The sequence below is a fragment of the Streptomyces sp. NRRL B-1347 genome (assembly GCF_000720325.1).
In the GTDB taxonomy this organism is placed as follows: domain Bacteria; phylum Actinomycetota; class Actinomycetes; order Streptomycetales; family Streptomycetaceae; genus Streptomyces.
Window position 1 is genome coordinate 1 of record NZ_JOJM01000041.1, and the last position, 57,025, is coordinate 57,025.

The 57,025-nt window shown below is 73.3% G+C and carries 52 protein-coding genes and 1 rRNA gene (1 of these 53 cut by a window edge); 35 read left to right on the forward strand and 18 right to left on the reverse strand.

Annotated features, from left to right (window positions below):
- The first annotated feature begins 192 nt into the window (after positions 1–192).
- A 5S ribosomal RNA gene (gene rrf / locus IG74_RS0129115) occupies positions 193–309 on the forward strand.
- Between the two features lie 960 nt (positions 310–1,269).
- Positions 1,270–2,052, forward strand: coding sequence for a tetratricopeptide repeat protein (locus tag IG74_RS52840; protein WP_199818898.1), 783 nt, complete (start codon positions 1,270–1,272; stop codon positions 2,050–2,052).
- A 79-nt stretch (positions 2,053–2,131) separates the two neighbouring features.
- On the opposite strand, the gene IG74_RS0129130 is transcribed toward IG74_RS52840, so the two are convergent.
- Complete coding sequence (locus IG74_RS0129130) at positions 2,132–3,409, reverse strand: DUF1015 family protein (protein WP_030683445.1); 1,278 nt, start codon at positions 3,407–3,409, stop codon at positions 2,132–2,134.
- Between the two features lie 71 nt (positions 3,410–3,480).
- Between IG74_RS0129130 and IG74_RS0129135 the strand changes: the two genes are divergently transcribed.
- Complete coding sequence (locus tag IG74_RS0129135; protein ID WP_030683447.1) at positions 3,481–4,521, forward strand: HAD hydrolase-like protein; 1,041 nt, start codon at positions 3,481–3,483, stop codon at positions 4,519–4,521.
- A gap of 66 nt (positions 4,522–4,587) precedes the next feature.
- Here IG74_RS0129135 and IG74_RS0129140 read toward each other — a convergent pair whose 3' ends face one another.
- On the reverse strand, positions 4,588–5,616 hold the full coding sequence (locus tag IG74_RS0129140; protein WP_030683448.1) for an ABC transporter substrate-binding protein: 1,029 nt from the start codon (positions 5,614–5,616) through the stop codon (positions 4,588–4,590).
- A 62-nt stretch (positions 5,617–5,678) separates the two neighbouring features.
- Between IG74_RS0129140 and IG74_RS0129145 the strand changes: the two genes are divergently transcribed.
- Genes IG74_RS0129145 through IG74_RS0129155 form a run of 3 tightly spaced genes read left to right on the forward strand, consistent with a single transcriptional unit; the run spans position 5,679 to position 8,664 of the window.
- Complete coding sequence (locus IG74_RS0129145) at positions 5,679–6,722, forward strand: FecCD family ABC transporter permease (RefSeq protein ID WP_030683450.1); 1,044 nt, start codon at positions 5,679–5,681, stop codon at positions 6,720–6,722.
- The gene (locus tag IG74_RS0129150; RefSeq protein ID WP_030683452.1) at positions 6,719–7,747 is read left to right on the forward strand and encodes a FecCD family ABC transporter permease; all 1,029 of its coding nucleotides are present in this window, start codon (positions 6,719–6,721) and stop codon (positions 7,745–7,747) included. Before IG74_RS0129145 ends, IG74_RS0129150 begins: the two co-directional genes overlap by 4 nt.
- On the forward strand, positions 7,744–8,664 hold the full coding sequence (locus IG74_RS0129155; RefSeq protein ID WP_234334486.1) for an ABC transporter ATP-binding protein: 921 nt from the start codon (positions 7,744–7,746) through the stop codon (positions 8,662–8,664). Before IG74_RS0129150 ends, IG74_RS0129155 begins: the two co-directional genes overlap by 4 nt.
- On the opposite strand, the gene IG74_RS0129160 is transcribed toward IG74_RS0129155, so the two are convergent.
- Positions 8,648–8,995, reverse strand: a complete 348-nt coding sequence (locus IG74_RS0129160) for an SCP2 sterol-binding domain-containing protein (protein ID WP_030683456.1) — start codon at positions 8,993–8,995, stop codon at positions 8,648–8,650. The genes IG74_RS0129155 and IG74_RS0129160 overlap by 17 nt on opposite strands.
- Positions 8,996–9,037: 42 nt before the next feature.
- On the opposite strand from IG74_RS0129160, the gene IG74_RS0129165 reads away from it, so the two are divergent.
- From IG74_RS0129165 to IG74_RS0129175, 3 genes are read left to right on the forward strand one after another with little or no spacing between them, the layout of a single operon-like run.
- The gene (locus IG74_RS0129165) at positions 9,038–9,370 is read left to right on the forward strand and encodes a hypothetical protein (RefSeq protein WP_030683458.1); all 333 of its coding nucleotides are present in this window, start codon (positions 9,038–9,040) and stop codon (positions 9,368–9,370) included.
- 7 nt (positions 9,371–9,377) lie between these two features.
- Positions 9,378–10,193, forward strand: coding sequence for a TlyA family RNA methyltransferase (locus IG74_RS0129170; protein ID WP_030683460.1), 816 nt, complete (start codon positions 9,378–9,380; stop codon positions 10,191–10,193).
- Positions 10,190–11,095 carry an NAD kinase gene (locus tag IG74_RS0129175; protein ID WP_030683462.1) on the forward strand — a complete coding sequence of 302 codons (906 nt, stop codon included), beginning with the start codon at positions 10,190–10,192 and terminating at the stop codon, positions 11,093–11,095. The genes IG74_RS0129170 and IG74_RS0129175 overlap by 4 nt, the downstream gene beginning before the upstream one ends.
- Positions 11,096–11,202: 107 nt before the next feature.
- Here IG74_RS0129175 and IG74_RS0129180 read toward each other — a convergent pair whose 3' ends face one another.
- The gene (locus tag IG74_RS0129180) at positions 11,203–12,555 is read right to left on the reverse strand and encodes an FtsX-like permease family protein (protein WP_234334487.1); all 1,353 of its coding nucleotides are present in this window, start codon (positions 12,553–12,555) and stop codon (positions 11,203–11,205) included.
- 182 nt (positions 12,556–12,737) lie between these two features.
- Here IG74_RS0129180 and recN point away from each other — a divergent pair, with 182 nt between their 5' ends.
- Positions 12,738–14,480, forward strand: a complete 1,743-nt coding sequence (gene recN / locus IG74_RS0129185; protein ID WP_030683465.1) for a DNA repair protein RecN — start codon at positions 12,738–12,740, stop codon at positions 14,478–14,480.
- Between the two features lie 376 nt (positions 14,481–14,856).
- Positions 14,857–15,996, forward strand: a complete 1,140-nt coding sequence (locus IG74_RS0129190) for a glycosyltransferase family 4 protein (protein WP_030683466.1) — start codon at positions 14,857–14,859, stop codon at positions 15,994–15,996.
- Between the two features lie 46 nt (positions 15,997–16,042).
- Here IG74_RS0129190 and IG74_RS0129195 read toward each other — a convergent pair whose 3' ends face one another.
- Positions 16,043–17,701 (reverse strand): PucR family transcriptional regulator, encoded by a 1,659-nt coding sequence (locus IG74_RS0129195; RefSeq protein WP_030683468.1) that lies wholly within the window; start codon positions 17,699–17,701, stop codon positions 16,043–16,045.
- Between the two features lie 120 nt (positions 17,702–17,821).
- Positions 17,822–19,633, reverse strand: a complete 1,812-nt coding sequence (locus IG74_RS0129200) for a glycoside hydrolase family 15 protein (RefSeq protein WP_030683470.1) — start codon at positions 19,631–19,633, stop codon at positions 17,822–17,824.
- 463 nt (positions 19,634–20,096) lie between these two features.
- Between IG74_RS0129200 and IG74_RS0129205 the strand changes: the two genes are divergently transcribed.
- From IG74_RS0129205 to IG74_RS0129250, 10 genes are all read left to right on the forward strand, one after another.
- Positions 20,097–21,746 carry a CTP synthase gene (locus IG74_RS0129205; RefSeq protein ID WP_030683472.1) on the forward strand — a complete coding sequence of 550 codons (1,650 nt, stop codon included), beginning with the start codon at positions 20,097–20,099 and terminating at the stop codon, positions 21,744–21,746.
- Between the two features lie 87 nt (positions 21,747–21,833).
- A complete protein-coding gene (locus IG74_RS0129210; RefSeq protein WP_030683474.1) occupies positions 21,834–22,460 on the forward strand; it encodes an NUDIX domain-containing protein in 627 nt (208 codons plus the stop codon).
- 201 nt (positions 22,461–22,661) lie between these two features.
- Entirely contained in the window at positions 22,662–24,878 is a 2,217-nt protein-coding gene (locus tag IG74_RS0129215; RefSeq protein WP_037826206.1) for a tetratricopeptide repeat protein, read from the forward strand.
- Between the two features lie 134 nt (positions 24,879–25,012).
- Complete coding sequence (gene ald, locus IG74_RS0129220) at positions 25,013–26,137, forward strand: alanine dehydrogenase (RefSeq protein WP_030683479.1); 1,125 nt, start codon at positions 25,013–25,015, stop codon at positions 26,135–26,137.
- 363 nt (positions 26,138–26,500) lie between these two features.
- Complete coding sequence (locus tag IG74_RS0129225; protein ID WP_078869119.1) at positions 26,501–27,628, forward strand: ParA family protein; 1,128 nt, start codon at positions 26,501–26,503, stop codon at positions 27,626–27,628.
- Positions 27,613–28,203 (forward strand): hypothetical protein, encoded by a 591-nt coding sequence (locus IG74_RS0129230; protein WP_078869120.1) that lies wholly within the window; start codon positions 27,613–27,615, stop codon positions 28,201–28,203. Before IG74_RS0129225 ends, IG74_RS0129230 begins: the two co-directional genes overlap by 16 nt.
- A 56-nt stretch (positions 28,204–28,259) precedes the next feature.
- Positions 28,260–29,267, forward strand: a complete 1,008-nt coding sequence (locus tag IG74_RS0129235) for a segregation and condensation protein A (RefSeq protein ID WP_030683485.1) — start codon at positions 28,260–28,262, stop codon at positions 29,265–29,267.
- A gap of 77 nt (positions 29,268–29,344) precedes the next feature.
- Complete coding sequence (gene scpB, locus IG74_RS0129240; RefSeq protein ID WP_234334490.1) at positions 29,345–29,911, forward strand: SMC-Scp complex subunit ScpB; 567 nt, start codon at positions 29,345–29,347, stop codon at positions 29,909–29,911.
- A 12-nt stretch (positions 29,912–29,923) separates the two neighbouring features.
- Entirely contained in the window at positions 29,924–31,132 is a 1,209-nt protein-coding gene (locus tag IG74_RS0129245) for a pseudouridine synthase (RefSeq protein ID WP_030683489.1), read from the forward strand.
- A 14-nt stretch (positions 31,133–31,146) separates the two neighbouring features.
- Positions 31,147–31,893 carry a DNA polymerase beta superfamily protein gene (locus IG74_RS0129250; protein WP_030683491.1) on the forward strand — a complete coding sequence of 249 codons (747 nt, stop codon included), beginning with the start codon at positions 31,147–31,149 and terminating at the stop codon, positions 31,891–31,893.
- Here IG74_RS0129250 and IG74_RS0129255 read toward each other — a convergent pair.
- The 4 genes from IG74_RS0129255 to IG74_RS0129270 are packed head-to-tail and all read right to left on the reverse strand — an operon-like array spanning position 31,819 to position 34,328.
- Complete coding sequence (locus IG74_RS0129255) at positions 31,819–32,565, reverse strand: DNA polymerase beta superfamily protein (RefSeq protein WP_030683493.1); 747 nt, start codon at positions 32,563–32,565, stop codon at positions 31,819–31,821. The genes IG74_RS0129250 and IG74_RS0129255 overlap by 75 nt on opposite strands.
- Before the next feature lie 21 nt (positions 32,566–32,586).
- Complete coding sequence (locus tag IG74_RS0129260; RefSeq protein WP_030683494.1) at positions 32,587–33,042, reverse strand: Rieske (2Fe-2S) protein; 456 nt, start codon at positions 33,040–33,042, stop codon at positions 32,587–32,589.
- On the reverse strand, positions 33,039–33,620 hold the full coding sequence (locus IG74_RS0129265) for a DUF6529 family protein (RefSeq protein ID WP_030683496.1): 582 nt from the start codon (positions 33,618–33,620) through the stop codon (positions 33,039–33,041). Before IG74_RS0129265 ends, IG74_RS0129260 begins: the two co-directional genes overlap by 4 nt.
- A 42-nt stretch (positions 33,621–33,662) precedes the next feature.
- On the reverse strand, positions 33,663–34,328 hold the full coding sequence (locus IG74_RS0129270) for a hypothetical protein (protein WP_030683497.1): 666 nt from the start codon (positions 34,326–34,328) through the stop codon (positions 33,663–33,665).
- Between the two features lie 147 nt (positions 34,329–34,475).
- Here IG74_RS0129270 and IG74_RS0129275 point away from each other — a divergent pair, with 147 nt between their 5' ends.
- From IG74_RS0129275 to der, 5 genes are all read left to right on the forward strand, one after another.
- The gene (locus IG74_RS0129275) at positions 34,476–34,961 is read left to right on the forward strand and encodes a YidB family protein (RefSeq protein ID WP_420709954.1); all 486 of its coding nucleotides are present in this window, start codon (positions 34,476–34,478) and stop codon (positions 34,959–34,961) included.
- A gap of 160 nt (positions 34,962–35,121) precedes the next feature.
- Entirely contained in the window at positions 35,122–36,207 is a 1,086-nt protein-coding gene (locus tag IG74_RS0129280) for a prephenate dehydrogenase (protein ID WP_030683499.1), read from the forward strand.
- 109 nt (positions 36,208–36,316) lie between these two features.
- Positions 36,317–37,006 (forward strand): (d)CMP kinase, encoded by a 690-nt coding sequence (gene cmk / locus IG74_RS0129285; RefSeq protein WP_030683500.1) that lies wholly within the window; start codon positions 36,317–36,319, stop codon positions 37,004–37,006.
- Positions 37,007–37,062: 56 nt separating this feature from the next.
- Positions 37,063–37,650, forward strand: coding sequence for a lysophospholipid acyltransferase family protein (locus IG74_RS0129290; protein WP_234334491.1), 588 nt, complete (start codon positions 37,063–37,065; stop codon positions 37,648–37,650).
- A 74-nt stretch (positions 37,651–37,724) separates the two neighbouring features.
- Entirely contained in the window at positions 37,725–39,221 is a 1,497-nt protein-coding gene (gene der, locus IG74_RS0129295) for a ribosome biogenesis GTPase Der (protein ID WP_030683505.1), read from the forward strand.
- Positions 39,222–39,316: 95 nt separating this feature from the next.
- On the opposite strand, the gene IG74_RS51230 is transcribed toward der, so the two are convergent.
- Together IG74_RS51230 and IG74_RS0129305 are read right to left on the reverse strand one after the other, a co-directional pair.
- On the reverse strand, positions 39,317–39,667 hold the full coding sequence (locus IG74_RS51230; protein ID WP_158857818.1) for a hypothetical protein: 351 nt from the start codon (positions 39,665–39,667) through the stop codon (positions 39,317–39,319).
- 113 nt (positions 39,668–39,780) lie between these two features.
- Positions 39,781–40,572, reverse strand: a complete 792-nt coding sequence (locus tag IG74_RS0129305; protein ID WP_030683511.1) for a hypothetical protein — start codon at positions 40,570–40,572, stop codon at positions 39,781–39,783.
- Positions 40,573–41,099: 527 nt separating this feature from the next.
- On the opposite strand from IG74_RS0129305, the gene IG74_RS0129310 reads away from it, so the two are divergent.
- Both IG74_RS0129310 and IG74_RS0129315 read left to right on the forward strand, forming a co-directional pair.
- Positions 41,100–41,753 carry a transglycosylase family protein gene (locus IG74_RS0129310; protein WP_030683514.1) on the forward strand — a complete coding sequence of 218 codons (654 nt, stop codon included), beginning with the start codon at positions 41,100–41,102 and terminating at the stop codon, positions 41,751–41,753.
- A 132-nt stretch (positions 41,754–41,885) separates the two neighbouring features.
- Entirely contained in the window at positions 41,886–42,506 is a 621-nt protein-coding gene (locus tag IG74_RS0129315) for a transglycosylase family protein (protein ID WP_234334488.1), read from the forward strand.
- Here IG74_RS0129315 and IG74_RS0129320 read toward each other — a convergent pair.
- The 3 genes from IG74_RS0129320 to IG74_RS0129330 are packed head-to-tail and all read right to left on the reverse strand — an operon-like array spanning position 42,481 to position 46,422.
- Positions 42,481–43,191, reverse strand: coding sequence for an ABC transporter ATP-binding protein (locus IG74_RS0129320; RefSeq protein WP_030683518.1), 711 nt, complete (start codon positions 43,189–43,191; stop codon positions 42,481–42,483). The two genes, IG74_RS0129315 and IG74_RS0129320, sit on opposite strands and share 26 nt — an antisense overlap.
- Entirely contained in the window at positions 43,188–45,869 is a 2,682-nt protein-coding gene (locus IG74_RS0129325; protein WP_030683520.1) for an ABC transporter permease subunit, read from the reverse strand. The genes IG74_RS0129320 and IG74_RS0129325 overlap by 4 nt, the downstream gene beginning before the upstream one ends.
- A gap of 4 nt (positions 45,870–45,873) precedes the next feature.
- Entirely contained in the window at positions 45,874–46,422 is a 549-nt protein-coding gene (locus IG74_RS0129330) for a hypothetical protein (RefSeq protein ID WP_030683522.1), read from the reverse strand.
- 153 nt (positions 46,423–46,575) lie between these two features.
- Here IG74_RS0129330 and IG74_RS0129335 point away from each other — a divergent pair, with 153 nt between their 5' ends.
- The 5 genes from IG74_RS0129335 to IG74_RS49775 all read left to right on the forward strand — a co-directional run bounded on the left by IG74_RS0129335 (position 46,576) and on the right by IG74_RS49775 (position 51,866).
- A complete protein-coding gene (locus IG74_RS0129335) occupies positions 46,576–47,136 on the forward strand; it encodes a hypothetical protein (protein WP_420709953.1) in 561 nt (186 codons plus the stop codon).
- A 3-nt stretch (positions 47,137–47,139) separates the two neighbouring features.
- Positions 47,140–48,450, forward strand: coding sequence for an ABC transporter substrate-binding protein (locus IG74_RS0129340; RefSeq protein WP_030683527.1), 1,311 nt, complete (start codon positions 47,140–47,142; stop codon positions 48,448–48,450).
- A 163-nt stretch (positions 48,451–48,613) separates the two neighbouring features.
- A complete protein-coding gene (locus tag IG74_RS0129345; RefSeq protein WP_030683529.1) occupies positions 48,614–49,879 on the forward strand; it encodes a glycosyltransferase family 4 protein in 1,266 nt (421 codons plus the stop codon).
- Positions 49,876–50,736, forward strand: a complete 861-nt coding sequence (locus tag IG74_RS0129350) for a hypothetical protein (protein WP_234334489.1) — start codon at positions 49,876–49,878, stop codon at positions 50,734–50,736. The genes IG74_RS0129345 and IG74_RS0129350 overlap by 4 nt, the downstream gene beginning before the upstream one ends.
- 74 nt (positions 50,737–50,810) lie before the next feature.
- A complete protein-coding gene (locus IG74_RS49775; RefSeq protein ID WP_078869122.1) occupies positions 50,811–51,866 on the forward strand; it encodes a helix-turn-helix transcriptional regulator in 1,056 nt (351 codons plus the stop codon).
- On the opposite strand, the gene ctaD is transcribed toward IG74_RS49775, so the two are convergent.
- A complete protein-coding gene (gene ctaD / locus IG74_RS0129360) occupies positions 51,751–53,442 on the reverse strand; it encodes a cytochrome c oxidase subunit I (protein WP_030683536.1) in 1,692 nt (563 codons plus the stop codon). The two genes, IG74_RS49775 and ctaD, sit on opposite strands and share 116 nt — an antisense overlap.
- A 517-nt stretch (positions 53,443–53,959) precedes the next feature.
- On the opposite strand from ctaD, the gene IG74_RS0129365 reads away from it, so the two are divergent.
- On the forward strand, positions 53,960–54,175 hold the full coding sequence (locus IG74_RS0129365; protein WP_030683537.1) for an I78 family peptidase inhibitor: 216 nt from the start codon (positions 53,960–53,962) through the stop codon (positions 54,173–54,175).
- 103 nt (positions 54,176–54,278) lie between these two features.
- On the opposite strand, the gene IG74_RS0129370 is transcribed toward IG74_RS0129365, so the two are convergent.
- Positions 54,279–55,307 carry a phosphatase PAP2 family protein gene (locus IG74_RS0129370; protein ID WP_030683538.1) on the reverse strand — a complete coding sequence of 343 codons (1,029 nt, stop codon included), beginning with the start codon at positions 55,305–55,307 and terminating at the stop codon, positions 54,279–54,281.
- Positions 55,308–55,571: 264 nt separating this feature from the next.
- Entirely contained in the window at positions 55,572–56,720 is a 1,149-nt protein-coding gene (locus IG74_RS0129375; protein WP_030683539.1) for a glycosyltransferase family 39 protein, read from the reverse strand.
- 288 nt (positions 56,721–57,008) lie between these two features.
- Here IG74_RS0129375 and IG74_RS0129380 point away from each other — a divergent pair, with 288 nt between their 5' ends.
- A protein-coding gene (locus tag IG74_RS0129380) for an MFS transporter (protein ID WP_030683540.1) crosses the window boundary here: on the forward strand, positions 57,009–57,025 show its start. The gene runs 1,594 nt beyond the window's last position; the window shows 17 of its 1,611 coding nt (coding positions 1–17); it begins with the start codon at positions 57,009–57,011; the stop codon falls past the right edge of the window.

Below are 57,025 nucleotides of genomic sequence, written 5' to 3' on the forward strand. Positions count from 1 at the left end.
ATGGAAGCCTGGTAACGGGTGGAGTTGACTGGTACTAATAGGCCGAGGGCTTGTCCTCAGTTGCTCGCGTTCACTGTGTTGGTTCTGAAACCACGAACAGCCGTGTCGGCTGAACAGTCACTACTTAATTGAAGAGTGTGCTTGTTCGCTGCCCTGTTTGAGGTCCCGCTTCGCGGCGGGAATTCATAGGGTTTCGGTGGTCATAGCGTGAGGGAAACGCCCGGTTACATTCCGAACCCGGAAGCTAAGCCTTACAGCGCCGATGGTACTGCAGGGGGGACCCTGTGGGTTTGCCGAAGGGCGCAGACTACGCGGCTGCGTCAGAATGACTGCGGTACCGAAGACTAGGAGTCACCGATGTCCACCAACTCTCCCGACGAGCGACCGGAGCGCGAGCAGCGCCGCCGGGACGGTGGTGACCGGGGCGGCTACCGAGGCGGACCGCGTCGCGACAACGACCGCGGCGGCTTCCGTCGTGACGACCGTGACCGCGGTGACCGGGGCGGCTTCCGTCGTGATGGTGACCGTCCCGGCTTCCGCCGCGATGACCGTCGTGACGATCGACGAGACGACCGTCGCGACGACCGTGACCGCGGTGACCGCGGGGGCTTCCGCCAGGGCGACCGCGGTGGCTTCCGCCGTGACGACCGTCGCGATGACCGTGACCGCGGTGACCGTGGCGGTTTCCGTCGTGATGGTGACCGTCCGGCCTTCCGTCGCGACGACCGTCGTGATGACCGCCGTGACGACCGCGGCGGGTTCCGCCGGGATGACAACCGTGGTGGCTTCCGTGGCCGCGACGACCGCGACCGGGGCGACCGCCCCGCCTTCCGCCGCGACGACCGTGACCGTGGGGACCGCCGTGACGACCGCGGTGGCTTCCGCCAGGACGACCGCGGCGGGTTCCGCCGTGATGACCGGCGTGACGACCGGGACCGCGGGGACCGTGGCGGCTTCCGTCGCGACGGTGACCGTCCCGGCTTCCGCCGCGACGACCGTCGTGACGACCGCGACCGCGGTGATCGCCGCGACGACCGGGGTGGCTTCCGCCGTGATGACCGGCGTGACGACCGGGACCGCGGGGACCGTGGCGGCTTCCGTCGCGACGACCGCGGTGGCTTCCAGGGACGTGGTGGGCCCCGGCGCGACGACGGGCGGGGACGTCCGGGCGGCGGCGGGTTCCGCGGGCGCGACGACCGCGACCGGGGCGACCGCGGCGGCTTCCGCCGTGACGACCGGGAGCGCAGCGACCGCGAGCCGGTCAAGCGGCTGCCGATCCCCGAGGACGTCACCGGCGAGGAGATCGACAAGGACGTTCGGCAGGAGCTCCAGAGCATGCCGAAGGGGCTCGCCGACGACGTCGCCAAGAACCTGGTGATGGTCGCCAGGCTCATCGACGAGGACCCCGAGCAGGCCTACGGGTACGCGAAGGTCGCCCTACGGCTCGCCTCGCGCGTCGCGGCCGTACGCGAGGCCGCGGGATTCGCCGCGTACGCGAACCAGAAGTACAGCGAGGCGCTTGCGGAGTTCCGCACCGCCCGCCGGATGACCGGCAACGTGGAGCTGTGGCCGGTCATGGCCGACTGCGAGCGCGGGCTCGGCCGGCCGGAGAAGGCCCTCGAAATGGCCGGCGCGCCCGAGGTGAGCAAGCTCGACAAGGCCAGCCAGGTCGAGATGCGCCTGGTGGCCGCCGGGGCCCGGCGCGACATGGGGCAGCTCGACGCGGCGATCGTCACGCTGCAGAGCCCCGAGCTGGCGTCCAGCTCGGTGCAGCCCTGGACCGCGCGACTGCGGTACGCGTACGCCGACGCGCTGCTGGCCGCCGGGCGTGAGGACGAGGCGCGCGAGTGGTTCGCGAAGGCCGTCGAGTCCGACAAGGACGGCAGCACCGACGCCTCCGACCGGCTCGCCGAGCTGGACGGCGTCGAGTTCGTCGACGCCCTTGAGGTGGACGACGAGGCCCCGGAGCAGTCGGCCGACGAGGAGCAGCCGGCCGACGAGGAGCCGCAGGCCCCTGCCGCCGCCGAGGCGCCGGAGCGGGACGAGGACTGACGTCCCCAGCGGGCAAGAGCAGGTAAGCAACAGGGGCGGCCCTCCACACGGAGGGCCGCCCCTGCGGCGTATCGGCGGGCTAGAACGCCAGGTCGCGCAGGACCACGCCCGTCGCGGGCTTCGGGCCGAACGACGTCGACTTGCGGGGCATCGTGACGCCCTGGCGGGCCAGGTCGCGCACGACCTCCTCACGGACCGGGTGCATGAGGACGGCCGTGCCGCCCTCGCGCTCGGCCTTCTCGACCGTGGCCTCCGTGTGATGGATGTACGCGATGTGCTCGGGCGCGTCCGGGATGCGCCAGATGTGGTCCAGGAGCGTGGTGTGCAGGACCGTCGCGTCGAGGGTGCGCCAGGCCTCCGGGCGGCCGAGGGGAACCGTACGGGCGATCAGGTCGGGGGACGGGCGGTCGACCAGGTGGTAGGAGCCGTCGCCCGCCAGGAGGAACGCGTTGCTCTCCGAGACGGCCTCCGCGAGGGCGTCCAGGGCCTCGGGGAGCGGGCACTCCAGGGTGCGGACGCGGAAGGAGCCGTCCAGGGCCGCCAGTGCGTCGGCGACCGGCAGGCGGTGGAGGTAGCGGTGGATGGCGCGGACCCGCAGCGGATAGCGGAGGGTGTCCACGAGCAGGACCAGGCCGAAGTCCCACGGGCTTGGCGTGCCGTGCTCGTTGCGCAGCCGCAGGTAGGTGGCCCAGCGGTGGTGGCCGTCGGCGATCAGGGCCTGGTGACGGGCCAGATCTGACTGGATCCCGGCGACCTCCTCCGGGTCGGTCACCGCCCACAGGCGGTGGCTGAAGCCGTCCTCCGTGGTCGTCGAGAGCAACGGCTTGTGGAGTATGGCGCGCTCTATGGCGGTGGCCGCGCCGCCCGGCGCGGTGTCGCCGCGGTAGGTCAGGAGGAGCGGTTCGAGGTTCGCTGCCGTCGCGCGCATCAGGGCGGCGCGGTCCTCGATGACGTGCGGCATGACGTCCTCGTGCGGCAGGACCACGCCCTGGGACGGCTCGGACAGGCGCAGGGCGCCGATGATGCCGCGCTGCAGGATGTCGCCGTCGTGCTGCTCGTACACGTACAGACTGGGCAGCGGGTCCGGGGCGAGGACGCCCTCGCTGAGCCAGTCGTGCAGGGTGTCCGCGGCCTGCTGGTCGCGCGCGGCCTGGGTGGTGGCCTGCGGCAGGATGAGACGGACGATGTTGTGCGGGTCGGAGGACTCCAACTCCAGGAGCCCGTCGGGCCGTACGACCACGTCGTAGGGAGGTGAGGTCACGGCGGCGAGACTGCCGACCCGCTGCGGGTCGTAGCGCACGCCCCGGAACGGGATCAGGTCGAGGCCTTGGACGTCCGTGTGACCCACTGTGTTCATTAGTGCATCGTAAGTGTGTCAGTGGCATGCGCGATGATCGGTGTAGTGGATCTCACGAGGAGCGATACGTAATGAGCCAGACCGGCGGTCAGAGCGTCCGGAACCGGCCCGCGGGAAGCGCGCGTGCGCTGAGCGAGGCGTACGACACGGCACTGCTCGACTTGGACGGGGTGGTGTACGCGGGCGGGCATGCGATCGAACACGCAGTGGAGTCGCTTGAAACGGCCCGCTCAGGCGGCATGCGTCTCGCGTACGTGACGAACAACGCGCTGCGCACGCCGGACGCGGTGGCGGAGCACCTGACGGAGCTCGGCGTTCCCGCAGAGGCGGCGGACGTGATCACCTCGGCGCAGGCCGTGGCGCGTCTGATGAGTGAGCAACTGCCCGCTGGGTCAAGGGTGTTGGTGATCGGCGGGGAGGGCTTGAGGGTCGCGCTGCGTGAGCGCGGTCTGGAGCCCGTGGAGTCGGCGGACGACTCGCCGGTGGCGGTGGTGCAGGGGTACGGCGGGCCCGAGTTGCCCTGGGGCCGGTTCGCGGAGGCCTGTTTCGCGATCGCGCGCGGGGTGCCGTGGTTCGCCTCCAACACGGACCTGACTATTCCCAGCGCCCGGGGCATCGCGCCGGGGAACGGCGCGGCGGTGGAGGTGGTGCGGATCGCCACGGGCGCCGAGCCGCGGGTGGCGGGCAAGCCGCTGCCCCCCATGCACAAGGAGACGATTCTGCGGACCGGCGCCGAGCGGCCGCTGGTGGTGGGCGACCGCCTCGACACGGACATCGAGGGGGCGTTCAACGGCGGAGTGGACTCGCTGCTCGTGCTCACGGGCGTGACGGACGGGGCGGCGCTCCTCGCCGCGCGGCCCGAGCACCGGCCCACGTACGTCGACGCCGATCTGCGGGGACTGCTGGGCGGGCAGCCCGAAGTGGAGCCCGTCGAGGGCGGGTTCGCGTGCGGCGGGTGGCGTGCCTCCGTGCGGGGGGACTCGCTGGCGGTGGAGGGCGAAGGGGCCGCGCTCGACGGGCTGCGGGCGCTGTGCGCGGTGGCCTGGAGCCAGGCGGGGGACGGGGTGTGCGGGCTCGACGGCGGGAAGGCGTTGGCGCGGCTGGGGTTGTGAGGGGCCAGCTCGGGCTCAGGGCCTCGGGGATGTTCCGGCGGGGTCGTCGAGGGGCGCGGGCAGGCGTCAGCGCTTGAGCTTCCTGGACTTGGTGACGGCGTCGGCCAGGCGTTCCAGGACCGGGGCGTAGCCCGCGTAGCTGTAGCGCTCCTCCATGGACCACGGGACGGTCTGGCCCGCCTTGACCGCGGGCAGCTTCGTCCAGGTGGGCTTCTTGGCGAGGTCCTCGGGCGAGAGGGCGGAGGAGCGGTTGTCGACCATGATGAGGTCGGCGTGGTACTTGTCGGCGTTCTCCCAGCTGAGGAACTCCCAGAAGCCCCACTCGTCGCTCTTCTTGCCCTCGACGAACTCCACGCCGAGGTCCTTGAAATAGTTCAGGTCGCAGTAGGAGTCGGGCACGGCGACGTACATCTGGTCGGCGTCGCCGGTCATGGCGAGGACCTTCAGGCCGCCGTTGGCCTTCGCCGCCTTGCGGAGGGTGTGTTCGGCCTTCTGGAAGCGGGACTTGGCGGCCCGTGCCTTCGCCGAGCGCAGATCGCCGCCGAGGGCCGCGGCCAGCTCGGTGTAGCGCTCGAGCGGTTCGAGCAGGGAGGCGCGGGCGCCGTTGATGCCGATGGTGGGCGCGAGGGCGGCGATCTTCTTGCTGCTCTCCTCGGGCACGAACCACAGGGCGGGCGGCGGGAACATGTTGCTGATCAGCACGTCCGGCCGGAGGGTCGCGTACTTCTCCACGTTGAACTGGCCCCAGGACTCGCCGAGGCTGGTCAGCTTGCTGACGTCGAGGTCGCCCGCCTGCGGGTTGGGCTTGCCGTCGACGGGCTCGGACGGGCCGAAGACGCCGGTGCACTCGACGCCGTAGTCGTACAGGGCGGCGGCGGTGCTGATGAACGCCACGATGTTCTTGGGTACGCCGTCGGTCTTCGCGACCTTGCCGCGGTCGTCCTTGAAGCTCCAGCCCTTGCCGGTGCTCTTCGACGGCTCGCCGTCGTCGCTGCCGCAGGCGGTCAGCAGACCGCCGAGGCCGAGCGCGGCGCCCGCGGACAGCAGGGCGCGCCGCGAGGGGGTGGACCGGGAGGAGCGAGGTGACCAGGGCATGCGTGGTTCTTCTCTCATCGAGCCAGCGGGAGGCGAATGGGAGGGTAGGCTAACCTAACCTGGTGTTGGTCGACAGTCCCCCCGAACCGCGCGCGGAATCCCCGGCCGCGCCGCCCAACCGCCGCGCGCTGCGCGGCATCGGGCTGCTCATCTCCGCCGTCCTGCTGCTGGCCGTCGTGTTCGCCAGCATCGCCGTCGGTGCCAAACAGCTGTCCATGGACCAGGTCTGGCACGGCCTGTTCCAGGACTCGGGGACGTACGCCGACGTGGTCGTCGGCGAGCGCGTCTCGCGGACGCTGCTCGGGGTGCTCGCGGGGGTCGCGCTCGGCCTGTCCGGCGCCGTCCTGCAGGCCCTGACCCGCAATCCGCTGGCCGACCCGGGACTGCTCGGCATCAACATGGGCGCGTCGGCCGCCGTCGTCACCGCCATCAGCTTCTTCGGCGTCACCTCGCTGAGCGGCTACGTGTGGTTCGCGTTCGCGGGGGCGGCGATCGTCGGCGTACTCGTGTACCTGCTCGGCGGCACCCGCAACGCCACGCCCGTGCGGCTCGCGCTGGCCGGCACGGCCCTGACCGCGGCGCTCACCGGCTATCTGCAGGCCGTGATGATCACCGACAACGAAGCGCTCGACAAGATGCGCTTCTGGACCGTGGGCTCGCTCGCCTCGGCCAAGATGGACACCATCCAGCAGGTCCTGCCGTTCCTGGTCATCGGCACCCTCCTCGCGTTCGGCCTCGCCCGGCCGCTGAACGCGCTCGGCATGGGCGACGACACCGCCCGCGCCCTCGGCGCCCATCTGACCCGGACCCGCGGGCTCGCCATGGCCTCCGCGACGCTGCTGTGCGGGGCCGCGACCGCCGTCTGCGGGCCCATCATGTTCGTCGGCCTGATGGTGCCGCACGTCGTGCGTTCCTTCACCGGGCCCGACATGCGCTGGATCATGCCGTACGCGGCGCTCCTGTCGCCCGTGCTGCTGCTCGGCGCGGACGTGCTCGGCCGCGTGGTGTCCCGCCCGGCGGAGCTCCAGGTCGGCATCGTCACCGCGGCCATCGGCGCCCCGGTCTTCATCTTCCTGGTACGACGGCAGAGGATGGCCCAGCTGTGAAGGCGATACGCACCAGGGGCGGGCTCTCCGTCCGCCTCGACGTCCGCACGACCGCGGTCGTGGCGGCGCTCGTGGTCGCCGGGCTCGCCGCGAGCGTCGTACTGATCGGCACCGGCGACTTCCCCATCCCGGCCGCCGACGTCATCCGCACGCTGCTCGGCAACGGCGACGCCGGGCAGGAGTTCATCATCAACGACCTGCGGCTGCCACGGGTCCTCGTCGGCCTGCTCGTGGGGGCCTCGCTGGGGCTCGGCGGCGCCCTGTTCCAGTCCATCTCCCGCAACCCGCTGGGCAGCCCGGACGTGCTCGGCCTCGGGCAGGGCGCGACCGCGGGCGCGCTCCTGATGATCGTCGTCTTCTCCGGCGGCGCGGCCCAGGTCGCGGCCGGAGCGGTCGTCGGCGGCCTCGTCACCGGCGCCGCGATGTATCTGCTCGCCTGGAAGCGGGGCGTGCACGGCTACCGCTTCGTCCTCGTCGGCATCGGCATGAACGCCCTGGCCGTCGCCATGAACGGCTATCTGCTCACCAAGGCCGACTTCGTCGACGCCGCGCGCGCCGTCGTGTGGATGACCGGCTCGCTCAACGGCCGGGACTGGGAGCAGGTGTGGCCCCTGTTCTGGCTGTGCCTGCTCCTGGTGCCGATCGTCGTCGCGCACGCGCGCCCGCTGCGCATGCTGGAGATGGGCGACGACGTCGCGTACGCGCTCGGCGTGCCGGTCGAGCGCACCCGCATCGCCCTGATGGGCGCCGCCGTGCTGCTCACCGCGGCCGCGACCGCCGCGGCCGGGCCCGTCAGCTTCGTCGCCCTGACCGCGCCGCAGCTCGCCCGCCGCCTCACCCGCTCGCCGGGGCCGAACCTGCTGCCGTCGATGTGCATGGGCGCCACCCTGCTGATCGTCGCCGACTGGGCGTCGCAGCGGGCGTTCGGCGCCGACCAGCTGCCCGTCGGCGTCGTCACGGGCGTCCTCGGCGGCGTCTATCTGCTGTGGCTCCTCGCCACCGAGCGCAAGGCGGGGCGGATATGAGCCGCACCGCCCGCGGCGCCGCCGGGAAGGGCCGCAGCGCGCTCGGCGGGGCGCGCACCACCCCCTCGTACGAAGAAGCACACGACCAGGAGCGTGCCCCTGTGAACCGGCTCATCGCCGACGACGTGACCCTCGGCTACGACCAGCGCGTCATCGCGGAGAAGCTCTCCGTCGAGATACCCGACAACTCCTTCACGGTCATCGTCGGCCCGAACGCCTGCGGCAAGTCCACGCTCCTGCGCGCTCTGTCGCGGATGCTCAAGCCGTCGGCCGGGCGGGTGCTCCTGGACGGCGACGTCATCCACTCGATGCCCGCCAAGAAGGTCGCGCGCACCCTCGGCCTGCTCCCGCAGTCGTCGATCGCACCCGACGGGATCACCGTCGGCGACCTGGTGGCGCGCGGCCGCTACCCGCACCAGGGGCTGCTGCGGCAGTGGTCGCCCGACGACGAGCGGATCGTCCGCGAGTCGATGGAGTCCACCGGCGTCGCCGAACTCGCCGAGCGGTACGTCGACGAGCTCTCCGGCGGCCAGCGCCAGCGCGTGTGGATCGCGATGGCGCTCGCCCAGCAGACGCCGCTCCTGCTGCTCGACGAGCCCACCACCTTCCTCGACATCCAGCACCAGATCGACGTACTCGACCTGTGCGCCGAACTCCACGAGGAGCGGGGCCGCACGCTCGTCGCCGTGCTGCACGACCTCAACCACGCCGCCCGGTACGCCACGCACCTCATCGCGCTGCGCGACGGCAAGGTCATCGCGCAGGGCGCGCCGTCCGAGATCGTCACGGCGGAGCTGGTGGAGGAGACCTTCGGACTGCCCTGCCAGGTCATCGACGACCCCGAGACCGGGACGCCGCTGGTGGTGCCCGCGGCCCGGCGTGCGCGGAAGACCCCGGTGGCTACAGCAGCTTCCTGAGGCGCAGCAGGTCGCGGAAGCCCGCCTCCAGGCGGACCCGGCCCGAGGCCCAGGCCTTGGCGAAGTCGAGGCGGCCCGACACCAGGGCCACCAGGTCGTCGCCCGTCATGGCGAGCCTGACCTGGGCCCGCTCGCGCGGCGGGCCCGGGTGCTGGCCCGACACCTCGATCCGGCCGTTCTCCAGACGGCCGGTGAAGGTGACGTCCAGGTCCTTGATGTGGCAGCTCAGGGAGCGGTCGAGCGCCGCCGCACCGCGAACGTCGCCGTCGGCGGCCGCCAGGGTCGCCGAAAGCCCGTCCAGTGCGCTACGGCACTCCGCCATGGTCGCCATCGTGATCGACGGTACCGCAGGGCTTCGATGTAGCGTCGTGTCATGAGCGACTCGACGCCGGGCCCCGAGCCCGAGGTCACGGAGGCGGACGTGCGTGTTCCGCAGCTGTCCGACGCGGCGGGGGAGGCCCTCGCCGAGCCCGTCGACCCGGCCGCGCCCGCCCCCCTCGGCGTGCCCCGCACCGCCACCGGCGACGCCGGCGTGGACGCCGGGCTCGACCGGCTCGGCGACGCCGACCACCTCGCCACGGACGGCCACATCGAGGTGTACGAGGATGTGCACCGGGGCCTGCGCGACGCGTTGACCGCGCTGGACGCACACCCCGGGCCCCCGGCCCCCTCAGGGGCCCCGACCCCGAACGACAACAGGAGCTGAACCGAACGTGGCAGGAGTGGCACGCCGCCGCCTCGACGCCGAGCTGGTGCGCCGGAAGCTCGCGCGCTCGCGCGAGCACGCCAGCCAGCTGATCGCCGCAGGTCGCGTGACCGTCGGCAAGACCGTGGCGACCAAGCCCGCGACCCAGGTGGAGACGGCGGCCGCGATCGTCGTCGCCCAGGACGACGGCGACCCCGACTACGTCTCGCGCGGCGGCCACAAGCTCGCGGGCGCCCTGAAGGCCTTCGTCCCCGAAGGCCTCGTCGTGGAGGGCCGGCGCGCGCTCGACGCGGGCGCCTCCACCGGCGGCTTCACCGATGTGCTGCTGCGCTCCGGCGCCGGGCACGTCGTCGCCGTCGACGTCGGCTACGGCCAGCTCGCCTGGTCCCTGCAGAGTGACGACCGGGTCACCGTCAAGGACCGTACGAACGTACGCGAGTTGACGCTCGACCTCATCGACGGCGTCCCCGTCGACCTGGTGGTCGGCGACCTCTCCTTCATTCCGCTGGGGCTCGTGCTGCCCGCCCTGGTGCGCTGCGCGGCCCCGGACGCGGACCTCGTCCTCATGGTCAAGCCGCAGTTCGAGGTCGGCAAGGAACGGCTCGGCAGCGGTGGCGTGGTCCGCTCGCCCGAGCTGCGGGCCGAGATGGTGCGCACCGTGGCACGGCAGGCCCAGGAGCTCGGCCTCGGTGTCCGCGGGGTCACCGCGAGCCCGCTGCCCGGACCTTCCGGGAACGTCGAGTACTTTCTGTGGCTGCGCGCCGGGGCGCCGGAACTCGACCCGGCGGACGTCGACCGTGCCGTGGCGGAGGGGCCCCGTTGAGTCAGAGCCGAGCTCGTACTGTTTTTCTCCTTGCGCACACCGGCCGCCCCGCGGCCATCCGGAGCGCCGAACTCGTCGTGCAGGGGCTGCTGCGCAGCGGCCTCGGCGTGCGCGTCCTGGAGGCGGAGGCCGCCGACCTGCCGCTGCCGGACTCGGTGCAGCTCGTCAAGGAGGCGACACCCGCCTGCCTCGACGGGTGCGAGCTGCTCATCGTCCTCGGCGGTGACGGGACGCTGCTGCGCGGCGCCGAGTTCGCCCGCGCCTCCGGCGTGCCGATGCTGGGCGTGAACCTCGGCCGCGTCGGCTTCCTCGCCGAGGCCGAGCGCGACGACCTGGACAAGGTCGTCGACCGCGTCGTCACCAAGGCGTACGAGGTGGAGGAGCGCATGACCGTCGACGTCGTCGTGCACAGCAACGGCGATGTCGTGCACCGCGACTGGGCCCTGAACGAGGCCGCCGTGCAGAAGATGTCGGCCGAGCGGATGCTCGAGGTCGTCCTGGAGATCGACGGACGGCCCGTCACTGGCTTCGGCTGCGACGGCATCGTGTGCGCGACGCCGACCGGCTCGACGGCGTACGCCTTCTCGGCGGGCGGGCCCGTGGTGTGGCCCGAGGTGGAGGCGCTGCTCATGGTGCCGATCAGCGCCCACGCCCTGTTCGCCAAGCCCCTGGTGACCTCGCCGGACTCGGTCCTCGCGGTCGAGGTGCAGCCGCACACGCCGCACGGGGTGCTGTGGTGCGACGGGCGGCGGACCGTGGAACTGCCCGCTGGGGCACGGGTGGAGGTCCGCAGGGGGGCGGTGCCCGTGCGGCTCGCTCGGCTCCACCACGCGTCGTTCACCGATCGGCTGGTGGCCAAGTTCGCCCTGCCGGTGTCCGGGTGGCGGGGGGCGCCGCACTGACGCTGCCGCTGGGGCTGCGGGGGTGGCGCGTGGGTCGCCTGCGGGTTCGTCGTGGCTGGGCGCGCAGTTCCCCGCGCCCCTGAGGGGCCGCTCGGTGTGCCCGCGGATCAGGTGCCGCTCACCACCGCTATCGCGCGGCGGCGCAGCACCGATGCGACCGGCAGGCCGGTGGCGCCCAGCGTCAAGAGCAGCGTGCCCGCCGCGATGCCCGCCACGACCGGGCCCGGCAGATACGGCACGGCCGAGCCGAACGCCGTGCTGAGCATCGGCGCGAGGGTCGCGAGGGCTATGACGCCGCCGACGAGCAGCGCCGTCCCGGCCACGACCACGGCCTCCCACGCCGCCATCGCCCGCACCTGGCGGCGCTGGGAGCCGACCACGCGCAGCAGGGCCAGGTCGCGGCGGCGCTCGAAGGAGATCATGGCCAGCGTGTTGGCCGAGGCGATGGCGGCGAAGCCCGCGTACAGCGCCGTGCCCATGTAGTCCAGCCAGACCTCGCCCGTGCTGCCTGCCGAGCCGGTGTGGTGCTCGGCGGTCGTACGCATCGCGATCTTGGTGACGCCGAAGCCGACGACGAGCAGCAGGGGCACCACCGCGGCCGAGAAGCGCCGGGGCTGGGAGCGGACGTTGGCCATCGCAAGCCGGGCCGAGGCGCCGCCGAAGCGGCCGACCGCCGCCGACACCAGCCAGGCGGCGGGCCCGATGAGCCGCGGACCGAGCAGCCCCGCGCCCGCGCAGAACAGGATCAGGACCAGGAACGCGCCCTCGCCCGCCTCGGCCGGGTCCTGCCGCGAGAGCAGCACCGAGAGGGCCACGGCACCGGCCACCGCGAGCAGCCCGAGCGGGGCCCGCAGCCAGCCGAGGCCGCGTCTCCCCGCCGTGGCCTCGTCCAGCGCGCGGGCGGGGCGGAGCAGCGAGAACCGCAGCGCGGACAGCACGGCGGCGAGCGCGGAGGTGACCACCGCGACGCCCACGCACACCGGCAGCGCCAGCCAACTGAACCGGAAGGACACCCCGGCCGGGACAAGGCCGTGCTCCACCATCCCCGTGAACCACACCCGGCCCAGCACGCCGCCGAGGGCGAAGCCTGCGAGGGCCGCCGGTATGGAGGCCGCCAGGGCCTGCCGGGCCACCGCGCGGCGGACCTGCCGGGGCCTGGCGCCGATGGAGCGCACCAGGGCCAGCTCGCGGTGCTGCTGGACGACGGCCGTGCCCATCGTCGAGGCCACCACGAATATCGACATGTAGATGGAGCCGATCAGGAGCACCGTGGCGATGTCGCCCACGCCGCTCTGCGTGAGGCGGTGGCGGGCTCCGGCGGGGAGCCCGTCCGTGCTGGTGCTGCGGAGCACCATCGTCGAAGCGCTCACCACCGTCGCGGCGAACAGCGCCGCCACGGCCGTGCCGATGAAAGCGGGGCGGTGCGCCCGCAGCGCCGCCCGTGCCAGTCCCGTACTCATACAGATCATGGTGGGGTGCCAGGGCCACCGCCCACCATGAAGATCGCCTCAGGATTTCCCGGGGGATAACCCCACTCCCGTGGGTGACAGGTGGCTCTGACGCGGCACGCCTTACCTGCGCCTTCACAGAACAGCTACGCGATGACACCGGGGCACGTCGCACACCGCCGCCCTGACCTCGTATGGTCTTGTCCGTGTTGGAGGAGATGCGGATACGGTCGCTCGGAGTCATCGACGACGCCGTGGTCGAGCTGTCGCCCGGCTTCACCGCCGTGACCGGCGAGACCGGAGCGGGCAAGACGATGGTCGTCACGAGCCTCGGGCTGCTGCTCGGCGGGCGCGCCGACCCCGCGCTGGTGCGGATCGGCGCCAAGTCGGCGGTCGTCGAGGGGCGCGTCGCCGTGCCCGCGGGCGCCGCCGCGGCCCTGCGCGCCGAGGAGGCGGGGGCCGAGCTCGACGACGGCGCCCTCCTCATCAGCCGCACCGTCTCCGCCGAAGGCCGCTCCCGGGCGCACCTCGGCGGCCGCTCCGTCCCCGTCGGCGTGCTGTCCGAGCTCGCCGACGACCTCGTCGCCGTCCACGGCCAGAGCGACCAGCAGGGCCTGCTCAAGCCCGCCCGGCAGCGCGGCGCCCTGGACCGGTACGCGGGCGACGCCGTCTCCGGGCCGCTGGACAAGTACACGGCGGCCTACCGGCGGCTGCGGGCCGTCAGCGCGGAGCTGGACGAGATCACCACGCGCGCGCGGGAACGCGCCCAGGAAGCCGACATGCTCCGCTTCGGCCTCGACGAGGTCGCCGCGGTGGAACCGCGCACCGGCGAGGACGTCGAACTGGCCGCCGAGGCCGAGCGGCTCGGTCACGCCGAGGCGCTCGCCTCCGCCGCCACGGCCGCGCACGCGGCGCTCGCGGGCAACCCCGAGGACCCGGAGGGCGTCGACGCCTCCACGCTCGTCGCGGGCGCGCACCGGGCCCTGGAGACCGTGCGGTCCCACGACCCCGCCCTGGCCGCCCTCGCCGAGCGCATCGGCGAGATCGGCATCCTGCTCGCCGACGTGGCGGGCGAACTCGCCGGGTACGCCGACGACCTCGACGCCGATCCGCTGCGGCTCGCCGCCGTCGAGGAGCGGCGTGCGGCGCTCACCCAGCTGACGCGCAAGTACGGCGAGGACGTCGGCGCCGTGCTCGCCTGGGCGGAGGCAGGGGCGGCGCGTCTCGCCGAGCTGGAGGGCGACGACGACCGGCTCGGCGACCTCACCGCGGAGCGGGACGCGCTGCGGGGCGAACTCGCCGGGCTCGCGCGCGAGCTGACCGAGGCGCGCGTCGAGACCGCCGCACGGTTCGCGGCCGCCGTCACCGAGGAGCTGGCCTCGCTCGCGATGCCGCACGCGCGCGTGACGATCGACGTACGGCAGACCGATGACCCCGAGGGCGTCGAGTTCGACGGGCGTACCGTCGCCTACGGGCCCTCCGGTGTCGACGAGGTCGAGTTGCTGCTCGCGCCGCACCCCGGGGCGCCGCCCCGGCCCATCGCCAAGGGCGCGTCCGGCGGCGAGCTGTCGCGCGTCATGCTCGCCGTGGAGGTCGTCTTCGCCGGGACGGACCCCGTGCCGACGTACCTCTTCGACGAGGTCGACGCGGGCGTCGGCGGCAAGGCGGCCGTCGAGATCGGGCGGCGCCTCGCGAAGCTCGCGAAGTCCGCGCAGGTGGTGGTGGTCACCCACCTTCCGCAGGTGGCGGCGTTCGCGGACCGGCAGCTGCTGGTGGAGAAGACGCACGACGGGACCGTGACGCGGTCCGGCGTGCAGGTCCTCGAAGGCGAGGACCGGGTGCGGGAGCTGTCGCGGATGCTGGCCGGGCAGGAGGACTCCGAGACCGCGCGGGCCCACGCGGAGGAGCTCCTCGCGGCGGCCCGGGCGGACGGCTGACTCCTCGTCCGGGCACCCCACCGCATCCGCACGCGGGTGCGCCGGGCCCCTTCCAACACGCCCGTCGAGCACCGCGAACCCGTCAGAGGCTTCCTGTCGAGGGGGCGGTGTTGCGAAGATGCGGGGGCCGACGGGGAGGGGGCGTGTGGTGGGTGGATGCCGGGGCCGGGCTGAGCGTGTGCTCATCCGTGAGAGTGATCCCTTACGCGGAGTTGTCCTGCCCTACCCGGAAGGGGGCCTTTCGGCTGTGCCGGAACGGCCGTACGGACTGGCATCCTTGGCGCGGTGACGGGCGGCGACCGACCGCCCGGACCGCCGGCGCCCACCCGTTCCGTCGGCGCGCCGCCCGCCGACCCGACCCAGGAGTCCCGGCCACGTGAGCCACGTGAGCACCCCCGTACCGCAGGGCCAGACGCCGCTGCACACCGTGCAAGTCCTGGGCGGCGGCAGCGCGGGAAGCAGCGCGCACGTCCGGTCGCTCGCCACCGGCCTCGCCGCGCGGGGCGTGCGCGTCACTGTGTGCGCCCCCGCAGAGGCCGACGAGGTCTACGACTTCGCGGGCACCGGCGCCCAGCACGTCGCGGTGCCGCGCCGCAGCGACCCCTCGTCCGTGGCCGCGCTCAGGGCGGCCTGCGCGGACGCCGACCTCGTGCACGCGCACGGCCTGCACGCCGGACTCCGCGCCGCCATCGCCCTGACCGGCCGCCGTGTCCCGCTCGTCGTCACCTGGCACACCCGTGCCCACGCGTCCGGCGCCCGCGCCCAGGTCCTGCGGCTCCTTGAGCGGCGTGTCGCCAGGGCCGCGGCCGTGGTCCTCGGGACCTCGTCGGACCTGGTCGACCGCGCCCGCAGTCGGGGCGCGCGGGACGCCCGGCTCGCGCCGGTGGCGCTTCCCGCGCCCCGCGGCGCGCAGGCCCCGGAGCAGGAGCCCGAGCTGCCCCGGCACAAGCTCCGCGCCGAGCTGGGGGCCGTGGGCCGGCCGCTGCTGCTCGCCGTCGGCGCCCTGGAGGCGCACCGCGGCCACGACGTGCTCCTGGACGCCGCGCGGGTCTGGAGCGGGCTCGATCCGGTGCCGCTGCTCGTCGTCGCGGGGGAGGGCGCGCAGCGGTCCGCGCTCCAGGACCGCATCGACGCCGAGGAGCTGCCCGCGCGCCTCATCGGGCGGCGTGACGACGTGCCCGAACTGCTCGCGGCGGCCGACCTCGCGCTGCTGTCGAGCAGTTGGGAGTCGCGCTCGCTGCTCGCCCAGGAGGCCCTCCACGCGCGCGTGCCGCTCGTGGCGACCGCCGTGGGCGGCATCCCCGAACTCGTCGGCGACGCCGCCGAACTCGTCCCGTACGGCGACGCCCAGGCCCTCGCCGACGCCGTCGTACGGCTGCTCACCGATGACGTGCGCCGTCAGGAGCTGCGGGACCGGGGCGCGGCGCAGGCGGCCTCCTGGCCCACCGAGGACGAGACGGTGACGCAGGTCCTCAGCGTCTACGACGAGCTGACGCAGCCCCTCGCCTCGTACTGAGGCCCGCCGCCCGCCCTGCCGCTCGCTCCGTCGCCCCAGGCGTCCGTCAGGCCGTGCCGGCCGGTGTCCCCGGTGCGTGTCTGCGGGCCCGCAGGGCCAGGCTCAGGGCCAGGACCGTCTGCGGGTCGTCGAGGTCGGTGCCCAGGAGTTCGCTGATCCGGGCCAGGCGGTTGTAGAGGGTCTGGCGGTTCAGGTGGAGCTCGCGGGCGGTCTCCGCCTTGCGGCCGGCGTGCGCCAGGTACGTCTCCAGAGTGGGCAGCAGCGGGGGCTTGGAGCGCTGGTCGTGGGCGCGCAGCGGGCCGATCGCGCGGTCCACGAACGCCGCCAGGTCGGGGTGGGCCCGCAGTCGCCACAGGAGCAGGTCGATGTCCAGGCGCCGCGCGTCGTACCAGGGCCGTTCCGGCAGGCCCTGCGCCGCCGTCGCGGTCTCGGCCGCGTGCCGCAGCCCCGCCGACGCCGCGGCCCAGCCGCCCGCGACGCCCACCACCACGACCGGCGGCGGCGCGTCCGCCCGGTGCATGCCCGCCCGCTCCACCCCGGCGCGCAGGGCGGTGGCGACCCGGTCCGCGACCGTGGCGCGCTCCGCCTCGGTCCTTAGCCCGAGCAGGAGCGGAACCCTCCCCTCCACGGGACGTACGCCGAGCAGCACGGGCACGCCCACCGCCGTCAGCTCCTCGGCGACCGCGCGGGCGAGCACCGCCCAGCCGCTGCCGGACGGCGACCCCGCGGCGGCTCCCGCCAGGCGCATCACGACCGGAAGGAGCGGGCCGCCGCCCGGTTTGAAGCCGAGCACGCGGGCCTGGGCGGGCGCGTCGTCGGCGGTGATGCGGCCCTCGGCGAGGTCGGTGAGGAAGTCGCCGCGGCCGCGCGCGGCGAGCTCCTCCTCCTGGCGCGCCTGCATCAGGACCACCGCGAGGCTGCTGGCGGCCCGCTCGGCCGCGATCCGGTGCACGGGAAGGAGGGCGGACTCGACGGCGAGCAGCACGAGCCGGGCCCGCACCGAGTCGGCCCCGGGGCCGCCGCCGGGCACGTCGACGAGCACGGCGCCCGCGGGCGGCTCGGCCCGGTCGGTCTGCCGGCCGCGCAGGCCCTCCCACACCTGGAGCGGGTCCGCGCAGGCGCCGCCCGCCCCGGCCGCGTACAGGAGCTGGCCGTCGGTCGTCTCCAGGAAGACCGGGTTGCCGCTGAACTCCGCGAGGACGGACAGGACCTGGGGGACGCCACCGCCGCCGAGGAGCGCATCGGTGCAGCGCCGGTGCACCTCGTCGGCGCGGCGCAGGAGCGCGTAGTGGCCGTTGACGATCTCCGTGTGCACTTCTTCGGTGACGGTCACGAACGGCACTTCGCGGTGCAGCTGGACGAGGGGGAGTCCCGCCGCGCGGGCGGTGTCCACGAGCGCGGCGGGCAGCCGCGAGAAGCGCGGGCCGAGCTCGACGACCAGGGCGGCGATGCCGCGCTCGGCCAGGTCGCGGACGAAGGCGCGCTGGTCGGCGGGGCGGGTGCCGAGGCCGAGCCCGGTGGTCAGGAGCAGTTCGCCGCCCTTGAGGAGGGAGGCGATGTTCGGCACCTCGCCCGCGTGCACCCAGCGCACCGTCCGGTGCAGCCGGTCGGCGCCCGCGACGACCTCCGGGAGGCCGCCGCGCAGGCCCGGAAGCTCCAGTGCCCGCTGTACGGTGATGCCGCCCTGAGTGTCCTGACTGTCCATGGGGCGGACGCTACCTGACCTGGGCCGGGGCACCGGCCGCCCTCCGGGGGCCGCGCGGGCGCCGTCCCGCCCTGTCCTGGCGGCCAGGACTTCACCCGGCCGCCACCCGTGCGTGCGGCCTCAGCCGCCGTACGCGCCCGACGCCGTGAGCCGCAGTGCCGTGTCGATCAGCGGCACGTGGCTGAACGCCTGCGGGAAGTTGCCCACTTGGCGCTTGAGGCGCGGGTCCCACTCCTCGGCGAGCAGCCCCAGGTCGTTGCGCAGGGCGAGGAGGCGCTCGAAGAGCTTGCGGGCCTCGTCCACGCGGCCGATCATGGCCAGGTCGTCGGCCAGCCAGAACGAGCAGGCGAGGAACGCGCCCTCGTCGCCCTCCAGGCCGTCCACGCCCGCGTCCTCGCCGGACGTCGGATAGCGCAGGACGAAGCCGTCGGGCGTCGACAGCTCGCGCTGGATGGCCTCGATCGTGCCGATGACGCGCTTGTCGTCCGGCGGCAGGAAGCCCACCTGCGGGATGAGCAGCAGGGACGCGTCCAGCTCCTTGGAGCCGTACGACTGTGTGAAGGTGTTGCGCTCCTTGTCGTAGCCCTTGTCGCAGACGTCCCGGTGGATGTCGTCGCGCAGCTCGCGCCAGCGCTCCAGGGGGCCGTCCGCGTCGCCGGACTCGATGAGCTTGATGGTGCGGTCGACGGCGACCCAGGCCATCACCTTGGAGTGCACGAAGTGGCGGCGCGGGCCGCGCACCTCCCAGATGCCCTCGTCCGGCTCGTTCCAGTGCGTCTCCAGGTAGCGGATCAGCTTGAGCTGGAGCAGCGAGGCGTAGTCGTTGCGGGCGAGGCCCGTCATGTGGGCCAGGTGCAGGGCCTCGGTGACCTCGCCGTACACGTCGAGCTGGAGCTGGTGCGCCGCGCCGTTGCCCACCCGGACCGGGCCGGAGTTCTCGTATCCCGGGAGCCAGTCGAGCTCGGCCTCGCCGAGCTCGCGCTCGCCCGCGATGCCGTACATGATCTGGAGGTTCTCCGGGTCGCCCGCGACGGCCCGCAGGAGCCACTCGCGCCAGGCGCGGGCCTCCTCGCGGTAGCCGGTGCGCAGGAGCGAGGAGAGCGTGATGGCCGCGTCGCGCAGCCAGGTGAAGCGGTAGTCCCAGTTGCGCGAGCCGCCGATGTCCTCCGGCAGGGAGGTGGTGGGGGCGGCGACGATGCCGCCGGTGGGCGCGTACGTCAGGGCCTTGAGCGTGATCAGGGAGCGCACCACCGCCTCGCGGTAGGGCCCGTGGTACGTACAGTGCTCGACCCACTCGCGCCAGAACTCCTCGGTGGCCGTGAGCGCGGCCTCCGGCTCCGGGTGGGCGGGCGGCTGCTTGTGCGACGGCTGCCAGGAGAGGGTGAAGGCGATGCGGTCGCCGGGCCCGACGGTGAAGTCCGAGTACGTCGTCAGGTCCTTGCCGAAGGTCTCGGCGGAGGTGTCGAGCCACACCGAGTCCGGCCCGGCCACGGCCACCGTGCGGCCGTCGACCTTGTGCACCCAGGGCACGACGCGGCCGTAGCTGAACCGCATCCGCAGGGCCGAGCGCATCGGCACGCGGCCGCTGACGCCCTCCACGATCCGCACCAGCTGCGGGGCGTCGGTGTCCCGTGGAGGCATGAAGTCGATCACCCGGACCGTGCCGCGCGGGGTGTCCCACTCGGACTCGAGGACCAGTGAGTCCCCGCGGTAGGTCCGGCGGCTCGCGGCGGCGGGCGGCGCGCTCGGACTGTGCGCGGGGCCGAGGCGCCAGAAGCCGTGTTCCTCCGTGCCGAGGAGGCCCGCGAAGACGGCGTGGGAGTCGAAGCGGGGCAGACACAGCCAGTCGACCGTGCCGTCCCGGCAGACCAGCGCCGCGGTCTGCATGTCTCCGATCAGTGCGTAATCCTCGATGCGCCCGGCCACGTGCATCCCCATTCAAACGGCCACGTTCGCCCGCTCTCGGGGCGCTCGTTCTACGGTCAAGGGTTCGCTGCAAAGAACGAACTGCCGGGCCCGAGTGTTTCCGGTGGTCTCCAGAAAAGCCGACGGGGGATGGTTCCGCCCGCGCGCATGGGTCGGCAGCAAGTGTCCGAGCAACATACATCGGCGCCGCCGGAATCTGCCCCCTCGTCCAGCCAACGTGGCTAGGCCGAACGAGTTGCGGCACGCACATGCGTACGCGGTGAAGATCGTGTACGCGACGTGAATGCGCGTGTCAAGAGGTGGCCGGAAGCGGCCCCCTCTTGACGCTGATACCCTGGTAGCCCGTGAGCCGGTGGTCATAGAACCCCCGAACCGCAGCGACGGCACCTCCCTCCGAGCGACGAAGCAAGCGCGGAGCGGACGCCGGTACGCACCCCAGACCGCGACGCACGGGAGCCCCCTCTTGGCCATGCCACCCACATCCACGACGACCAAGCACATCTTCGTCACCGGGGGCGTCGCCTCCTCGCTCGGCAAGGGCCTGACGGCCTCGAGCCTGGGTGCGCTCCTCAAGGCCCGCGGCCTTCGGGTCACGATGCAGAAGCTCGACCCGTATCTGAACGTGGACCCGGGCACGATGAACCCCTTCCAGCACGGCGAGGTGTTCGTCACGAACGACGGCGCCGAGACCGACCTGGACATCGGGCACTACGAGCGCTTCCTGGACGTCGACCTCGACGGCTCGGCCAACGTCACCACCGGCCAGGTCTACTCGCAGGTCATCGCCAAGGAGCGGCGCGGCGAGTACCTCGGTGACACCGTGCAGGTCATCCCGCACATCACCAACGAGATCAAGCACCGCATCCGCCGCATGGCCACCGACGACGTCGACGTCGTCATCACGGAGGTCGGCGGCACGGTCGGCGACATCGAGTCCCTGCCGTTCCTGGAGACCGTCCGCCAGGTCCGCCACGAGGTCGGCCGCGACAACGTCTTCGTCGTGCACATCTCGCTCCTTCCCTACATCGGCCCCTCCGGCGAGCTGAAGACCAAGCCGACCCAGCACTCGGTCGCCGCCCTGCGCAACATCGGCATCCAGCCGGACGCGATCGTGCTGCGCGCCGACCGCGACGTGCCGACCGCCATCAAGCGCAAGATCTCGCTGATGTGCGACGTCGACGAGGCCGCCGTCGTGGCCGCGATCGACGCCAAGTCGATCTACGACATCCCGAAGGTGCTGCACACCGAGGGCCTGGACGCCTACGTCGTGCGCAAGCTCGACCTGCCGTTCCGCGACGTCGACTGGACCCAGTGGGACGACCTGCTCGACCGCGTGCACAACCCGAAGCACGAGGTCACCGTCGCCCTTGTCGGCAAGTACATCGACCTGCCCGACGCCTACCTCTCCATCACCGAGGCCATGCGCGCCGGCGGCTTCGCCAACAAGGCCCGCGTCAAGGTCAAGTGGGTCACCTCGGACGACTGCAAGACCCCGGCGGGCGCCAAGAAGCAGCTCGGCGACGTCGACGCGGTCCTGATCCCCGGCGGCTTCGGCGACCGCGGCGTCTCCGGCAAGGTCGGCGCGATCCAGTACGCCCGCGAGAACAAGATCCCGCTGCTCGGCATCTGCCTGGGCCTGCAGTGCATCGTGATCGAGGCCGCCCGCAACCTCGCGGGCATCCCGGACGCCAACTCCACCGAGTTCGACGCCGCCACCGCCCACCCGGTCATCTCCACCATGGCCGAGCAGCTCGACATCGTCGCCGGTGAGGGCGACATGGGTGGCACCATGCGCCTGGGCATGTACCCGGCCAAGCTCGCCGAGGGCTCCATCGCGCGCGAGGTGTACGACGGCAAGGAGTACGTCGAGGAGCGCCACCGCCACCGCTACGAGGTCAACAACGCCTACCGCGCGGAGCTGGAGAAGAAGGCCGGCATCCAGTTCTCCGGCACCTCGCCGGACGGCAAGCTCGTCGAGTACGTCGAGTACCCGCGCGAGGTCCACCCGTACCTGGTCGCCACCCAGGCGCACCCGGAGCTGCGCTCGCGCCCGACGCGTCCGCACCCGCTCTTCGCGGGCCTGGTCAAGGCCGCGGTGAAGCGCAAGACGGGCAAGTAACACAAGAGCGATACGGTTGCCGGGGTACGGCCCTTCGAGGGGCGCGTACCCCGGCTTTCGTATGTACGTGTGGAAGGACAGGACGACATGACGATCAAGGACACCGCGGAGGAGTGGCGGATCACGGCGACGGACACGCCGTTCGTCGGGAACAAGACCTCCGTGCGCACCGACGACGTCGTCATGCCGGACGGATCGGTCTCCCGCCGCGACTACCAGGTCCACCCCGGCTCCGTCGCCGTCCTGGCCCTCGACGAGACCGGCCGCGTCGTCCTGGTGCGCCAGTACCGCCACCCGGTGCGCCAGAAGCTCTGGGAGATCCCCGCGGGCCTCCTCGACGTGCCCGGCGAGAACCCGCTGCACGCCGCCCAGCGCGAGCTGTACGAGGAAGCGCACATCAAGGCCGAGGACTGGCGCGTCCTGACCGACGTCTACACCACGCCCGGCGGCTGCAGCGAGGCCGTGCGCGTCTTCCTCGCCCGCGACCTGTCCGAGGCCGAGGGCGAGCGCTTCGAGGTCGAGGAGGAGGAAGCCGACATGGAGATCGCGCGGGCCCCCCTCGACGACCTCGTGCGCGGCGTCCTCACCGGGGAGCTGCACAACAACTGCCTGGTCGTCGGCGTCATGTCGCTCACGGCGGCGCTGCACGGCGAGGGCCTGGACGCGCTGCGCCCGGCGGACGCGGCGTGGCCGGCGCGGCCCTTCGAGGCGTAGCGGCCTCCGGCCGCGGGGGAGCCGCGTTCTGCTCGGGCGGGCGGGCGCTCCCGTAGCTCGCGGTGTGACCATCTCCTGATCCGATCGGGCGACTTCCGCGCGCCGTGTCACCGGGGTGGCGGCAGCGCCTGAACTAGGCTCTGCAAGCGTCCCGCCCGGAGTCCCGGCGGGCTCGTGCGCAGGCGGACGGGAGCGTTACCCGTGACGGATCAGGCGGTCGACACGGACGGTGCGGCGCGGGGTGCGGTGCCGCCGCCCACGAGCGCGGCGGCCGGCACCGACGGAGGCCGGTTCGTGGGCCGCCACCGGGAGTTGAAGGAACTCCGCGCCGACATCGACCGCGCCGGACTCGACACCCTCTCGGGCCGCAAGGCCCCCCGCGCCCGCGTCCTGCTCATCGCGGGCCGCCCCGGTTCGGGCCGCACCGCCCTCGCCGAGGAACTGGCCCGGCAACTCGCCGACGCCTACCCCGACGGAATCCTGCGCGCCCGCCTCTCCGACCCCGACGGCACGCCCGTGCCCACCGAGCGCACCGCCCGCGAACTCCTCGACGCGCTCGCCGTGCCCGCCCCCGCGGGCGCGGGCGAGGACGACCTGACCGCGACGCTGCGCGCCGCCCTCGCCGACCGCCGGGCGCTGCTGCTCCTGGACGACGTCGCGGACATCACCGCCCCGCCCGCCGCCAAGGGCGCCGACGAGACCGGCGCCGAGGGCGACGATGCCGATGACGCAGACAGCGCCGCCGAAGGCGTGCTCGCCGCCGGGGCCGCCGCCCAGGTCGAGCCGCTGCTCCCGGACACCCCCGACTGCCTGGTCGTCGCCGTGTCCGGCGGCCCCCTCACCGGCATCCCCGACGTGCGACCCTGCACGCTCGGCGGCCTGGACACCAAGGCCGCGCTCGACCTGCTGACCCGCAGCGCGGGCTCGGTGCGCATCACCGTCGACCCGCGCTCCGCCGAGAGCCTGGTCGAGGCCTGCGGCGGCCACCCGGCGGCCCTCGTGATCGCCGGGGGCTGGCTCGCCGCCCGGCCCAAGGCGGCCGTCGCCGACCTCACCAAGCAGGTCCGCGAGCTCCCCGAGGACGGCGCGGCCGACTCGGGCCTTGCCCGTGTGTTCCGGCAGGCCTACGCCGGACTCCCCGGCCCCGCCGCGCGGATACTGCGCCTGCTGTGCCTCGCCCCCGCCGGCTACGTCGACCCGCACACCGCGTCGGCGCTCGCGGGCTGTTCGGTGAACGCGGCGCGCGCCACGCTCGACGACTTCGTCGCGCTCGGCCTGCTGCGCGCCGTGGACTCGCAGCTGCCGCAGTACGACGTGCCGGGCTGCCTGGTGCCGCTGCTCCGGGAGTTGACGGAGACCCAGGACCGGCCGGGGGAGGTGCAGTTGGCGCGCGCCCGGATGCTGGAGCGGACCGTGCGGCTGCTCCAGTCCTGCCGCGCGATCACCGAGCCCGGCGACTCGGCCGCGCGCAAGAAGCTCGCCGGGCTGCCCCGCGCGCTGCGCTTCCCGAACCCGCGCGCCGCCGCCGACTGGCTGCGCGTCCGCAGGCCCGCGCTGCTCGCCGCGGCCCGGCTCGCGGTCGCCGACGGCGAGCTCGACACGCTCGCGAGGCGGCTGATGTCGGCCCTGACCAGGGCGCTCGCCGCGCACTGGGGCACCGAGGCCGCCGCCCCCGACCTGTACGGCATCCACCAGCTCGTGCTCGACGTGGCCGAGCGCCGCGACCTGCCGCGCGAGCAGGCCGCCGCGCTGTTGAACCTCGCGGACCTGGACGCGCGCACCGGCCGCACGCACGAGGCCCTGGCCCGCTACCGCGCCGCCCTTGACTGCGCCCGCGCGGCGGGCGACCCGTACGCGACCGGGCGTGCGATGGAATCCGTAGGCGGCGCCTACCAGGAGCTGGGGGACTACCCTCGGGCCGCCGACTGGTACGGCAGGGCCCTCACCGAGCGCCAGGCCCGGGGCGAGCGGGCCGACGCCGCCCGGCTGCACGGCCGCATCGCCACCGCCCACACCTACGCGGGCCGCTACGGCGAGGCCCTGCGCAACTGGAGCTCGGCCGTCGCGGGCCACCGCAAGACCGGGGACCTCCCGGCCCGGGCCCGGGCGCTCGGCGAGCTGGCGCGGGTCCAGGAGTACGCGGGCCGGCCCGAGGACTGTCTGCGCACCTGCCAGGAGGCGATCGACCTGGCCCGGCAGGCGGAGGACACCCGGCTGCTCGCGGCGCTGCGGCTGCGGCTCGCGGACACCCTGGACCGGCTCGGCGACCCGGCCGCCGCCCGGCTGCACCGCGCGGCCGCCGAGCGCATCCTTGGAAGTGAGCTGAGCGGTGAGTCCGCCGAGGTCGCGGGGCCTGCCTCGATGGATGGAGCCCCGGCCTCCGCCTACGAAATCCGTAGTGCATCCGGTCGAGATTGATGCTTTGAAAGGCTAGACAGCGAGAACTCCTTCATTAGAATGGCTCCGCCGCGTGTCTGCGCGGTGTCTTCCGATGCGCTCGTGTGCGTACCGGTTTGTACTGCATTGCCCTAAATCCCCCTGAGCCAAGGACCGTGATCGACGTGAAGGTCGGCATCCCCCGCGAGGTCAAGAACAACGAGTTCCGGGTGGCCATCACCCCCGCCGGCGTGCACGAGCTGGTGCGCCATGGCCACCAGGTCGTCATCGAGCGCAACGCCGGTGTCGGCTCGTCGATCACGGACGACGAGTACGTCGCCGCGGGCGCCGAGATCCTCGAGACCGCCGACGAGGTCTGGGCCTCGGCCGACCTGCTCCTGAAGGTCAAGGAGCCGATCGCGGAGGAGTACCACCGCCTCCGCAAGGACCAGACGCTCTTCACCTACCTGCACCTGGCCGCCTCCAAGGAGTGCACGGACGCGCTCCTGGAGTCGGGCACCACGGCCATCGCGTACGAGACGGTGGAGCTGCCCAGCCGCGCCCTGCCGCTGCTCGCCCCGATGTCCGAGGTCGCGGGCCGCCTGGCCCCGCAGGTCGGCGCCTACCACCTGATGCGCGCGGTCGGCGGCCGTGGCGTGCTGCCCGGCGGCGTCCCCGGCGTGGCGGCGGGCAAGGCCGTCGTCATCGGCGGTGGCGTCTCCGGCTGGAACGCCGCGCAGATCGCCATCGGCATGGGCTTCCACGTCACCCTGCTCGACCGTGACATCAACAAGCTCAAGGAAGCCGACAAGGTCTTCGGCACGAAGATCCAGACCGTCGTCTCCAACGCCTTCGAGCTGGAGAAGGCCTGCCTGGAGGCCGACCTCGTCATCGGCGCCGTCCTCATCCCGGGCGCCAAGGCCCCCAAGCTCGTCACCAACGAGCTGGTCTCGCGCATGAAGCCGGGAAGTGTTCTTGTCGACATCGCGATCGACCAGGGCGGCTGCTTCGAGGACTCGCGTCCGACCACGCACGCCGAGCCGACCTTCCCGGTCCACAACTCGGTCTTCTACTGCGTGGCCAACATGCCCGGCGCGGTGCCCAACACCTCCACGTACGCGCTGACCAACGCGACGATGCCGTACATCGTGTCCCTGGCCAACAACGGCTGGGTCGAGGCCCTGCGCCGCGACCCGGCGCTCGCCCTCGGTCTCAACACGCATGACGGCAAGGTCGTTTACAAGGAGGTCGCCGAGGCGCACGGCTACGAGCACCTGGAGCTGGACTCCCTGCTCGGCTGATCTCGGCGAACGTCAACAAAAGTCGTCAATCTCACGCCAGCGGCCGGACCTTATGAGGGGTCCGGCCGCCGGTGGTTCGGCGCGAACGCGGTCAACTCGCCGTGAAACTTACCCTTTAACCGTTTCGCGCCCCCCGGAAACGTGCTGACGGAGCGGCATACGCCCTTGACACCGGGGTGTTCCGTTGCCGACACATCGGGCCGGGTCCGGCGGATTGTGTTGCTGCGGAGCGGTGACACGCCATAGAGTCGCCAACCGTCGGCATGGTGCCACGCTGACCTATCTAGAAATTTCCTGGTCACCAAGGAGGTAAGACGACTTGTGAATGAGTCGACATTTGCTCCCGGGGGTGGTCAACCAGGAATGTCTGGGCGGGGCCAGGGTCCCGTCGGGCTCGAGGCTGTCGGCTCCGTCGCTGTCCACACCTTCGAAGCCCGCCAGAGTCCGACACCGTCAGCACCCCAGAGCATGGATGGCCAACACGTGAACGCCATGGCCGGCGACCGGAGTGGCGACAACACCACCCCTACTTCCCTCGCCGACTACGAGGAACTGCCCCAGGGTCATTTCTACGACCCCGACGCGGAGTACGAGCCCGACCCGGAGTACGCGGCCACGCTCGCCCCCGACGCCGCGCGTCAGCGCCGCGAGCGCATCGGCCCGACCGGGCGCCCGCTGCCGTACTTCCCGATCCCGGGACCCCTGACCGACCACGGCCCCGCGAAGATCATCGCGATGTGCAACCAGAAGGGCGGCGTCGGCAAGACCACGTCGACCATCAACCTGGGTGCCGCGCTCGCGGAGTACGGACGCCGGGTCCTGCTCGTCGACTTCGACCCGCAGGGCGCGCTCTCGGTCGGCCTGGGCGTGAACCCGATGGAGCTCGACCTCACGGTCTACAACCTGCTCATGGAGCGGGGCATGTCCGCCGACGAGGTGCTCCTGAAGACCGCGGTCCCCAACATGGACCTGCTGCCCAGCAACATCGACCTCTCCGCCGCCGAGGTGCAGCTCGTCAGCGAGGTCGCGCGCGAGTCCACGCTGCAGCGCGCCCTGAAGCCGCTCATGGCCGACTACGACTACATCGTGATCGACTGCCAGCCCTCGCTCGGCCTGCTCACGGTCAACGCGCTCACCGCGGCCCACAAGGTCATCGTGCCGCTGGAGTGCGAGTTCTTCGCGCTGCGCGGTGTGGCGCTGCTCACCGAGACGATCGAGAAGGTCCAGGAGCGGCTCAACCCCGACCTGGAGCTCGACGGCATCCTCGCGACGATGTACGACTCGCGCACGGTGCACAGCCGCGAGGTGCTCGCGCGCGTGGTCGAGGCGTTCGACGACCACGTCTACCACACGGTGATCGGCCGGACCGTGCGCTTCCCGGAGACCACCGTCGCCGGTGAGCCGATCACGACGTACGCCTCGAACTCGGTCGGTGCGGCCGCCTATCGCCAGCTCGCCAGGGAGGTGCTCGCCCGGTGTCACGCCGAGTGAGTCTGCCCGGGGCCGACGAACTGTTCCGTACGACCGGGGGCATGGCGCTGCAGGCCTCGACGCCGCGGCGGCAGACGAATGGCGAGGCGCGGGTGCCCGCACCGGCGGGCGAGAGCGACGAGGCCGCCGCGGAGGAGTCGCACGCCTCCGCCGCCGCGCAGGGTGACGGCGAGCCCGCCGAGCACCCCGCGGGCGAGGCGGAGCAGGGCGGCGGCGCACGCGGCCGCTCCACCGACGACGAGGACGGCGCGCAGGGGCGCCGCTCGGCGCAGGAAGGTTCTGGCAGCTCGGGATCGGGCAAGAACGCGGGCTCGACGGCCACCCAGACGCGCCGCCGCGGCCGGGCCGCCAACCGGCGCCCCAGCGGGCGCGAGCGGCACGACGAGAAGATCACCGTGTACGTCTCCGCCGAGGAACTGATGGATCTGGAGCACGCGCGGCTGGTGCTGCGCGGGGAGCACGGGCTCGCGGTGGACCGCGGGCGCATCGTGCGCGAGGCCGTCGCCGTCGTCCTCGCCGACCTGGAATCGCGCGGAGACGCGAGCATCCTCGTACGCCGCCTGCGCGGGCGGTAGCGGTAGCCTTCCGGCCAGTACGCCGCCGATACGCTGCCGCTTTGCCTGGGAACGTGATGCCTGCCGACGCCGCCCCCGTTGAGTCCCGCCGTGCGCGGCGGTCGCTGGGGCGCGGGCCCGGGGCGGACGTCCTCCCGGAGCCCCAGGACGTCTCCCCGGCCCCTCAGGACGCCCCGCCGGAGCCCCAGGGCGGTGCCCCGGCAGACCCCGGTGGGCCCCCAGCGGACTCCGCTGGGCACGACGCGTCACCGGACGACGGGCGCTTCAAGGTCCGCCTCGCCAACTTCGAGGGCCCCTTCGACCTGCTGCTCCAGCTCATCGCCAAGCACAAGCTGGACGTCACCGAGGTCGCGCTGTCCAAGGTGACCGACGAGTTCATGGCGCACATCCGGGCCATGGGGCCGGACTGGGACCTGGACCAGACGACCGAGTTCCTGGTGGTCGCCGCGACGCTGCTCGACCTGAAGGCGGCCCGTCTCCTGCCCGCGGCCGAGGTCGAGGACGAGGCCGACCTGGCGCTGCTCGAAGCACGGGACCTGCTGTTCGCGCGGCTGCTCCAGTACCGCGCGTACAAGCAGATCGCCGACATCTTCAGCGGCCGCCTCGACGACGAGGCGCGCCGCTACCCGCGGACCGTCGGCCTGGAACCGCACCACGCCGAGCTGCTGCCCGAGGTCGTCATCAGCATCGGCGCCGAGGGGTTCGCCAAGCTCGCCGTGAAGGCGATGCAGCCCAGGGCCAAGCCCCAGGTGTACGTCGACCACATCCACGCGCCGCTGGTCTCCGTGCGGGAGCAGGCCGCCGTGGTCGTGGCCCGGCTGCGGGAGCGCGGCGAGGCCAGCTTCCGGAGCCTGATCGAGGAGCTGGGGCCCGACGACACCCTGACCGTCGTGGCGCGCTTCCTGGCCCTCCTGGAGCTCTACCGGGAGAAGGCCGTCGCCCTGGACCAGGAGGACGCCCTCGGCGAGCTGACGGTGCGCTGGACGGGCGGGGACGGCGACGGCGAGCCGACCGTGACCGATGAGTTCGACCGGGCCCCCGAGCCGGATCAGGAGAAGCCGTGAGCATCGAGAGCCCCGCGGGGGAGCTGCGGGCCGAGGTCGTGGACCTGGAGCTGAGGCCCGCCCTCGAGGCCGTCCTCATGGTCGTGGACGAGCCCGCGACCGAGGAGCACCTGGCGAAGGTCCTCCAGCGGCCCCGGCGGGCCGTCGCGGACGCGCTGCGCGAGCTCGCCGACGAGTACACCGCCCAGGGCCGCGGCTTCGAGCTGCGCCTGGTGGCGGGGGGCTGGCGGTACTACACGCGCCCCGCGTACGCGCCCGCGGTCGAGGGCTTCGTCCTGGACGGGCAGCACGCCCGGCTCACCCAGGCGGCTCTGGAGACGCTCGCCGTCGTCGCCTACCGCCAGCCGGTCAGCCGCTCCCGGGTCTCAGCGGTGCGCGGAGTGAACTGCGACGGGGTCATGCGCACCCTCCTCCAGCGCGGTCTGGTGGAGGAGGCGGGCGCGGAACCCGAAACAGGTGCGATCCTGTACAGGACGACGAACTACTTCCTGGAGCGGATGGGCCTGCGCGGCCTGGACGAGCTCCCGGAGCTCGCGCCCTTCCTCCCGGAGGCGGAGGCGATCGAGGCCGAGACGCAGGAGGGACTTCCGTCGTTCGATCCGGACGCGCCCGACGCCCCGGACGAGAAGACGCAGACGACCTAAGACGGAACTTTGATGCGAAGCAGCAGCGGCAGGAACAGCAGCGGAAACAACGGCGGGAGCCGTGGTGGCAACAGCGGCGGCCGCGGCAACAGTGGCGGCCGCCCCGGCGGTGGCGGCCGGGGCAACAGCGGCGGCCGCCCCACCGGCGGTGGCCGCGGCGGCAGCGGTGGCGGTGGCCGCGGCGACTACCGGGGTGCCGGTGGCGGTCGCGACGACCGGCAGGGCAGCGGCCGCCCCAGCAAGCCCCGCCCCGAGGAGCGGCGCTACGACGTGGGCCCCGGCGCCACCCAGGACGGCCCGAAGTCGGGCCGCGGCGCCTCGGCGCGCGGCGGCGCCAAGGGCGGCCCCAAGCGCGGCCAGGACCAGCGCGGCGGCGGCCGCGGCCGCCCGGCGCCCGCGTACTCGCGCGAGTACGAGACGCGCGCAGAGGAGCGCAACCGCGAGCGGTACGCGGGCAAGAAGGACGTGAAGCTCCCCAAGACCTTCCCCGGCGCCGAGCAGGAGGGCGAGCGCCTGCAGAAGGTCCTCGCCCGCGCGGGCTACGGCTCCCGGCGCGCCTGCGAGGAGCTGATCGAGCAGGCCCGGGTCGAGGTCAACGGCGAGATCGTCCTGGAGCAGGGCCTGCGGGTCGAGCCGGACAAGGACGAGATCAAGGTCGACGGCCTGACCGTGGCCACGCAGTCGTACCAGTTCTTCGCCCTGAACAAGCCCGCGGGCGTCGTCTCCACCATGGAGGACAACGAGGGCCGCCAGTGCCTTGGCGACTACACGAACAACCGCGAGACGCGCCTGTTCCACGTGGGGCGGCTCGACACCGAGACCGAGGGCGTCATCCTGCTCACCAACCACGGTGAGCTGGCCCACCGCCTGACCCACCCCAAGTACGGCGTGAAGAAGGTCTACCTCGCGCACATCGTCGGCCCGATCCCGCGCGACCTGGGCAAGCAGCTCAAGGACGGCATCCAGCTGGAGGACGGCTACGCCCGCGCGGACCACTTCCGCGTCGTCGAGCAGACCGGCAAGAACTACCTGGTCGAGGTCACCCTGCACGAGGGCCGCAAGCACATCGTGCGCCGCATGCTCGCCGAGGCCGGGTTCCCCGTCGACAAGCTGGTGCGGGTCGCCTTCGGCCCGATCACGCTCGGCGACCAGAAGTCGGGCTGGCTGCGCCGCCTGTCCAACACCGAGGTCGGCATGCTGATGAAGGAAGTCGACCTGTAGTGCTCACGGAGTCGGTGGTGGACGCGCTCGACCTGGGCGCCGTCGCGGGGGAGCAGAGCGACCCCCTGCTGTTCGCGACCGTGTCGGGAGCCCATCTGTACGGGTTCCCGTCCCGGGACTCGGACGTGGACCTGCGGGGCGTCCACCTGCTGCCGGTGGCCGACCTGGTCGGCCTCCGGGAGCCCCAGGAGACCCGGTCCTCGATGTGGGACCGGGACGGGGTCGAGATGGACCTGGTCACGCACGACCTGCGCAAGTTCGCGCGCCTGATGCTGCGGCACAACGGCTACGTCCTGGAGCAGCTGCTCTCCCCGCTGGTCGCGCACACCACCGACACCCACGCGGAGCTGGTCGCCCTCGCGCCCACCGTTCTGACCAGCCACCACGCGCACCACTACCGGGGCTTCGCGCACACGCAGTGGCGGCTGTTCGAGAAGAACGGCGAGCTGAAGCCGCTGCTGTACACCTTCCGCGTGCTGCTCACCGGCATCCACCTGATGCGCGGCGGCGGCGTCGTCGCGCATCTGCCCACGCTGGTGGACGAGGTCGGCGAGGCGCCCGCCTATCTGCCCGACCTCGTCGCCGCCAAGCGGGAGGCCGAGCACGGCGGTGCCGCGGTGGACCGGAGGCGGGTGGCCGCCGACGTCGAGCGGCTGCACGCCGCCCTGGACGAGGCGCGGGCGGCCTCAGCCCTGCCGGGCGTCCACACCGCGTACGACGCCGTGCACGACCTGGTCGTCCGCGTACGCCTGGAGGGCTGACGCCCGGCGGGCGCGGTACAGGAAGTCCTCGACGCGGCGGCGGTCCGGCTCCGGCGGCAGCGGGGTGCGGGCCGCCGCCGCTTCGCACTCCTCGGCGAGCCGGGTCATCCGGGACTCCACCTCGGGCCAGGGCACCTCGCCGCGCTTGACGGCGAGCAGCGGCTCGCGCCCGGCGCCCACGTCCAGGGTCAGTTCGCCGGTCAGGAGCAGATCGCGGCAGCAGGCGAGCAGCCGCAGCAGGTGCATGGCGTGCTTCCAGCGCGGGGCGCCGTGCGTGCGGACGTCGGCGTCGAGCTTCTTGCGCTGGCCGAGGGCGTAGCGGGCGAAGGTCTCGTGGGCCTGCCGGGACAGGAACGCCCCGCGCAGGGCGAGCAGCTCGCGGCCGGTGTCCGTGACGTGTTCGACGAGCGGGGAGTGCAGGCACTCCAGGATGTTCGGATTGGCGCGCAGGGCCAGCTCGCAGAAGCGCTCCAGCTCCCAGCCGAACTGCTCGTCCGCCGGTCCTTCGACGTGCGTGGGCGGCTTCTCGAAGCGCCAGTACAGCGGGGTCGGCGCGAGGAACACGCCCCTGCGGTCGGTGTCGCTGTCCTCCGTGGCCAGCCCGAAGGCGCGCGACCCCATCACACAGGCGTAGATCGTGTGGTCGCGGACCAGGTCCTGGGGGTTGTCCATCTCCGGAGCGTACGCGGTTGGTCAGGTGAGCCTGATCGCGTTTCCCGTGACGTCGATGCCGCGTGGGGCCAGCGGGCGCGGTGCGGGGCCGCCCGTCACCGAGGCGTCCGTCACGCTGAACCTGCTGCCGTGGCAGGGGCAGTTGATCGTGCCGTCGGACACGTCGCGGACCGTGCAGCCCTGGTGCGTGCAGACCGCGGAGAACGCCTTGAAGTCCCCCTTCTCGGGCTGGGTGACCACGACCTTCTCGTCCTCGAAGACCTTGCCGCCGCCGACCGGGATCTCGGCCGTCCTGGCCAGCGGCGGCGCCTTGGACGGCTGCTTGCCGGGGGCGCCGCCGCCGGAGGACGGGGGCGTGGACTCGGGCGGGTCCTGCGCGGCCCCTTCGTCGCCGTACTTGTCGCACGCGGCGGCCGCCGCCGCGAGTGCCGCCGCGGTGAGCGCCGCCCGCCGGGTGGGCCGCCCGCCGCCGCTCACGTCGTCACCCCGACCGTACGGAAGAACCACAGCGCCGAGGTCACCCACACCACGGTGAGCACCGCGAAGACCAGGCCGCCCACCAGCGGCAGCAGCCAGCCGGGCAGCCGCGCCGAGCGGAGCAGCAGCATCTTGGCGCTGAACGCGCCGAAGAAGAAGCAGCCGAGGAAGGAGTGCCACAGCACGCGCGTCGAGTACGTCTGGTAGCCGAGCGCGTAGAGGCAGTGCACCGCGACCGGCACGGCCACCAGGAACGCGATCCGGCCCGACCAGCGGTGCAGCGCCGCCGACCAGGAGGGCCCCGGCAGCTTCCCGTAGACCATGAGGGCCGAGCCGACCTGGATCAGCGCGAAGCCGACCGCGGTGGTGGCGAGCCAGGACTTCACGGCGCTGGTGGAGCTGAAGCCCGCGAGGTTGAAGGCGGTGCCCTCGGGGTCGTGGACCTTGCCGTACGCGCCGAGGCCGACGGCCACGGCGGCCGCGACCAGGGCGGGCACCAGATAGCGCGCCGGGTGCTCGCGGCGCGGGCCCGTGGGGAAGCCGGCGCCTTGGGTGGGGGCGTTGGGGTCGACGCTCACGGGGCCTCCCGGGGCGGGCGCGGATGGGTGCGGGCGGGGCGCTCAGGGCACGACGGGGCGGGCGGTGAGGCGGCCGCCGCCGGGCAGCCGGACGGCGCCCGTGGCGGGGTCGAGGCGGGGAGCCGCGGTGGGCTCGCCGTCGCGGCTGAGGACGCCGACCTGGCTGCCGTCGGGCTGGACGATCCAGCCGCCGTCGAGGCGCTCGCCGCGGACCTCGGACGTCGCGCGGTACAGCCCCGCGGGCTTCTTCGCCCGGGGGGCGGTGAAGGGCCGGGCCTTGTCGCGGACGTCGACCGTGCCGCGGACCGTGTCGCCCTTGACGCGCCCGTCGAGTTCGGCGCCGCCCTTGCCGGTCAGCTTCAGCGAGCCGTCGTCCTCGACGTCGCCCTTCAGCCAGGCCTCGGTGGTCCTGCCGTCGCAGTAGTACGCCGTGGCCTTGCCGGCGCGCAGCGTGATGGCGACGGAGGCGGTGTCGTCGTCCGTGCGGCCCGTGTACCTGCCGTCGGCGGGCGGCCGCGGCTTCTTCGACGGGGACGGCTTCGCCGAAGGACTCGCGGTCGCGGTGGGCGGCGGCGAGGGCTCGGCGGCGTCGGACGAGGAGTCGCCGTACGACGTGCTGCCCGACCCCGTGGTCGCGTTGAGCGACAGCATGAACAGGGCGAGCAGCAGCCCGCCGAGCAGCGTGAACAAGGGTCCTGAGCGCTTCATACGTCCCCCCGGGGCGCGTGGCCTGCCCCCTCCATGCAAGCCGACCCGCACCCTGGCGTCCAGGGGCGCACGGGGGCTGTGCACGTGTGGTGCGGGTGGGTTCCGCGCCGGTCGCTCCGAGTGGCGGGGCGCGGCGGTCCGGGTGACATTGGCAGGGTCCGGGGCCCCTGGCCCGCGGGGCGGGGCCCGGCCGGCGAAGCGAAAGGCACGACCATGGCGGGTAACGATCTCGGTGGCCTCCTCGGCGGTCTCCTCGGCGGGGGCCAGCAGGGAGGGGGCTCGTCGGGCGGCGGCGGCAACATCCTCGGTGCCCTGCTCGGCGCGCTGATGAGCAAGGGCGGCGGGAGCAACCCGCTGGGCGGCCTCCTCGACGGGCTGACCAAGGCCGGGCTCGCCGACCAGGCCCAGTCGTGGGTCGGCTCCGGCGAGAACCAGCCGGTGTCCGGCGCGCAGGTCAAGGAGGCGCTGCCCGACGCCACGCTCCAGCAGGTCGCCGAGGACGCCGGGGTCTCGCCCGAGCAGGCCGCCGACGAGATCGCCCAGCAGCTGCCCCAGGTCGTCGACAAGCTCACCCCGGGCGGACAGGTGCCGAGCGGCTCCCTGGAGGACATCATCAGGCAGCAGCAGCTCTGAGGCCGCACGCGGCCGGTGCGCGGCGACCGTCTCGGCAGACGGGCGCCGCGCACCCGTGTCACCAGCGGTGACTAGGCTGTACGTCCATCAAGACCCGATGTGCGGTACGTACATCACGACCCGATGTGCACACGCACGGAAGCTACGGGGACATCGCCCAGTGAGAACAGCCCTCGTCATCGGCACCGGCCTCATCGGCACCTCGGCCGCCCTGGCCCTGGCCCGCCGCGGCGTCGCCGTCCACCTCGCCGACCACGACACCGAGCAGGCCCGCACGGCCGCCGCGCTCGGCGCCGGGACCGCGGCGGAGCCCGATGGCCCCGTCGACCTGTGCGTGGTGGCGGTGCCGCCCGCGCACGTCGCCGCCACCCTCGCCGACGCCATGCGCCGCGGCGTCGCCCGCGGCTACCTGGACGTCGCGAGCGTCAAGGGCGGACCGCGCCGCGACCTCGAGGCGCTCGGCCTCGACCTGACGCCGTACATCGGCACGCACCCCATGTCGGGGCGCGAGCGCAGCGGGCCCCTCGCCGCGTCCGCCGACCTCTTCGAGGGCCGCCCCTGGGTGCTCACGCCCACCCGGGACACCGACACCGAGGTGCTGAACCTCGCCCTGGAGCTGGTCGCCCAGTGCCGGGCCGTGCCCGTCGTCATGGACGCCGACGCGCACGACCGGGCCGTCGCCCTCGTCTCGCACATGCCGCACCTGGTCTCCAGCATGGTCGCGGCCCGCCTGGAGAACGCCGAGGAGTCGGCGGTCCGGCTGTGCGGCCAGGGCATCCGCGACGTCACCCGCATCGCCGCGTCCGACCCGCGGATGTGGATCGACATCCTCTCCGCCAACCCGGGCCCGGTCGCCGACCTGCTCGCGGACGTCGCCGCCGACCTCCAGGAGACCGTCGCCGCGCTGCGGGGCCTGGAGTCGGCCGACGCGTCCGAGCGGCTCGACGGCGCCACCGGCGTGGAGAACGTGCTGCGGCGCGGCAACGCGGGCCAGGCCCGGGTGCCCGGCAAGCACGGCTCCGCCCCCTTGGCGTACGAGGTCGTGGCCGTCCTCATCAACGACCAGCCGGGCCAGCTGGCCCGGATCTTCGCCGACGCGGAGCGCGCCGGGGTCAACGTCGAGGACGTCCGCATGGAGCACGCCACCGGCCAGCAGGCCGGTCTGGTCCAGCTCATGGTCGAGCCCGCGGCGGCGCCGCCGCTGGCCGCGGCGCTACGGGAGCGGGGCTGGTCGCTGCGGCCGTAGTGGTGGCCAGACGAGGGCCGGGGCGGGAGCCAGTAACCTTGTGCGGGGCGTCGCGCACGTCCCCCACCCACCCGCGCCCCGAGAAAGGCACCCGCAGCCCGTGGAATCCCTGGAAAACAGCGCTGCCGCAGGCACCGTGATCGTCGCCATCGACGGGCCGTCCGGCACGGGCAAGTCCAGCACGTCCAAGGCCGTCGCCGCACAGCTCGGCCTGAGCTACCTGGACACCGGCGCCCAGTACCGGGCGATCACGTGGTGGATGGTGAACAACGGCATCGACCTCACCGACCCTGGTGCGATCGCCGCCGCGGCCGGCAAGCCCGAGATCGTCTCCGGCACGGACCCGGCCGCCCCGACGATCACGGTCGACGGCACGGACGTGGCGGGCCCGATCCGCACGCAGGAGGTCACCTCCAAGGTCAGCGCCGTCAGCGCCGTCCCCGACGTGCGCACCCGGATCACCGAGCTGCAGCGCTCCATCGCCCTCGGCGCGGAGAAGGGCATCGTCGTCGAGGGCCGGGACATCGGCACCACGGTCCTGCCCGACGCCGACCTGAAGATCTTCCTCACGGCGTCCCCCGAGGCCCGTGCCGCCCGCCGCTCCGGCGAGCTCAAGGGCGCCGACGTGAACGCCACGCGCGAGGCCCTCATCAAGCGCGACGCCGCCGACTCCAGCCGCAAGACGTCGCCGCTCGCCAAGGCCGACGACGCCGTCGAGGTCGACACCACCGAGCTCTCGCTCCAGCAGGTCATCGAGTGCGTCGTCACCCTCGTTGAGGAGAAGCGGGCCGGGAAGTGACCTCCGGGACGGCCGAGCGCGGGGCCGAGGTCGGGCGGCGCATCGGCGTCGGTCTGATGTACGGCCTGTGGAAGCCTCGCGTGCTCGGCGCCTGGCGGGTGCCGGCGAGCGGCCCGGTCATCCTGGCCGTCAACCACTCGCACAACGTCGACGGCCCGATGGTCATGGGCGTGGCGCCCCGGCCGACGCACTTCCTGATCAAGAAGGAGGCGTTCGTCGGCCCGCTCGGCAGGTTCCTCGGCGCCATCGGCCAGATCCAGGTCGACCGCTCGACGGCCGACCGGACGGCGATCACCGACGCCCTCGGCGTCCTGGCGCAGGGCGGCGTCCTCGGGATCTTCCCCGAGGGCACCCGGGGCGACGGCGACTTCGCCTCGCTGCGCGCGGGGCTCGCGTACTTCGCGGTGCGCTCGGGGGCGCCGATCGTGCCGGTCGCCGTCCTCGGCAGCACGGAGCGCGGCGGCCGCCTGATACGGCAGCTGCCGCCGCTGCGCAGCCGCGTCGACGTCGTCTTCGGGGACCCCTTCGAGGCGGGCGACGGCAGCGGGCGGCGCACGCGCAAGGCGCTGGACGAGGCGACCGTGCGCATCCAGGAGCAGCTGACCGCCCACCTGGAAAACGCCAGGCGCCTGACCGGGCGCTGAGTAAGACTTTCAGTAGTGACCCGCCGTACGGAGGGGTCACCGATCACCACGATGAACGACGAGGTACGGACTTCATGAACGACCAGATCCAGCCCGAGGGCGAGCCGACGGCACACGTCGAGCACGACCATGGGGCGCTTGGCGACGCCGAGTACGCGGAGTTCATGGAGCTCGCCGCCGTAGAGGGCTTCGACGTCGAGGACGTCGAGGGCGCCATCGAGGCGGCCGGGCACGGCCCGCTCCCGGTCCTCGCCGTCGTCGGCCGGCCGAACGTCGGCAAGTCGACGCTCGTGAACCGCATCATCGGCCGCCGCGAGGCCGTCGTCGAGGACAAGCCGGGCGTGACCCGCGACCGCGTCACCTACGAGGCCGAGTGGGCGGGCCGCCGCTTCAAGGTCGTCGACACCGGCGGCTGGGAGCAGGACGTCCTCGGCATCGACGCGTCGGTGGCCGCACAGGCCGAGTACGCGATCGAGACCGCCGACGCCGTCGTGTTCGTCGTCGACTCCACGGTCGGCGTCACCGACACCGACGAGGCCGTCGTCCGGCTGCTTCGCAAGGCCAAGAAGCCCGTGGTGCTCTGCGCCAACAAGGTCGACGGCCAGAGCGGCGAGGCCGACGCCACCGCCCTGTGGTCCCTCGGCATCGGCGAGCCGCACCCGGTCTCCTCGCTGCACGGCCGCGGCACCGGCGACATGCTCGACGCGGTCCTGGACGTGCTGCCCGAGGCGCCCGCGCAGACCTTCGGCACGGCCGTCGGCGGCCCGCGCCGCATCGCGCTCATCGGCCGTCCGAACGTGGGCAAGTCCTCCCTCCTGAACAAGGTGGCGAACGAGGAGCGCGTCGTCGTCAACGAGCTCGCGGGCACCACCCGCGACCCGGTCGACGAGCTCATCGAGCTGGGCGGCGTCACCTGGAAGTTCGTTGACACGGCGGGCATCCGCAAGCGCGTCCACCTCCAGCAGGGCGCCGACTACTACGCCTCGCTGCGCACGGCGGCCGCCGTGGAGAAGGCGGAGGTCGCGGTCATCCTGATCGACGCCAGCGAGTCCATCAGCATCCAGGACCAGCGCATCGTCACGATGGCGGTGGAGGCGGGCCGCGCGGTCGTCCTCGCGTACAACAAGTGGGACACCCTCGACGAGGAGCGCCGCTACTACCTGGAGCGGGAGATCGAGACGGAGCTCGCGCAGGTCGCGTGGGCGCCGCGGGTGAACGTGTCGGCGCGCACGGGGCGGCACATGGAGAAGCTCGTCCCCGCGATCGAGACGGCCATCGCGGGCTGGGAGACGCGCGTCCCGACGGGCCGTCTGAACGCGTTCCTCGGCGAGCTGGTCGCCGCCCACCCGCACCCGGTCCGGGGCGGCAAGCAGCCGCGCATCCTCTTCGGCACCCAGGCGGGCACCAAGCCGCCGCGGTTCGTCCTGTTCGCCTCGGGCTTCATCGAGCACGGCTACCGCCGCTTCGTGGAGCGCAGGCTGCGCGAGGAGTTCGGCTTCGAGGGCACGCCGATCCACATCTCGGTGCGGGTGCGCGAGAAGCGCGGCCAGAAGGCCCAGAAGAAGAAGTAGCCGCAGCAGAAGGAGCCGCGGCGCCGCGGTCCGTATGCCGATGCCCGGCCCTCCGCACGGAGGGCCGGGCATCGGCATACGGGAGGGGCGGGTGGTCAGCCCCGGCGCGGGCCCGGGGGGAGGGCGGCCGGGAAGAGGTGGCCGTAGCTGTGGTGGTCGACCTGGGTGGGCTGGCCGTAGCGGGCCACGTTGAAGGCGTTGTGCCGGGGGTCGTGCCGCGGATCGTGGCGCGGATCGTGCCGGGGGGTGTGGCGCGGGTCGTGCCGTACGGCGCCGTAGGGCGCGGGGTTGCCGTACGGCCCGGGGCCGAAGCCGGTGAACCTCAGCTCTTCCTCGCCGGTCCTGTCGCCGGGCAGGGCCCGGAACGCCCTGAGGTACTCGGAGTACAGGGCGTCGTAGATCGGCGTGGCCGAGAAGGCGCCCGTGGTGTCCTGCGCGGTGCGCATGGACGGGATGGGGCCGGCGTACGGCCGGTGGTGTGTGGCGTCGTATACGTGCACGTCTGAGCCAACGACCTGGGGGGTTCCCGGGATGCGGGGCCCGGGCCCCCAATGTGGCCTCAGGTGCCCGCGAGCGGCATCGCGCACGCGACCAGCTGGCCCCGGGAGGCCGCGCGGTCGAGCGCGCCGCGCAGCAGGTCCTCGCGGGGCTGGCGGCCGACGGTGCCCGACGGGGTCGCGTACAGCAGGACCGACTGGAGCTTGTTGGCCGCCGCGCGCCAGCCGTCGGTGACCTGGAGCGGCTGGTGGGCCTGCCACCAGGCGACCGGGGAGCCGCCGCTCGTGCCGGGCTGGAGGATGGCGTGCAGCTGGCCCACGGCGAGCAGCACCGACCAGCCGTGCAGCGTCGGGGGCACGCCCGCGAGCGAGGTCACGGGCATGAAGCCGTGCTCGATCAGGAGCGGCAGGAAGTCGTCGCCGCCGCCGGGCGCCGCGCCCGGGCGGGCGATGGGTCCGGTCGGCTCGACGACGAGCGCGGGGTGCAGCTCGCCCTCGATGAGGACGAGGCCGCTGGTGACGCCGAGCACGGCCTGTTCGGGGGCGGTGTCGGCGGGGCGCTGCGACGGCACGGTGTCCTCGCCGGTGATGGACCGGACGGCGCCCTGGAGCTGCTCCTCGGAGACCTCGACGATCTGGGACGGCAGACAGGAGGCGTGGGCGAAGGCGAGCACGGCCGTCTCGTCGCCGACGAACAGGACCGTGCTGGTGCGCTCGCGCTCGGAGTCGCCCGGGGTGCGGCAGGACGTGCAGTCGTAGGCGCCCGGGGCGTTCTCCCCGGCGAGCAGGCGGTCGGCTTCTTCGTCGCCGATCTCGGCGCGTACCTCGTCGCTGAGGTCGAGCATGCGCGGCACGGTGACTCCTCGGAATCGATGCGTGGGGTGTCCGGGTGGTGCCCGGCTCATAAAGGAGACAACGGGCGATCAGTGGCCCAAGTCACGCACGAGAGGCGCGGAATTGAACTATCGGAAGCGGAGGGTGAGTTGACGGACGGAATTCGTCACTCCGCGCCAACACCTGTCACGTGCACGGAAGTTGGGCCGGTGAGGTGAGTCACAGATCGCCGGGCCGAAGGGTGGCTAAATGTCCATATACGGGAATGAAACGGGTGTCCGAAAGTCGACGATACTCCAGGTAACAGGCAACTGGCCTGGAATGACGGGGAGTCGGTTGATAGTGGGGCGGCGGGGCTCCTAGATTCCACCGCCGTGTGCAGCGAGCACCGCTCGGGTACGTCCGCCGGTCGCGCCGGCCAGCTCGATCGTCAAGGCGCGGCGGAGCACCACCGTCCCGGCGGACGGGGCTCGGCGGGACCCCGGCGCCGGACGCGCACGGGGCCCGCGGGGCCAGGGGGAGCCCGGGTCCTCCGAGAGGGAAATCCATGTCCGAACGTCCCAGGAACATTCGCAAGACGGCAGTGCTCGGCGGAGCCGCGCTCCTCGCGCCGCTGGGCCTGCTCGCCGCGACCGGGCAGGCCGCGGCGGACGGCGGAGTGTGGGACCGGATCGCCCGCTGCGAGAGCGGCGGCAACTGGCAGATCAACACCGGCAACGGCTACTACGGCGGACTCCAGTTCTCCGCCGGGACCTGGCGGGCGTACGGCGGCGGGGCCTACGCGCCGACCGCCGACAAGGCCTCAAGGGCCCAGCAGATCGCCGTCGCGGCGAAGGTCCAGCGCGCTCAGGGGTGGGGCGCCTGGCCGTCGTGCTCGGCACGGGCGGGTGCCTCCGGGCCCGCTCCCGGAGCGGCCGCGCCACAGGCGGCGCCCAGGCCCGCGCCCAAGCCCGCGGTGCCCAAGGCGGCGCCACAGACCGCGCCGAAGGCCGCCGAGCAGCGGCCCGCGTACCGCGCGCCCGGTCACGCCGACCGGGGCGGCGCGCGGGGCTCCGGCGGCTACGTGGTGCGCCAGGGCGACACGCTGAGCCGCATCGCCGCCGCGCACGGCGTCGGCTGGCAGCGGCTCTACGCCGTCAACCGGGGCGTCATCGGCGGTGATCCGAACCTGATCGTGCCCGGGCAGCGCCTGGCGATCTGACGGCCCGGCCGTCCCTTCCGGCCGCGGCCGGAACCCACGCGCGGCCCCGCCCCGTCGGCTGACCGGGTGGGGCCGCGCGCGCGGCGGCGCGGCACGACGGGCCCCCGCGCGGGACCTGCGTAACGTGGCCCGATGCACTCGACGCACCCGATGTCGAACAGACGGCCGAGGTTCGTGACGTCGCTCGCCGCCGCGGCCCTGGCGCTCGCGGCGCCCTCGGTCGCCGTGTCCGCCGCGGTGGCCTCGCCCCCGCCGCCACGGCCGGGCCCGGCCGCCACCACGTACCTGTACGACTGCTCCCGCGCGGGCGGGCCGTGGAACTGTCTCGCCGAGTGCGAGAGCAGCGGCCGGTGGCACATCAACACCGGCAACAACTACTACGGAGGGCTGCAGTTCAAGCAGTCCACCTGGGTGGAGCACGGCGGTCTCGCCTACGCCCCGCGCGCGGACCTCGCCACCCGGGAGGAGCAGATCGAGGTCGCCCGGAAGGTGCTCCTCAACCAGGGCTGGCAGGCCTGGCCCGTCTGCTCGAAGAAGGTCAAGGAGGCCAACCTCGACCACCTGGCGCTGCTGCCCGAGGGCCGCACGCACGTCGTGAAGCGCGGCGAGACCCTCAGCTCCCTCGCCCGGCGGTACCGGGTCGAGGGCGGCTGGAAGGCCCTCTACCGGGCCAACCGGCACATCGTCGGGCCGCGCCCCGACCGCCTCGCGATCGGCACGGTCCTCGTCATCCCGGAGCGGCCGAAGGCCTGACGCGGCCGTCCGGCGGCCCGAGCTCCGCGAGCTCGCCGCGGAAGGCCACCTCGCCGCGGTGCAGCTCGTACGCCACCACCGCCCGGCCCGCGCGCCCGCGCAGCCCGGGCGGCGGCCGCTGCTCGGCGACGACCACGCACGCGTCCAGGCTCCCGAGCAGCTCGTACGTACGGGACGCGACGGCCGGGGACATGCCCTGGGTCGGCTCGTCGGCGAGGACCACCCGCGCGCGGGAGAGCAGCGCGCGGGACAGCGCCAGCATGCGCTGCTCGCCGCCCGACAGGGTGCCCGCGCGGCGGGCCAGGAGCGGGCGCAGCTCCGGGTAGGCCGCGAGGGCGGGCGTCACCTCGCCTCCTGCGCGGGCCAGTTCCAGGTTCTCGCGGACGGTGAGGCTGCCGAAGACGGCCTGCCGGTCCGGTACGAAGCACAGGCCCCGCCGCGCGCGTTCGTGCGCCGCGAGCCGGGTGACGTCCGTGCCGTCCCAGACGACGGCGCCCCCGGACAGCGGGACGGCCCCTGCCAGTGCCCGCAGCGCGGTGGTGCGGCCCGAGCCGTTGCGGCCGAGCAGGACGGTCAGGCCCGGCGCGGGGGCGGCGACGCTCACGCCGTGCAGGGCCTCCAGGGGGCCGTAGCGGACGCGCGCGGCCCGCAGTTCGAGGGTGCCGGGGCGTGCCGCCGGGCTCACGGCGCCCCGCCGGCGAGCACCTCGTCCGCCGGGCCCGACGCGACGATCCGGCCCGCCGTCAGCACGTGCACCGTGTCGGCGAGGCCCGCGACCAGGTCCAGGTCGTGCTCGACCACGAGGAGCGCGGTGCCGTCGGCGGCCAGGGCGCGCAGGATCCGGGCGAGCGCGGCCACCTCGCCGGTGTCCAGGCCCGCGGCGGGCTCGTCCAGGAGCAGCACGTGCGGGTCGCCCGCGAGCGCGCGGGCCAGCTCGACGCGGCGCAGCGTGCCCGTCGGCAGGCCTGCGGCCGGGAGGTCGCGCACGGACGTGAGGCCGAACAGGCGCAGCGCCCGGTCGAGCGCCGCCGCGTCGCGGACCCGGCCCTGCTCGGCGCCCACGCGGACGTTCTCGGCGACGGTCAGCGTCGGGAAGACCGCCAGCTGCTGGAACGTACGGGCCACGCCCGCGCGCGTGCGGGCGTGCGCGGCGAGCCGCGTGATGTCCCGCCCCCCGAAGGCCACCCGCCCCCGATCGGGCCGCACCGTCCCGGCAAGACAGTGGAACAGACTGCTCTTCCCGGCCCCATTGGGCCCGACGACAGCGGTCACACGCCCCGGCACGACGCTGAGCGACACCCCGCGCAACACGGTGAATCCACGGTAGGAGAGAAAGAGCCCGTCGGCGACGAGGGCCGGGGCGGCGTCCCCTCTGTGGGCAATCGTCCCGCAGGGCGAGTGGGGCGTCCCCTGTTCGAGCGGAGCCGAGAGCTGGGGGAGGGGTGGGCACGGCGCCTGGTGCCCAGCACTGTCATCGAGGGCCGGAGCCGGAGCCGGAGCCGGAGTCAGGGCCGGGCCCGGGACAAGCGCGCCTCGCACCCGCACCCCCCGCGGCGTGAGCCGAGGCCGCCGCCGAAGCCGCCGCGTGGCCGCGCGCAGCGCCTCGTAAGGACCCCCGGGAAAGCGCCCGACCAGTATGGCCAGCACCCCGACGACCGCGGCCGCGACCCCGCCACGGGCCCCCGCGTCGAGGCCCACCAGCAGCGCCGCCGCGACGAGCGCCCCGAGCAGACTGTCCGCCCCGAGCACGACCACCGCCGCGAACCACAGCAGACCCCGCACCGGGTCGTACGCCGCGGGGTCGAAGGCCCGCAGGCCCATGCCGAGCATCCCGCCCCCCAGGGCGGCGAGCGCCGCGCCGGTCACGAACGCCGCGAGCTTCAGGGCGCGCACCGCGACCCCGGCGGCCGCCGCCCCCGCCTCGTGGTCCCGCATCGCCGCGAGCGCCCGCCCCGTGCGGCCGCGCCGCAGCGCCGCGACGAGCACAAGGGCGCCGCCGAGCAGGGCCAGTTCCAGCAGGTAGTACGCGCGGTCACCGGCGAAGCCCGCGGGCCGCTCCAGGGTGAGGCCCGACGTCGCGTACGGCTGCGCGAACACGAAGCGGCTGACGCCGACGCCGACCGCCAGGGTCGCGAGGGCGAGGGCCAGGCCGTGTCTGCTGATGGCGGGCCAGCCGGTGAGCAGCCCGAGCGGCGCGACGAGCAGCACGGCGACCGCGAGGGCGGGCAGCGCGGGCAGCTCGGGCAGGCCGGGGAAGCGGCCGTTGGTGAGCAGCGCGGTGAACAGCGCGCCCAGGCCCGCGTACGCCGCCTGGCCCAGGGAGATCTGGCCGCCCCTGCCGGTGACGACGACGAGCGAGAGCAGGATGACGCCGAGGGCGGGGACCTGCACGGACGTGGTGAGGTCCGAGCCCGCGAAGCCGAGCGGGAGCAGGAAGAGGACCACGGCCACTATCCAGGCGCCGGGCGGGGTGGGGACGCGGGCGGTGGCCGTGCGGGGCAGCGCGTCCCCGGTGCCCACGCCGGGCAGGACGAGCGCGGCGACGAGCAGGGCCACCACGAAGAGGTTCGCGCCCACCGCCTGGAGCAGGGGCTCGCCCCAGCCGGAGGGGTGCAGACGCGTCAGCTGGCTCTGCGCGACGCCGATGCCGAGCGCCACCACGACGGCCACCGGGAGGTTCCGCATCCGGGCCGCCACGGCGACGGCCATCACCTCCATGACGAGCAGGGGCATGCCGTACGGGTCGAGGCGGACGTAGGGGGCGAGGAGCACGCCGGTCAGGCCCGCGGTGAACGAGCCGAAGGCCCAGCCCGCCGCGGCGACCCGGTCCGCGTCGATCCCGGCGAGCACCGCGAGGCGGCGGTCGTCGACCACCGCGCGCAGCTCCTCGCCGAAGCGGGTGAAGCGGGTGACCGCCCACACGGCGAGCACGAGCGCCACGGCCACCGCGAGCTGGCCCCAGGGGTCGGCCGATACGAGCGTCGGCGCGTCCGCCCGCGCGCCCTGCCCCCAGACCAGCGCGGCCCCGCCGACGAGCAGGATGAAGACGCCGATCGAGGCCACCAGGGTCTGTGCCGGGTCGCCTCCCAGGACGGCGAGCGGGCGGAACACGGCGCGCTCCAGGGCCAGGCCGACGGCGGGGGCGACCACGAGGAGCGTCACCGCCGCGGCGAGCGGGAGGGGCCAGCCCCACTCGACGGTGAGCTGGCGCAGTAGATAGGCGCAGACCATCGCGATGGCGCCGTGCGCGAAGTTGAGCACGCCGGTCGCGCGGTAGGTGACGACGAGGCCGATGCCGGTGAGGGCGGCCGCGCTGCCGACGGAGAGCCCGGCCAGGGTGAGGTCGTAGCTCAGGGAGGCCACCGGGTCAGTCCTCCGCGGACTCTTGCGGGCGGGGCCCCGGCGGTGCGCAGATCGGGCACGGCGTCAGGCCGCCGGCCGCCGGGGCCGCGGCGTCGACGGCCACCGCCTCCGGCTTGCCCGCGACCAGCGGGCAGTCCGCGCGGTGCCACAGCGTGCCGTCGGGCACGGCGCGCAGCTCGTCGCTCGTCGCCACCGGGTCCGTGACCCGTTCGGCCCCCGCGGCCGCCGGGTCCTGGCCCTCGACGGCCACGAGCAGGGCGTACAGCTCCTCGACGCGGGCCGCGGCGAGCGCGCCGCGGCCGTGGGCGAGGAGCACCGCGCCCGCCACGATCAGCGCGGCGCCGGGCACCGTGCAGGACGCGAGGTAGGGCAGCTGCCGCTCGGCGAAGCGCTCGCCGGAGATCCCGTACCAGCCGATGACGCACAGGACCGCGCCGGTCGCGAGCGCGGCGAAGGCCGCCCACAGCATCGGGTGCACCGCCCGCAGCCGGGCCGCGCGCGAGGCGGCCCGCGGCGCCGCGGGAGTGGTCCGGTCCGTCCTTGCCGCCCGCATCGAGGCCCCCTGGGAGACGTCTGTTGGTCTTCCGGTCGCCGTACCGGCCTGGGTCTGTTCATGGAAGCCAATGGCTTGCACTATGCCTTCTGGAAGCTGACCCTGAAAGCACCGGGCGCTCTTCGCCCGGACCGACACCCGGTGGTGAGCCAGATGGTTCTCTGGACAGGACCCAGGCGGGGGAGCGATCTTCGGCGGGGGCGGGTGCGGAGTCCCGTCCTCGCGGCCGCCGCGGTCCTGCTGTTCGTCCCGACCGTCGCGGCCTGCGGTGACGACAGCGGTGACGAGGGCGGAAGCCCGCCGCCGCAGCCCTCCGTGGAGACGACGAGCAAGGCCGGGGACGCCACCGAGCCCGCCGATCCGGCGGCCGCGGAGAAGGCGGTCCGCGCGAACTGGGAGAAGTTCTTCGATCCCGCGGTCTCCCTCAGGGACAAGGAGGCCGTCCTCGAGAACGGCGCCGAGATGCGTCAGGTCCTGCGCAGCTTCAGCGGGGACGAGCGCGGCAAGCAGGTCCGGGCGCGGGTCGCGAAGGTCGAGTTCACGTCGGCGAAGGACGCCGACGTGACGTACGCGCTGACCTTGAAGGGCGCGACCGCGCTGCCGAGCGCGAGCGGCACGGCCGTCAACCAGGACGACACCTGGAAGGTGTCCGTCAAGACGCTGTGCGCGCTGGTGAAGCTGAGCGGCAACAAGTCGCCCGGCCCTGGCTGCTGAGAGTTGGGCCGCCGACGGGCCCTCGTGGCCGTGCTCGCCGTGGCGGCGCTCCTGGGGAGCGCCGCCTGCGGCAGCCGGCTGCCGGAGAGCGACTTCGAGCGGCGCGCGCCGTCGGGCGGGGTGCCGCCCGACGGCGGCGGCCCGCCGGTGCGGGTCGGCGTCATCACGAGCGCCACCAGCCCCGTGGGCGGCTCCGCCTTCACCGGGCCGCGCGACGGCGCCAAGGCCTACTTCGAGCGCCTCAACGACCGCGGCGGGATCGCCGGACGCGAGGTCGAGGTGCACACCTGCGACGACGGCGGCAGCGGCGTCGGCAACAACGAGTGCGTGCACAAGCTGCTCGACGAGCAGAAGGTCGTCGCCCTGGTGGCCACCACCGTCCTGGACTACGCGGGCGCGCCCCGGGTGTCCGACGCGGGCGTGCCCGACGTCGGCGGCCAGCCGATCGGCTCCGCGTACGACACCTATCCGCACCTGTACGGGATCTACGGCAGCCTCGCGCCGCGCGCGGGGAAGCCGGGCTGGGGCGGCAAGCTGTACGGCGGCACCGAGGTCTACCGCTACTTCAAGCGCGAGCAGGGCGCCCGCACGGCCGCCGTGGTCTCCTACAACCAGGCCGCTTCGGCGGCGTACGCGCGCCTGGTGGAGCGCGGTCTTGAGGCCGAGGGCTACAAGGTCGTCACCGAGCAGGTCGACTTCGCGCTGCCGAACTTCCGCGCGGTCGCGGCCGACCTGAAGGACCAGGGCGCCGATCTGGTCTTCGACGCGATGGACACGCACGGCAACGCGCGCCTGTGCGCGGCCATGGACGACGTGGGCGCGAAGGTCACCGCGAAGGTCACGAACGTACAGAACTGGTCAGCTGCCGTCGCCGACGACTACAAGGACGCGCCGCGCTGCCGCAACGCCCTGTGGGCCACCGGTTCCAGCCGCAACTACGAGGACACCGGCCACCCGGCCGTGCGGGCGTTCCGCGACGGCATGAAGAAGGCGGGCAAGGGGGCGGGATCGCTCTCGCAGTGGCAGCTGGAGGGCTGGGCCGCGGCCCTGTGGTTCACGGCCGCGGCCCGCTCCTGCGCGGCCTCCGGCGGGGACGTCACGCGCGCCTGCGTGGACCGCTTCATGAGCCGCGGCAAGCCCTACGACGCCGACGGGCTGCTCCTGCCGGTGACGTACGAGCGGCGGGCCGAGCCCCCGGGGAAGCGCCGGACGTGCGTGTCCGTGGCCCGCTGGAAGGACGATGAGGGCTGGGTCACACAGGGCGAGATGAACGCCAACTGCTTCGACGTACCGCAGCTCTCCTACCAGCCATGACCGGTGTACCACTCATGGAGTTCCCCGTTCCGCATTGCGATCGCGCATCCGTTGAAGAACAAGGCGGGATCTCGACCCAACCCTTGGCCTGAGATTCCCGTCTAACCCCTCGGTAGGCGGACGAGACGGACTGTCCTCGGGTAAACGCGGAATACGGGTACGTATGCATATCTCTTTCCTGATTCACAACGCGTACGGGATCGGAGGGACGATCCGGACCACGTACAACCTGGCGAACACCCTCGCGGAGCAGCACGAGGTGGAGATCGTCTCGGTGCTGCGCCACCGCGACGAGCCGGTCTTCGCGCCGGACCCGCGGATCGGGCTCAGCCACCTCGTCGACATCAGGAAGAACAGCCCCGGCTACGACGGCGACAGCGAGGCCTACGCCACCCCGGCCAAGGTCTTCCCCAGCGCCGAGGGCCGCTACGCGCAGTACAGCGCGCTCACCGACCAGCGCATCGCGGCCCACCTCAAGTCGCTCAGGTCCGACGTCGTCATCGGCACCAGGCCGGGACTGAACGTGCACGTGGCCCGGCAGACCCGGCGCGGCGTGCTGCGCGTCGGCCAGGAGCACCTCACGCTCGACAGCCACTCCGACGAGCTGCGGCTCCAGCTGCGCAGCGTCTACCCCCGCCTCGACGTCCTCACCACCACGACCGAGGCCGACGCGCGCGACTACCGCAAGCGGATGCGGCTGCCCGGCGTGCACGTCCAGGCCGTGCCGAACCCGGTGCCCGCGCCCGGCATCGAGCCCGCCGACGGCTCCCACAAGTGGGTCGTCGCCGCGGGCCGGCTCGCCCCCGTCAAGCGGTACGACCTGCTGATCCGCGCCTTCGACAAGGTGCGCAGGGAGCGCCCCGACTGGCGCCTGAGGATCTACGGCGGCGGCCGGCAGAAGGAGAAGCTGCGCCGGCTGATCGACGACCTCGGCCTGTACAACCACGTCTTCCTCATGGGCCCCGCCCACCCCATCGAGCCGGAGTGGGCCAAGGGCTCCATCGCGGCCGTCAGCTCCAGCCTGGAGTCCTTCGGCATGACCATCGTCGAGGCCATGCGCTGCGGCCTCCCGGTCGTCGCCACCGACTGCCCGCACGGCCCCGGCGAGATCATCGAGAACGGCGTCGACGGCCGTCTCGTCGAGGTCGGCAACGCCGACGCCATGGCGGGCGGCCTGCTCGAACTCATCAACGACGACGCGCTGCGCCACCGGATGGCGGACGCCGCGCTCGAGGACTCCGAACGCTTCGACCCGGCCCGCATCGCCGAGCGCTACGAGGTGATGTTCCACGGCATGCTCCAGCGCGGCGGCTCGCTGGGCGGCCGGGTGCGCGGCACGATGCACCGCGCCAGGGGAGCGCTGCTCGGCGGCGCGTACGCCGTTCGGGACGCCGGAAGAACCGCACCGACGAAGGGGCGCTTGGCATGACGGCCGTGTCCACCCAGGACACCATCGGATCCAGTGACGACGCGAGAGGGGCCGGGCAGCTGCCCCCGCCCCGGGCCGACTGCATCGCCGACTCCGCGGGCGGTCTCACCTTCGACGTCACCGACCCCGGCGAGACGGAGACCGCGCATCTGCTGCTGCGCCTGCGGGACTCCGACCCCGTCGCCGAGGTGCGGCTCCCGCTCACCCCCGTGGGCGACGGGCGGCTGCGCGCCGCGCTGCCCAGCAGCGTCGAGCTCGCCGAGGGCCGCTGGAACGCGTACGCCCTGGTGGACGGCGGGGAGCCGCGCCGCCTCATGCCCGGAGTCAACGACCTGCGCTCGCTCGTCGACCGCGCGCCGAGCGGCAGCCGCGGCCACGTCTCCGTGCGCATCCCGTACGCCACCAAGCAGGGGAACCTCTCGGTGCGCGCCTGGGTGCGGGCGCCGCACGCCGAGGCCGGCGAGCTGCGCATCACCGAGGCCGGGCTCACGGCGCACGGCCGCGTGTACGGCACGGAGCTCGCCCCGGACGCGCGCGTCGAGGCGGTGTTCCGCAAGGAGCCCGAGCGGGTCGTGCGCGCCCCCGTCACGGCGGAGGGGCCGGAGTTCGGGACCACGCTCAGGTACGAGGACCTGGCCGGCGGGCGCGGGCCCTGGGACCTGTGGCTGCTGCCGCGGGGCGACGGCGGGCCGCGGGTGCGCCTGGCCCGGCTGCTCGACGACGTCGCGGACAAGAAGCCGATCTTCACCTACCCGGTGACGGCCCTCGAAGGCCCGGACGGGCCGGTCGAAGCCGGCCCGTACTACACCAACGACAACGACCTGGCGGTGCGCGTACGGGCGGCCGTCGGCGACTGAGGGAACGCGCGCCGGGAGGAGGGCTCCGCCGTCGCGGACCGTAGCTGTCCGCGAGAGGCGGCAGAATCGGCCGCATGTTGGAGACTTCCGCACGACTGCTCCGCCTGCTCTCGCTGTTGCAGGCCCACCGGGAATGGTCGGGCCCTGACCTCGCCGAGCGCCTCGGCGTGACCCCGCGCACGATCCGCCGGGACGTGGACCGGCTGCGCGAGCTCGGCTACCCCGTCAACGCGAGCCCCGGCACCGGCGGCGGCTACCAGCTGGGCGCGGGGGCCGAGCTGCCCCCGCTGCTGCTCGACGACGACGAGGCGGTCGCCGTCGCCGTGGGCCTGCGCACCGCCGCGGGACAGGGCATCGAGGGCATCGGCGAGAGCTCGGTGCGGGCCCTCGGCAAGCTCGAACAGGTCTTGCCGAGCAGGCTGCGGCGGCGGGTCGGCGCCCTGAACGCCTTCACGGTGCCGATGCTGCACGCGCCCCGGCAGCAGGCCGTCGACGCCTCCGTGCTCACCGAACTGGCCGCCGTCTGCCGGGACTCCGAACGCCTGCGCTTCGACTACCTGGACCACGGCGGCAGTTCGAGCCGCCGCGTCGTCGAGCCGCACCGCCTGGTGTGCACCGAGCGCCGCTGGTACCTCGTCGCCTGGGACCTGGACCGCGAGGACTGGCGCACCTTCCGCGTGGACCGGATCACGCCCCGGCCGCCGCACGGACCGCGCTGCGCGCCCCGCACCCCGCCCGCCGACGACCTCGCCGCGTACGTCTCCGCGGGCGTGTCGACCCGCGCCTACGCCGAGCAGTCCACGGTCCGCCTGCTCGTCTCCCTGGAGGAGGCCACGCAGCGGGTGAAGCCCCTGGACGGCACCCTGGAGGCCGAGACCGAGCACACCTGCCTGCTGCGCACGGGGGCGGCCAGCCTGGAGTTCCTGGCCTTCCACGTGATGTTCCTGGGCTTCGAGTTCGAGGTGGTCGAGCCCGTGGAGCTGCTCGACCGGATCCGCTCGCTCAGGGACGTGCTCAGTCGGGCCCTGGACCGGGGTGCCGCGCCTGGTCGTCCGGCGCCCGGAACGCCGCGTACTCCGGATGGTGCAGATCGAACGCCGGGGACTCGGAGCGGATCCGGGGCAGGGTGACGAAGTTGTGCCGCGGCGGCGGACAGGAGGTCGCCCACTCCAGGGAGCGGCCGAACCCCCAGGGGTCGTCGACGTCCACCTTCTCGCCGTACTTGGCCGTCTTCCAGACGTTGTAGAGGAACGGCAGCGTGGAGACGCCGAGCAGGAAGGCGCCGATGGTCGAGATGGTGTTGAGCACCGTGAAGCCGTCCGCGTCCAGGTAGTCCGCGTACCGCCGGGGCATGCCCTCCGCGCCCAGCCAGTGCTGGACCAGGAACGTGGCGTGGAAGCCCACGAACAGCGTCCAGAAGTGCATCTTGCCCAGGCGTTCGTCGAGCATCTTGCCGGTGAGCTTCGGCCACCAGAAGTAGAAGCCGCCGAAGGTCGCGAAGACGACCGTGCCGAACACCACGTAGTGGAAGTGCGCCACCACGAAGTACGAGTCGGTGACGTGGAAGTCGATCGGCGGCGAGGCGAGCAGGACGCCCGTCAGACCGCCGAACAGGAACGACACCAGGAAGCCGACCGCCCACAGCATCGGCGTCTCGAAGGACAGCGAGCCCTTGAGCATGGTGCCCGTCCAGTTGAAGAACTTCACCCCGGTGGGCACCGCGATCAGGAACGACACGAACGAGAAGAACGGCAGGAGCACCGCGCCCGTGGCGAACATGTGGTGCGCCCACACGACCACCGACAGACCGGTGATCGCCATCGTCGCGCCGACCAGCGGCAGATAGCCGAAGATCGGCTTCCGGCTGAACACCGGGATGATCTCCGTGATGATGCCGAAGAACGGCAGCGCGATGATGTAGACCTCCGGATGCCCGAAGAACCAGAAGAGGTGCTGCCAGAGCAGCGCACCCCCGAACTGGGCGTCGAAGACCACGGAGTGGAAGCGCCGGTCCGCCTCCAGGACGAGCAGGGCGGCCGCGAGGACCGGGAACGCGATCAGCACCAGGACCGATGTGAACAGGACGTTCCAGGTGAAGATGGGCAGCCGGAACATCGTCATCCCGGGCGCCCGCATCCCGATGATGGTGGTCAGGAAGTTCACCGAGCCGAGGATCGTGCCGAACCCGGACAGGGCGAGCCCCATGATCCACAGGTCGGCGCCGATGCCGGGCGACCGCTCCAGGCTGTTGAGGGGCGCGTACGCGAACCAGCCGAAGGCCGCCGGGCCGCCCGGCACGAGCAGCGAGCCGAGCACCATCAGACCGCCGAAGAGGAACAGCCAGTACGAGAGCATGTTCAGGCGCGGGAACGCCACGTCGGGCGAGCCGATCTGGAGCGGCATGATCTCGTTGGCGAAGCCCGCGAACGTCGGCGTCGCGAACAGCAGCAGCATGATCGTGCCGTGCATCGTGAAGAGCTGGTTGAACTCCTCGTTGGACATCACCTGGAGCCCGGGGCGGGCCAGCTCGGCCCGCATCAGGAGCGCCATCACGCCGGCGATCAGGAAGAAGACGAACGACGTGATCAGATAGAGGTGGCCGATCTTCTTGTGGTCGGTGGTGGTCAGCCAGTCGACAAGGATCCCGCCCCGCGTCCGCCGTCGCGCCGGGCGCTCCGCCACCGCCCGCACCGTCTGCGTCCCCATCCGCTTGCCCCTTCGCTGTCGCGTCCTGGGCTGCCCGAAGCACAGCACATGATGCTCGCGTGCCCCCGACTCCGACAGGGGGCGTACGGCACTCCGGCGCCGGGGCGCGCTCCGGCTCGCGGGAGCCGAGGGGAGGCGAGCCGGTGCGGGAACAGGCGGGGGACGAGCGGGGAATCATGAATTCCCCTGCACTCCGTCACCTTCCGCACGGCGCCCGGGAATCCGGAATGCGGAGGATCCGTAGAGGGTTTCCGGAGGTATTCGCGGAAGGTTTCAGGTGCAACTCGGACGGGGCCGGAGAGGATTTCCCGACGGTGCCTCAAGAGAGCCGCGAGAGCTTCGGAGTTCGGCCGGAATTCCGCCGTGCCGAGGGCGGAACCGCTCGTACGTGTGACGCGGATAGGGCGAAACACGCGTCGTGATCCTGTGACAAAAGCGTGACCGGAGGGGGACCCGTGACGCATGGTGCGCCGCTCCGGCCTTCCCCCGCGGGAATCGGCCGCCTAACGTGGCGGACATGGCACCCATCCCGACCCCGCCCGCCGAGCCCCAGGACGCTCCGGACTCCTACGTCGGCCTCGACGCCGCCGAAGCCGAGAGCCGGGCGCGCGCCCGCGGGTGGTCCACCGTCAGATCGCTGCCGCCGGGCGCGTTCATCACCATGGAGTACCTCGCGGGGCGGCTGAACTTCGAGGTCGAGGGCGGCCGGGTGAAGCGCTGCTGGAAGGGCTGAGCCCGCCGCGCCCGTACGAAGGCCCCGGCTCCTTGGCGGAGCCGGGGCCTTCGTAGTGCGGGAGTCAGTCGTGCGTACCGTTCCCGCGGTCTCGGGGTGGGGGTCAGGCGCCGGTGACGGGCCGGGCCGACGTGCCGCGCACCCGCTCCGGGTGCGGCGGGCGGCGGGAGCCCGCAGGGGTCACCGGGGTGCGCTCGCAGCGGGCCGTGTGCGGGCCGGGGGCGAGGTAGGCCGGGGTGCGGGGCCTGCCCGCGGCGACGGGCTCGCGCACCGGCGGCTGCTCGCCGGGGCCCTTGCCGGCGGCCGGGGCCGGGGCCGCGCCCGCCGCGGACCGCTGCGGCACGAGCGCCGGGGCGGGGACGACGGAGACCGGGGGCCGGGCCCGGAAGCGGTGCCAGAGGCCGAGCGCGAACGGCTCGACCCGGGCGATGAGCGGCTCGAACCAGGGCAGCGCGAGCAGGATGAGCAGGCCCGCGGCCCAGCCGAGGAAGACGTCGCTCAGCCAGTGCGTGCCCAGGTAGACGGTGGTGAGGCCGACGCTCAGGGAGACCACGGCGGACAGGGCCGACAGATAGCGGCGGGTCACCGGGGTCGAGGCCAGATAGGCGAGGATTCCCCAGGTCACGACGGCGTTGGCGGTGTGGCCCGAAGGGAATATATCGCCGCCCTGCCCCATCTCGTTCGAGCCGATCACGGTGGCGTAGTGCGGGCCGAGGCGGCCCATGCCGATCTTGGCCGCGCCGACCGTGGCGTTGAGGAGCAGCAGTGCCGTGCCGAACATCAGGAGCGGGCGGAGCGTGTGCTGCCGCCAGGAGCGCCAGCCCAGCCAGGCCGCGACCATCACGGCGGTGGGGCCGCGCTGGCCGAGCACGACCCAGTAGTCGAGGAAGCCGTGGATCTCGGGCCACTGCTGGTACGGCCGGAAGAACATGACCTGCCAGTCGAACCGCACGAGCCAGGAGGTGACCAGGACGGCGACCACGATGGCGAGGTAGAACGCCAGGGTCGCGCTGAAGAGCACGACTCTGTGCCGGCTCATCCTCGGCACATCGAGGTGAACCGGCCGTTCCGGCTCACGGTCAAGACGGGCGAAGAGCCGGTCCAGACGGGTCAGGTTTCGTTCGGTACGCACCCAATCGACGTTACAGCGAGTGAGCGCCGTTCCCGGTCGAATCGGTGGGGTTGTGATGACGATGTGATGTGGCATTGCTCTCAGGTCCCGGCGTATTCCCGCCGGAATGCCTTTTTAATCAGGGTCGTTTTACCCAATTCGTTGATCGTCGCCCTCGGGGTTTTAGGGTGCTTATGAATTCGTTCACCGCGATCTGGTGCGGAATTCTCCGGGCGCTCACCGGGCGGCCCGGGGGGCGATCTTGAGTAAATGATCTTGGCGTGATCAGGGGGGCCCCGAGCCGTTCAGCCAGAACGCCCCGTACACCGCCCCGGCCACGGCCACACCACCGATGACCAGCGCCGATCTCGAAGTCCGAAGCCGCGCGAGCGCCACCGCCAGGGGCAGCAGGAGGGGGAAGGCGGGCATCAGGAGGCGTGGTTTGGAGCCGAAGTAGCCCGCGGCGCACAGGGCGAGCACCAGGACGACCCCGGTGTAGACGAGCAGCGGCAGCGGCTGGCGCTGCCGCACCCCGACGACGTACAGCCAGATCAGCAGCGCGACGCCGACGATCAGGCCGAGCCCGGCGAGCGCGCCCGGCACGGAGGTGAACTTGTCGCCGACGAACCGCGCGAAGGCGTAGCCGCCGTCGAAGCCGTTGCCCCAGCCCTCCTGCACGTCGAGGTAGCCGAAGAGGCCGCCGCCCGTGCGGTGCCCGACCCACAGCACGTACGCCGCGGCCCCGAGCGGGGCGAGCAGCGCGCCGAGCGCGACGCGCGCGCCGATCCGCCCGCGGCGGCGCACCTCGACGACGGCCGCCGCCCACAGCGCCAGGACCACGGCCCCGCCCACCGGCCGCGTCAGCCCGGCAAGGGAGGCGAGCAGCCCCGCCGTCACCCAGCGCCCGGTGAGCACCGCGTACAGCGACCAGGCGGCGAGGGCCGTGAACAGCGACTCGCTGTACGCCATGGACTGCACGATGCCGACCGGCAGCACCGCCCACAGCGCCACGGCGCAGACGCCCGCCCTGCGCCCGTACAGCCGGTCCGCGACGGCGAAGATCCCGCCCGCAGCGCACAGCGAGGCGAGCGCGCTCACCAGCAGGCCCGCGTCCGCGTGGTCCAGCGGGCCGACCGCCGCCACCAGCCGCTCCAGCCACGGGAGCAGCGGGAAGAACGCGAGGTTGGAGTGCACGCTGCCGTCCGGCAGGGTCACCTCCCAGCCGTAGCCGTGCTCGGCCACGCGCACGTACCAGAGGGAGTCCCAGCGGGCGGAGAGCAGCGTGTGCGGGCTCTTGCCCGTCCCCGCGGACCACACGGCCAGGGCCGCGAGTCCCAGGGCGCGGACCCCCGCGTACACGAGCAGCGCGGTCGCTGCCGCGTGGCGGCGGGTGCCGCGCGTGCCCTTTTCGGGTAGCTGATCAAGGTCGGTCACCGGGTGATTATCCCCGCCCGTCCGTCCCTCCTGGGGCTGCGCCCCTTTCCCCGCTCCATTGGCGCTTCGCGCCTCGTCCTCACACGCCGGACGGGCTGGCTCCTGTGGTGCACACCACATGCCTGCGGGGCAACCGTGAGAGGTCCGCCACGCGCGGTGCCGCGGGACTCGCGTACGCTGACGGCCACTCGCTGTTCACAGCCGCCACAGCCGGACGACCTGATCCCGTTGGGTCCCACTGGATCCCGCTGGGCCGCATTTCGCGAGGTATCACTGGGAGGTACGCACATGTCCGGGACGACCAC

Bases quoted from the DNA above. Each gene is read 5' to 3' on its own strand.
- IG74_RS0129130 (WP_030683445.1), bottom strand. From the start codon at position 3,409: ATGAACACAGTGGGTCACACGGACGTCCAAGGCCTCGACCTGATCCCG.
- IG74_RS0129135 (WP_030683447.1), top strand. From the start codon at position 3,481: ATGAGCCAGACCGGCGGTCAGAGCGTCCGGAACCGGCCCGCGGGAAGC.
- IG74_RS0129140 (WP_030683448.1), bottom strand. From the start codon at position 5,616: ATGCCCTGGTCACCTCGCTCCTCCCGGTCCACCCCCTCGCGGCGCGCC.
- IG74_RS0129155 (WP_234334486.1), top strand. From the start codon at position 7,744: ATGAGCCGCACCGCCCGCGGCGCCGCCGGGAAGGGCCGCAGCGCGCTC.
- IG74_RS0129160 (WP_030683456.1), bottom strand. From the start codon at position 8,995: ATGGCGACCATGGCGGAGTGCCGTAGCGCACTGGACGGGCTTTCGGCG.
- IG74_RS0129165 (WP_030683458.1), top strand. From the start codon at position 9,038: ATGAGCGACTCGACGCCGGGCCCCGAGCCCGAGGTCACGGAGGCGGAC.
- IG74_RS0129180 (WP_234334487.1), bottom strand. From the start codon at position 12,555: ATGAGTACGGGACTGGCACGGGCGGCGCTGCGGGCGCACCGCCCCGCT.
- recN (WP_030683465.1), top strand. From the start codon at position 12,738: ATGGTCTTGTCCGTGTTGGAGGAGATGCGGATACGGTCGCTCGGAGTC.
- IG74_RS0129195 (WP_030683468.1), bottom strand. From the start codon at position 17,701: ATGGACAGTCAGGACACTCAGGGCGGCATCACCGTACAGCGGGCACTG.
- IG74_RS0129200 (WP_030683470.1), bottom strand. From the start codon at position 19,633: ATGCACGTGGCCGGGCGCATCGAGGATTACGCACTGATCGGAGACATG.
- IG74_RS0129205 (WP_030683472.1), top strand. From the start codon at position 20,097: ATGCCACCCACATCCACGACGACCAAGCACATCTTCGTCACCGGGGGC.
- IG74_RS0129210 (WP_030683474.1), top strand. From the start codon at position 21,834: ATGACGATCAAGGACACCGCGGAGGAGTGGCGGATCACGGCGACGGAC.
- IG74_RS0129225 (WP_078869119.1), top strand. From the start codon at position 26,501: ATGTCTGGGCGGGGCCAGGGTCCCGTCGGGCTCGAGGCTGTCGGCTCC.
- IG74_RS0129235 (WP_030683485.1), top strand. From the start codon at position 28,260: ATGCCTGCCGACGCCGCCCCCGTTGAGTCCCGCCGTGCGCGGCGGTCG.
- scpB (WP_234334490.1), top strand. From the start codon at position 29,345: ATGGTCGTGGACGAGCCCGCGACCGAGGAGCACCTGGCGAAGGTCCTC.
- IG74_RS0129245 (WP_030683489.1), top strand. From the start codon at position 29,924: ATGCGAAGCAGCAGCGGCAGGAACAGCAGCGGAAACAACGGCGGGAGC.
- IG74_RS0129255 (WP_030683493.1), bottom strand. From the start codon at position 32,565: ATGGACAACCCCCAGGACCTGGTCCGCGACCACACGATCTACGCCTGT.
- IG74_RS0129270 (WP_030683497.1), bottom strand. From the start codon at position 34,328: ATGAAGCGCTCAGGACCCTTGTTCACGCTGCTCGGCGGGCTGCTGCTC.
- IG74_RS0129290 (WP_234334491.1), top strand. From the start codon at position 37,063: ATGTACGGCCTGTGGAAGCCTCGCGTGCTCGGCGCCTGGCGGGTGCCG.
- der (WP_030683505.1), top strand. From the start codon at position 37,725: ATGAACGACCAGATCCAGCCCGAGGGCGAGCCGACGGCACACGTCGAG.
- IG74_RS51230 (WP_158857818.1), bottom strand. From the start codon at position 39,667: ATGCGCACCGCGCAGGACACCACGGGCGCCTTCTCGGCCACGCCGATC.
- IG74_RS0129310 (WP_030683514.1), top strand. From the start codon at position 41,100: ATGTCCGAACGTCCCAGGAACATTCGCAAGACGGCAGTGCTCGGCGGA.
- IG74_RS0129315 (WP_234334488.1), top strand. From the start codon at position 41,886: ATGCACTCGACGCACCCGATGTCGAACAGACGGCCGAGGTTCGTGACG.
- IG74_RS0129330 (WP_030683522.1), bottom strand. From the start codon at position 46,422: ATGCGGGCGGCAAGGACGGACCGGACCACTCCCGCGGCGCCGCGGGCC.
- IG74_RS0129335 (WP_420709953.1), top strand. From the start codon at position 46,576: ATGGTTCTCTGGACAGGACCCAGGCGGGGGAGCGATCTTCGGCGGGGG.
- IG74_RS0129345 (WP_030683529.1), top strand. From the start codon at position 48,614: ATGCATATCTCTTTCCTGATTCACAACGCGTACGGGATCGGAGGGACG.
- IG74_RS0129350 (WP_234334489.1), top strand. From the start codon at position 49,876: ATGACGGCCGTGTCCACCCAGGACACCATCGGATCCAGTGACGACGCG.
- IG74_RS49775 (WP_078869122.1), top strand. From the start codon at position 50,811: ATGTTGGAGACTTCCGCACGACTGCTCCGCCTGCTCTCGCTGTTGCAG.
- ctaD (WP_030683536.1), bottom strand. From the start codon at position 53,442: ATGGGGACGCAGACGGTGCGGGCGGTGGCGGAGCGCCCGGCGCGACGG.
- IG74_RS0129365 (WP_030683537.1), top strand. From the start codon at position 53,960: ATGGCACCCATCCCGACCCCGCCCGCCGAGCCCCAGGACGCTCCGGAC.